Genomic DNA, 56346 nt, shown 5'->3' with positions numbered 1-56346 from the left:
GTCTGTGTTGTATTGGTATACCGTTAATGCGATGGTGCCCGGACTAACACCGACAGTGAGCATCGCGAGGAATGAATGAGAAAAGAGACGAGAGTCTCGCCTTGCTTATGATTCGTTTTGGGGGTAGCCCTGATTCTTCCCTGAACACCGGCGTGATCGCTACACTTTGTCGACGTGAAGGGTGAAACTGGTTCCAGTTCATCCCAAAAACGACTGACTGGAGCATGACGTGACCACTGGTATGACGAATACGACGGAGAATTCCGATCACAATGATTCTTCATTACCTGCCCCAACTCCCACAACAGGCGAATGTGGACCCGCTGGTATTAAACGAGTTATCGCAGCTTGGGCAGTTCATGGTCTGACCATGTCGGGCCTTGTCTTTGCCTGCCTCGCGGCCGTCGCGCTTGTTGAAGGTCAGATCAAACTGATGTGGCTATGGCTGGGCATCTCCATGATCGTCGACGGCGTGGATGGCACGTGTGCACGTAAAGCCTGCGTACGCCAAGTGATCCCGTGGTTCGACGGGTCGGTTCTGGATAACATCATCGACTACATCACGTGGACGTTCCTGCCGGCAGTATTCATGTACCTTTACCTGCCGTTTGGTCCGAAGTGGGTTGCGATGCTGATGGCGATCGTCGCAACCGTGTCCTCGGTGTTCTGCTACGCCAACGATGGGGAAAAGTCGAGCGACAACTACTTCGTCGGCTTCCCCGCAGCCTGGAACATCGTTGCCGTGACGATGTACATTACCCAGTCGCCGGCGTGGATGAACGTCGTGACAACGCTGATGCTGGCGGTATTGACCTTGGTTCCCCTCTATTTCACGCATCCGATGCGAGTAGAGAAGAACCGCACCTCGAACATCATCGTCACAGTCATCTGGATTGCCGTCACCTGTTTCATGGTCGCAGTCTTCCCCACTATCCCGATGTGGGCGAACATCATCTTCTGGATTTCATCCGCGTGGTTCCTCTTCACCGGGTTCGTGCGCACCTATCAGGGGCCCGCCGTTTCTGCGAAGTGACTTCAGGGCAGTGAGATCAGCCGAGTGACGCTTTAACTCACCGAATTCACAAGCGTGCGTTTCACGACGCGGTCGCGCCACCAGCGGAATCCTTCTAACGCGATGGCGCCAATAATCATCGCGGCGACGAACACGATCACCATTGGTGGATAGTGACGCCCGTGCATCCAGAAATACACGTAGGGGGACACGAAGGTCACGATAGTGACAATCAACCCCATGACGCGTTTAAAGAACGTGCGACCAGCAACCATCGCCAGAACGCCCCATGTGTAGGGAATAGCGGTGATCATGTCGATCGACCAGAGAACCCAGACTTTCCCGTGGAACCCCGGAACAAAAGCAACCGGTAGTGCCCGCAGTGACGAGTAGACGAACACAACCAGGTACGCCAAGAACGTCGGATTGACCATCATTCGAATAGCGAATGAGCGGTCACGGAAAGCCACGCCAGCCTCCCGCAAGGCATGGATGGCGGTTCTCGTCGCGCGGAGAGAATCCGCGCCCGTAAGAACACGCTGCAGATACCGGCGAGTGACCTCAGACGTCTTCCACTGATTGATCAGAGCAATCGGGTTGATAGCAACCGGCAAAGATCCGTCGTCCAACGGAACGCCCGCAACTCGAACAAGCGCGGGGTCGCCAGCAAAAGTACGGAGCTTCTCTAACAGGTGCGCGGGCAAGATTCCCAGCCACAACGTCTGACGCCGTTCGACAGCTTCACGCAGTCGGTGACCGAACGCATGTCCCCAGGAGTCAAGGGAAAAGAACGAGTCTGTTACCTCATCGGCTAAATCGCCAAGGTCATCGAAGAACTGCGTACGACGTGCGCTGATTTCACCAATACGATCAGCGCCTGACAGTTCCAGCAGAACGTCGGCATCCCAGCAGTAGCGCGAGGCCTCGGGAATATCGGCGACACTTGCGGGGATGAAGAGTCTATCGACAGCTGAAGGAGTGTACGAGGCGCATGGAGGCATAGTGCCTGCTGGCTTTTCAGCGTCGCTTGGGCGCTCAACAGAGCCTGCCTGGTTCATGCATCTCCTTAATAAATGAGGAGCGAAGCTTTAGCCCCGCATCATCGATGGGCACTCTATGAGCGACTTTACGTGTCTAGCCTGTCTGAGAGTAGCGAATAAAGATATAGGGGTCTACCCGCATTCAGCCCCGAAAATGCCGGGCGACTACGATTGCACTATGGCTAACCGGAAGATTCCAACCGATCAGGGCATGAATGCTCTGCGCACGTGGATGCGTGAGCGGGATGAAACGAAACGTGCCATTCTTTTAACAGCGGTGCGTTTCACTCTTGAGGAACTCGCAGTTTTACACCCCGGCCGTTCGGTCGAGGTGCGTGTCCCACCTGCGGGCGCGGTTCAGATTATTACGGGTACAACGCATCGTCGTGGGACGCCACCCGCAGTCGTCGAAACGACTATGCAGGTGTGGTTACAACTGGCCACAGGCATCATTACCTGGGACGAAGCAACAGGGGATGGGCGCGTTCAGGCGACCGGTGAGCGCACTGACCTGACCACGTTCTTCCCCGTTATTCCGGGGTTGAAAGCTGATCGCGACTCCGCGCTGTAGCAATCACGGCTGAGTCAAAGGGGACATCAAGTCCAGAGCCACGCCCGAGTGATCACGCCGAAGCGCTCAGATTCAGCGTCTGAAAAAGAGCTGTCAGTCCTCAATCTGCAGAGCGCGCGGACCGTACCACTTCTTGGCGCCTCGCAGAGCATAACGCTGAGCAACCGCTACGATCGCCGCCGACGTAGCGGCGAAGAGAACCAGCGACACCATCGCGGCCTCGTCATCGTCTTCACGCGGAATATCGTGTCCCGTCACCAGCTTCCAGCCGAGCTCAGTGACCTTTCCTGCGGCAAGAGCAGAAAGAGCCATCGCTCCAGCGCTTGCAATCTTCCAGCCGAAATCCTCCATGGGACACTCCAATTCTGTCGACAACACACCACGTGCGGTAAATTCCTGCTTCAATCATGCCCCACGACACGTGAAGAGTGCACCCGAGTGCCACGATTCCACACGCGAGCCGTAGACTTGGGGTGTTGGGATCCAGATCCGAGGAGCTTAAAGTGAACCTGCGTCGCGTAATGCCCACATCCGTCGCAATTGTCGTGATGTGCATGGCGCTGAGCGCATGCTCTTCGTCCATCGGCTCAGGAACCGACCCGTTCTCGCGACCGATCGGCTCATCTCCACACTCGTCCGACTCCACATCCGGCCAGCAGTCCGAGAACGCCTCCACCCTTGGCGCCCCCGAACCGTCCAAAGGAACAGGCACTATCACCATCGGTGTCACTCAGGCAGAAAAACTTCCCGACTCAGTTATTGAGGCGTTCCACCAAGCAACCGGCTACGACGTCGCGCAACAGGTGATTGATTCCGCCTTCGCTCTCGATGGCCAGCACATCGATGCAGTGCTCGGAATCGACAGGCCGAGCCTCGTGAATTCTTCAGCACAACTGGCGACGGACGCACTCTTCTCTCTGACGCCAACCCCGGGCACCGAAGTAGCCGCAACCGCCTCGGCGTTGGCGTACGGGCGCAACGACGTGTGCGTCCTCATCGACAAAGCCTGGATGAGCGTCAACGGATATGCCCTCCCAAGTGGACTCGAAACGCTACGCAATCCCGGTGATGCGGCCTCGCTGATTGTCCCCGACCCCGTGTCATCCGACATCGGGCGAGCGTTCATCGACGGCGTCGCCACCTCCTACGGCGAAGGATTCGGCCAGTGGGTGGGCGCGCTCAAAGCCGCTTCGGTGATGATCGAAAACGACGAGGCCGCCTTAGCCACATGGACAGGAACCTCGCTCACGGGCGGAGTTGAAGCACAAAAAGACGCCACAGAACTCAGTGGAGCCCAAACGGTCGTCGCACCCGCGAAACGACTGCCCTACATGGTCGGCTCCATGCGCGAACTTGCTCGCACAACGTCGAACACCGGCATCGAATCCCAGGGCGTCGCAATGGGAAGCAGCTGTGTCACCCGATACCTGTACATTGCGCCCACCGCGCAGACCACCCAGCTTGACGGTGTCCGCTCCCTAGCCGCGTGGCTCTTGAGCTGGGACGGGCAACACGCGCTAGCGCAGGACGGAGTCGTCTACCCGCTGGAAGAAAGCGCCGGCGAAAACACTCCGGCCAGCTGGTTTATGACCCCTCAAGACGATGCCATCACCGTCAACGAGCCGTCCTCCAATGCCGCGACGTGGGCGCTCGACCAGTGGAGTAGCGCGCTCGCGGGCTGAACGTCAGTCAGCCAGCATCTGCGGGTCCACGCGACATTCCGCGCCGATCTTCATCGGAGCGATCGTGCCTGCTGCACGCATTTCCTCCAGGCGTGGGACCAAGCGGTCGACCACGTGCCACGGGTCAAGTGTGTTGAGGTAAATGCGTGTGCCGCCCTCGAAACCTGCCAGCGTCGAAATGCGCCACTTGAGCAGGATCCTCCACCGCATCAGCGTGCGAACCGTGGGCGGACGATGGTACCACTCTTCGTTGCAGGGAACATCGGCGCCGGTCGCAGCGTGGACCGCGTGCAACAGGTCGGAAACGGCGCGAAGTTGCTCTTCGGAAGCTTCCCACGGATTGCGCGGGGAATGCAGGGGCCAAATAGCGACGCCTGGGAAACGATGTCCGAAGCCCGCCATCGCGATCGCATGGTCGTTCTGCGCAATCAGCAGTTTGCGCGTGGCGGCGACGGTCAGAATATCGTCGTAAATATCTGGCTGGGAGCGCAGGCGGTTCAGTTCGGCTTCCGTCTGCACCGAGAAGTCGTCGATCGCCACCAACTGCTTGTGCAGGTGGTCGAACGAGGCTCCCGCGGGCTTCAACCAATTCTGGAACGCAGCGACGTAGCGAACATTCGGGTCAAGGGTGTACAGGTCCGCCATCGTGCGCGTTGTGAACGCCGTGTACTGGAAGTGCTCTTCGGGAGTCATTGTGCCTGAACCAGCAAGCTGCGTTGTGTCCTTCGCGCCATCGATGTAGTGGCGTCGGGCAACGATCAGGTCGTGGCCACCGGAGAAGAAGCCATTCGCCTGTTGTAGCTTGTCAGAATCCGACATTGCGTCGATTTCGCCATCGCTGACACCTGAGGCCGACAGGCGAGCGTGCACCACGCGCATCACATGGTCGTAGCCTTCGGAGGATGCCAAGTATTCCGCCATGCGACGGTGTTCAGCTTCGCTGGGAACGTGGCCGTGGTTCAGATGCCAGTAGTTGTAGGACACGATTTCGAACAGGTTCGGGATGCGACGGAACTCCGCTGTCGTCGTGGAAAGCTGGTCAGCGGGAAGTCCGGTCAGTTCACTCCAGTTTCCGGCCTGGTCACGTACCAAACGGGACTTTTCCGGCGGAGTTTCAAGATAACGCTGATCGCAGAAGGCGCAGTGGCATCCATCCTGATCGTGATCGATGGGCATTGGGTGAGCTGGGGGAACCGATAACGGGCGGTGACCGCGTCCAGGAACGGTCCACACCTCGGTTCCTGTGAGAAGGTTCTGCTGCTTTACCGTGCCATCGGCTAAACGCACGATGGCACGGTCGGTTCGAGAAAGCTCCTTTGCCATGGGGTTAATTCTACCTGCCAAATGCACGTTCTCCCAGAGTCGGTGAACGATTCTTTGCATTCGATACGGGCAGGGGTGCGATCATGCCCAACACACGCAATGGGGTCTGACCAGCGCAAGTACTGGTGTCGGGCCAGTGGACGGACGGGTCAGGTGGTGAACAAGCGCGGTTGTTTGGGCTCGGCTGGCAAAACGCAATCGGCGAGAACCTCGAAAGGTTCTCGCCGACATTAAATGGCGCACATGCTACGTGAACGTCAGGCGTTCGGTAGCCATCCGCGAGCGTTCTTACCCAGATCAGCGATCAGAGCGGCAGCTTCCTGCGCACGATCTGCCTGGACGAAGAAGTGGTCGTGACGAGCGCAGGCGATCGGGTTCGCTGCAATCGAACGAGCCGACAGGATCTGTGCGATTGTCGCGGTAATACCGATCGAATCAAGGTCAGCCTGCAGGCCGAGGAAGATGTGAGCGTAGCGCTTTTCGGTCGGAAGACCGGCCGCTTCGGCTTCGTCAACGGGAAGAACAGCGGTCAGCTTGTCCTCATCACGAATGACGGCGAAGGGGTGGGTGCCTGCTGGGACCTCGTCAACGATGGCGAAAACGTATTCGCCGGCGTTTGTCGGATCCAGCGTGGCAAGAATTTGGTCGAGAGCATGGGTTTCAGTCATGACGTAGATGCTATCGCTCAGCACGTGTGAGTAAAAGGCGTCATCTTATGCTGGACATCCTTGAGCGTTTCATGGGCCGTTTCGCGCTCGCTTCCCTCTTCTATGTGCACGCGATCGCCCGTGCTGACGGTGAACAAGCGCGGTGGGGGCTGAAGAAGAAGAGCCGGTAAAAGTGCTAGTCAGAGCCTATTCATCGTATTCGGGTTCGAACCGGTGCGCCCTGCCTCGCCCTCGTCTAGGGCGTCGATGGCTCTCATGTCCTCGTCCGACAACGTGAAGGAAAAGACATCGAGGTTCTGCGCCTGACGCGATGGTGTCACCGACTTCGGGAAGATCACGTCTCCGCGTTGCAACGCCCACCGCAGAGCTACCTGAGCGGCGCTGACCCCAATCCGCGCACCAATCATGGCCAAGGTTTCGTCAAAGGGGGCGCGGCCTCGTGCCAACGGAGACCAGGCTTCCACCACCATGGAGTGATCGCGCGCGAACTGGCGCAACTCGTTGTTGGGGAGGAAGGGGTGAGCCTCCACCTGCAGAACATGCGGAGCCACCGTCGCCACGTCGAGAACCGCCTGGATATGCGCGATTTCGTAGTTCGACAGGCCGATCGCGCGCGCACGACCATCAGCGTAGAACTCTTCCAGCGCACTCCACGGCAGGGCAACATTTCCGTCGTACAGCGTGGGTAAAGGCCAGTGGATGAGGAACAAATCCACGTAGTCAGTACGCAGATCTTCCAAAGTCTGAGCGAAAGTTGCGCGCGCAACGTCAGGCTCATGGTTCGTGTTGTTCAACTTCGACGTGATGAACAGTTCCTCGCGCGGGATCTTAGAATCTGCGATCGCACGCCCAACCTCTGGCTCATTGCCGTACATCTGAGCCGTATCAATGTGCCGATACCCCAGCTCCAGCGCGTTTGACACCGCTTCATAGACGCCCTCAGTCACTTTGTACGTGCCAAAACCGAACTGCGGAATAGACGCTCCGGTTGGCAGTGTGAGCGTTGGGATGGTTGGGGTGGGCATGGTTCCTCGCTTCGTCGGGTACTTTCATCTTCCCACGTTCTGCCACGTAGATGTCGCCACGCGAGTGTGAAGAGTATGCGTCACTACTTCCAATAGAATTTCAGGTGCCCGAAAAGCCTGTATTCTACGTGTCGTAGACGCTCTATCTCAATGGGGCAGTGGGTGGCAGTTCACAGTGGCGTGCGTCCTGTTTAAAGTGAGGGGTATGGCTGAAGAAACCCCGAAAGTACACAAACGTACCGCCGCATTTACTGAAGAGCAGATTGAAGCTGGTCTTTGGCTTCTGCTGGCATTGAACTCGCGGTCCAGCCTCGGTGATGAGATCCCGGGGAAAGATTCGGCTCTTCGTGATCTTTTGGCTCCCGTCGCGCGCAAGGTCCCGCTCAGCGATGAGCAAGTGGATGAAGCGGTCTTGCTGATCGAGGCTGCCAAATGGGCGATGGAGCGCCATGAACTGCGTCCACTGTCCGTGTCGCAGTGCAATCGTGAACGCGATGCGCTGCTGAAGCGCTGGAATTTAGCGTCCACGAAAGGCGCGTTGCTCTGGCCGCCGTCGTCGCAGACAATTTCAGCTCGCCTTGGGGGAGGATCGTGGAGTCGGGCTACCGCTCGTCTTGGGTTCCGCGCGAATTCGCGAGGCCGGGCCCGCGGATCTGGCAGGTTTACTTCCGAATCAATGGCCGTTGTTCTGCGCGAATTCATTGCCGAATGTGAGCGTAATCAGATCGAACCGACACTTCAGGGGTACAGGAAATGGTCGAAGCGGCAACGTGCGACGGGCAGGGACGATGTTGCTTCTGTTGCCACTTTGCGACAGAGGTATGGGACTTGGAGTGTGATCCTCGCTTCTGTTGAACCATGAACCTATGAATAATTGCATTTCGTAAAAGCAATGAAGTGTTGATTAAACTAGACTCCTCAGTTATAAACTGAGTCCTTTGTAAGAGTGGATAGACGTAGGTAGTCGGAAAGTCTGGAGTCGTCAATGTCAGTACGCAAAGCGCTCCTCGCGCTCGTCTCTCAGCGGCCTGCTGGTGTGTACCGCCTCAAGCAGATGTTTGAGGATCAGACTTGCGAAGCTTGGCCGTTGAATATCGGTCAGGCTTATCAGACGATGCAACGCCTTGAACGCGATGGTTCTGTCTCTTCGCGCCAGGAAACAAACGCTGGGCGGGACTCTGAAGTCTTCGAGGTCACCGAAAAGGGTCGCGAGATCCTCAACGACTGGTGGAAGACCCCGGTTTCGCGTCAGAGCCCGGAACGCGATGAGCTCGTCATGAAGCTTGCCGTCGCAGCAACTGACCCCAGTGTTGATGTCACGGCACTCATTCAGACCCAGCGTCGTTCCTCGCTGAGGGCACTGCGTGATGTTACGCGTCTGAAGTCGCTTGCCTCGGATGAAGAACTCGCATGGAAGCTGATTCTTGAGCGTCATATCTTCGACCTCGAAGCGGAACTGAACTGGCTGGATCACATTGAGTCCGGTGCCGTTTCCGAGGTCGCTCGTCGCGCAGCATTCGCTCGCTTCAAACGTCAGGAACGTCAGAAGTCTTCGAAGAACGTTGCTACCGGCGTGCGATGAGTTTGAACTCCCATCCGGTTGCTCTTGTCGATATCTTTCACGAATACGGTACCGGCAATACGAAGGTTCAGGTGCTCGCTGGGATCAACCTACAGGTTGAGCCTGGCGAGCTTCTTGCCATCATGGGACCTTCGGGCTCTGGTAAATCCACACTGCTTGCCATCGCTGGAGGACTAGAGCGCCCAACGTCGGGCAAGGTTTACATTCACGGCGAGTCCTTTGCAGATATGTCGTCTGTGGAATGTGCGATGGTTCGCCGTAAGTCGATCGGATACGTGTTCCGCGATTCAAATCTACTTCCCACCCTGACTGCGGTGGAAAACGTTGAAATGCCACTTGAACTGGATGGTTTTTCTTCCTCGAAAGCACGCGATGCTGCACTTTTTGCCCTCGAGGAAGTGGGAGCTCTTGACCTTGCTGAAAAGTTCCCGGATGGCCTGAATGGTCGTGAGCAACAACAGGTTGCAATTGCCCGCGCTCTGGTTGGTCGTCGCTCGATTATCATGGCTGACGAGCCCACCGGTTCCCTCGATTCTCACTCGGGTGAACAGATTATGCTTGCTTTGCGTCAACAGATTGATGCGGGCGCTGCAGGAATCCTGGCGACTCACGAGGCCCGTTTTGCCGCGTGGGCTGACCGTACAGTTTTCCTTCGTGATGGGAAGATGACTGATACCTCTTCGTCAGATCGGATTGAGGATCTTCTATGAGCGAAGGCGGATCCGGATTGAGCCACGGAATTCGCGCACGTGCTAATACTTGGAAGATTGTATTGCGGATATCGAGGCGCGCAACGATCCGTGATCGATGGCGTACCCTGACGTCGTTACTGATCGTTTCGCTACCGATCGTGCTGGTTATTTCGTCGATCACTCTCTGGTCGATGATGTCATCATCACGCTATTTGGCGATACAGAACTTAGGGCCGAATGATTCGACTCAAGCGCGAATTACACGCGTCAGCTTTAATCCGATCGAACAGGATTATTTGGGTGAACCAGCGGGTGATGTGACTTCTGCGTCCGTGGATTCATCGTCTGTCGATGAGTTTCAACTGAATCGGTGGCTCCCCAGCGATGCTGTGATGGTCACAACGCTATCTTTCCCGTCGGTCAATGTGTCAACTGAAGACGGTTTACGCTCTGCATTAGTTACGACAGCCACAGAGACTTCGTCGTTGGATATTTTTGCTGAGAAGGATGAACAGACTCCGAGGCTTGAAAATGGGCATGCTGTTCTTGCTTTAGACGTTGCTACAGAACTGAACGTGGGCGTGGGGGACACGATTCATGTTTCAGTATCAAGCACGAGCATGAAGCCATCAATTACTGCGACGGTCATGATTGACCAAGTGGCGGATCAGGAACGAAGCATTGTTGTAGGTCTTGGAACTTTTGCATCGAGATCGCCGAGTGAACTTCAAGGAACCTCTGCTCACTACTACATCTTGAGTGAATCCCCTGTGACGTGGGACGACGTGCAGCTGCTCAATCATTCAGGCTTCGCTGTTATCTCTCGTGCTGTTCTGGCACATCCCCCTCAGAACGCTCCGCCTCCGCAATCCACGGAATTTTCATCGGCTCAGGCATGGCTTCCATTCATCATTGTTATCGGTGTTCTTCTGGTTTTCATCGAGCTGATCCTGTTCGTCTCACCGCTATTCGCGGTCGCTCAAACGAACGGTATCCCCAGCGCGATTACGATGCTTGCCGTTGGCGCGACACGTTTTCACCTGATTCGTCTGATGATGTCGCTGGGACTGGTACTGGGTGTCCTGTCGGCATTCCTGTCCCTTGCAGGGGTGGGGATCGTCCTTGGTACCTTCGTCCAGACTCAAGGTTTAAGTCTGTCGATGATTCCTTGGGAAGCTCTAGTCTTCTCCTTCATTTCACCGATTGTGGTGTGTCTGATCGCCTGTTACGCGCCGTCTCGTGACCTTGCGGACACGGATGCGACCACGCTGTTCTCTGGGCATACTCGTGCGCCGTCGCGTCTTGTTCGGAAGATCCCGTTCTACCCGCTTCTTCTTGTCCTTGCTATCCCGCTTTTGATGTGGGCAGCGATGGCGGGGGCTCTGGGGATTCTTGCTTTCGGCCTAGCCCTGCTGATCAGTGGAATTATCGGAACCGCTCCTTACTTTGTTGCATATGACTGGCGCGGCCGACGCCCTCCTTCGCTGGGTTTGCGTCTTGCGGTTCGTGACGCGGTCAGGAACGGCCAGCGGACGCTTCCAGCAATGGCCTCGTTGATGACCACCGCGCTACTGGCCACAGCGCTTCTGATCACTCTGACAAGCGCGAACGAAGCCGCGTGGAATGCGCACGCGCACCTGGGGCCGAAAGGAAGCGTCTTCGTGTCGGACGCCGATGTCACGGATATGGTTTCTCAGGCGCGAGTGATTCACGATTCTGCCGCTGCAGCTGTGACGGATCGTCGCTCGGTATCGAGCGCCACCACGTTGTCAGGGCTGAAATGGGAATCCACTGATTGTGGCCCCTCCATCGTGATCGAAACGATCTCCCCTGACGAGTCATCCACAGAGTCAATGAACGACCATGTTCCCTCGCTCGCGGAATTGGATTTGGCGTACATCGTGGACGATGGCACTTTCCTCTCCGCCTCCAACCTGATTTCCGGTGACGAGATGGTGAAGGCCGTAACGACCCTGAACTCCGGTGGCGCGATTATGCCGAAGGGCTCGTACATTTCTGAATCGGGCCAAGCGACACTTCGTGCTCTAGATATGAGCGACACGGTTGAGGCAGCTACGCAAGGCTCGAACACGGTTCCTGACCCCACCACGGTGTCCGAAGCCCAGATTCAAGCAATCACCTGGTCGAAGCTGAACGTGATCGTCTTGTCTCCCAAAGCTGCTGAAGTGTTGAAGGTTCCCGTCCTTCCACTGGGACAGCTTTTGATTGTTGATAAGCCCGTGTCTGTTTGGGCGATGTCGGGATTTATTTCAGCAATTGAGTCGAGCGCCCCCGGTTCATCGGTGACGGTCATTCAACCTCCGTTGTCGACCATCATCATGCCCTACATCGCTACGCTGATCGCATTGCTTTCCGCCACCGGAACGATCGCTTTGATTGTCGTTCTTTCGGCTAACGCTATGCGTCCCGACTTCGAGACGCTGGAAGCGATTGGTGCGTCTAGGACTCTCCGTTCGCGCGTTACCGCCTACCAGGGCATGGGACTCGCATTGCTCTGCTTGCCTATTTCCATACTGTCCGGCTTGATTGCAGGGGTGCTGACGGTCATGACGATCGCTCGTTCAGGTGTATTCCCTGAGCTTGCAAACCTTCATCCTGTGATCCCGTGGTTTCAGGTGATCGTGATGTTCTTCGGTTCTCCGATTTTGGCGACTGTCGTTGCGGGCGTTGTTGCTTCGCGCCAGCAGAAGCCGGGCTCCCTGATTTCGGTGAGCTAGGCCGCCTACTGACTGCGGTGCTCGAACTGAGCCGGACAGTCAGCGTCCCGGCGTAATCCCCCCCCAGTGACGCCTCGTCAATCCCAATCGAAATCGGAAAGATGATGGTCGAGACGCGCATGTTCATGAGAGTCACGCCCGCGTAGGCGATCCAACTCTCGGCGCTCTTTCTTCGACGGGCGACCAGTTCCACGTTCACGCTGAGCAACCGGGATGAACAATCTGGGACGAGGGGGAGTGAGGTCCTCGTAGCAGACGCGCGCTTGAGGGGCACCAACGCGTTTGACCAGCAGTTTCGTTACCGTCAGTATCTGGTCGAAACCGTCGACTCGTAGGCGGACCTCGTCGCCCACTTTCACTTTTTGAGCGGCTTTTGCGCTGTCGCCGTTGACTTTCACGTGTCCGGCGCGAGCCGCAGAGGTTGCTTGCGACCGCGACTTGACCTTGCGGATAGCCCAGAGCCACGTATCGACGCGAACCGAGTCTCCGGGTGCCAAAGCGCCTCGGGGAATCTCGACGGCCTTCTGCTCGCTGGTAGAGGTCGACGGGGATTCGCCCGAGGTGCCCGGTGTACTAGTCATACGGCAATCGTAGACGGTTGCCGAGGGAGCTCTAGGCGAGGCGTGCTCGCAGTTCGCTCACGGAGGTTTGGCGACGCTTCGCAACAGCACCGATCGAAACGATGAAAGCAAGAAGTGACCATGCGATCAACAGACCTACGGTGTGCCCAAGGTTCGTCGCACCGACTCCCAAAACAAGCGCTCGTAGCGTTCCTTCAACCGCAGGAAGGATCATCGCGCCTCGCAAGCCACCAATGAATCCGCTGGTCGGCTGGCCGGCGAAAATGCCGACGAGCAACACTGCTTGGAAGGCGAATAAAACAACGGAGATTGCCAGTCCCACGCGCTGACCAAACGCTGCGATCAGTGCTTGCTGAACGATTGCGAGCGTCAGCGCACTTACCACAAGAATGACGAATGTTGCGACGGGGCGAGTTGTCATGGCTCCGGCAATACGCAGTGCGCCACCAAGGATAGCTGCGGAAACACCGGACACGATCAGGTTCGGCCAAAGGGCATTGAACGCGAGTGCAGCGGGGGTGGCCGCCGAATCAACGCGCTTGGAATTGAGCGCGCCGAACGCGAGTGCCCCCACCATTGTCGCCAGCCACAGGGCAAGAACCGCTGCGGTGGGAGACCACGATGTCGTCGTATCCTGCTTACCAGAAGTGGAGGTGACGTCGATCGGAGTGGCCAGTGCCTTCGCGGACGAGGCCGCTTCTGCCTTCGAGTGTGTGGGGATCTGATCGGTGGCTAACTGGAGTCCGTCGGCGAGCGTGGTGGAACCGTCGCTCAGCTGATTCAGGCCGTCAACCAACTGGTTGGCACCGGAGTTCAGCGTTTGGGCTCCGCTGACCAATTCGCCGGTCTTCGACGCCAGAGTGGAGGCTCCGGAGGATAGTTGGGAGGCGCCACTATTCGCCTCTAATGCACCGTCGGCGAGCGTTGAAGCTCCGGAAGATAGAGCAGATGATCCGCTATGGGCCTGGGCAAGGGAACTCGACAGTGTTGATGATCCGCTAGCTACCTGATGGGCTCCCGTGCTCAGCTGGCTGACACCGTGGTCGAGCTTCGTCGCCCCGGCTGCCACCTGCGAAGCAGCGGAGTTCAGGTCGGAAGAGTTTTTCCCAGCCAGCTGGCCCATGTTTGCCACGACGGTGTCAATACCGCCGGAGACCCTGGTGGCGCCTGCGCTCAGCGTGCTCACTCCGGCTTTCAATGCCTGGAGCTGTGTGCCCGTGGAGTCCACCGAGTTTTGCGCCACGGTTGCTCCTTGGCTGAGTTGAGTTGCCAGCTGTTCGGCACCGGCAGAAATGCCTTGCGCGTATTGGGTTGCCCCCGTGCATGCTACAGCGCTTCCTGCCTGGCAGGCGCTAATGAGTGCGGGTAGCGCGTCTGCGTTGGTCTTGATGGTGCTTGCTCCGTTGCTTGCTGCACTCAGCTGACCGGGCAGAGCGTTGAGAGCAGTAGTGTCGAGGGTGCCCAACTGCTGATCCAGCTGGGTAAGGCCGGCTGCGACCTGTTGTGCGCCCGTCTGCAATGATGGCGAGGTCCCATCAAGAGACTGAGTCATGCCGGCGTAGAGTTGGGCGGCTCCGCCTGTGTACTTCGCGACTGCTCCTGCCAAAGAGGAGGCGCCGTCGCTCAGGGAAGTTGAGCCGCTCTTAAGAGAATCGATGCCCATGGCCAAGGAGGAGGCTCCGGAAGCGAGCGTGGTTGAGCCGTCGTTGAGAGCGCTCAACCCGTTGTCCAACGTGCGCGCTCCGTCTGCCAGGGATGAGCTCCCCGAGGTGAGCTGAGCAACTCCGGAACTGAGCGTAGAAGCCCCATTTGCTAGAGAGCGTGTCCCGTCGGCAAGCTGGCCACTTCCACTTGCCAGTGTCGATGTGCCGTCAGCCAGCTGACGCGCTCCGTTAGTCGCGCTGACTTGTCCGTCAGCAACTTGGCGCGCTCCGTCGGCGGCCTGGCCGATCTTATCGGCAATTGTCCCCGTGGCTTCAAGGGATTGCGTCAGGTATTTGACAGTGAGCGTCGTACCGAATTCCGATGCGGCACTGTGAGCAAGCGCATTCGACAAGGTGCCAAAAGCATCGCTTGAACCGTCCGCAACTTCGAGGTTCAGTTGTGGAACATCGCCAGAATTGTTCACCAAAATGTCGACCAGAGACTGTGAGAAGTCCTTGGGGATCGTGACGACAGCATCGTAGGTGCCGTCATGAAGACCAGAGGCTGCGGTCTCTTCGGTAACAACCGACCAGTTCAGTGATTGCTCGCCGTTGACGTCATCCTTGGTCAGGGTCGCAATGATTTGTCGGCCACCGGGCACCTGTGTCCCATCATCCAGCGTCGCAATTTCGTCGTTGTTCACGATGGCAGCACTGATCTGGCTGGCGTTTGCCGTGCCCGCATTGACGCCGAGTAGGGTGGTCAGTCCCAGCAGAGTGGGGAGCAGAAGGATCAGAGTCAGAAGCATCCAGTGGCGTTTCATCGAACATTCTCCTTTGAGGTGGTGGTGCTCGCACCCAGTTCAACGTCGGCTGCTGGGGTGAGATTTTCAGGGACGACGAGGCCGCGCTTGCCGGTGACAACCACGGTCTTACCTGCGGCGATCAATTCGTCGATACGTTTCCACCGCCTGGTTCCCGGATCGTCAACGATCACGATCCTGGTGTGTGTAGGAACAGCGTCATCGTGGTTATGCAGTGAAAGGGTTTGACGTTGGACGAATGCGGTCCCGTCTGGGAGGACGCGATCGCCGACGACGATGATTCCCCGTGTTGGACGAAGACGTGCGCTGATGATGGTTGCGAGCGCGTGACGCGCTAGGGTGTCGTCGCTTCTGACGATGCCGAGTTCTCCGGGTTTCAAAACAAGGGTGAATCCGCTGAATACGACGTCGCTTCCTTCTTGGACGCGAACTCCTTCCATCCTGAGGGAGGATTCGCCGTGTACTTTTACCCAGTCGGCGTGTTCGAGCGAGCGGGCAAGCCCCTCGCCTTCGACGTCGACAACGGGGAGCATGCGGTCAAGCCATGCGGGCATCCACCATGCGCGCTTGCCGAGGAGCGCCATGAGTGCGGGGATCAGGGTCATGCGTACGACGAAAGCGTCTGTTGCGATGCCGGCGGTCAGGGCGACAGCGATGGGCTTGATGTAGACGTTCCCGTGTGGGATGAACGCCGCGAAGACGCCGGTCATGATGACGGCCGCTGCTGTGACGACCGTGGATGATCCGATGAAGCCGCGTCGAACAGCTCGCTTGGCGTCGCGGGAGTGGATCCATTCTTCACGCATACGCGAGACAAGGAAAACCTCGTAGTCCATTGCTAAGCCGAAGAGGACACCCATGACGATCACGGGGAGGAACGAGATGACGACGCCCACTTTGGTCACGTGGATGAAGTCAGCGAAGTAGCCCCATCCGAAGACAAGGCCGACTGCGCCGAATGCTGTGCCGAGGCTCAGCAGATAGCCGAGAGTTGCTGTCAGTGGGACAGCGATTGAGCGGAAGACAATCATCAGCAGAATGATCGAGAGCCCGACAACAACAATGCCGAAGGGAACAAGCGCGGCATTGAGTTGGCTGGCAATGTCGATGGCGACTGCGGTTTGGCCCGTCACCATGATGTCACGGATCCCAAGGTCGGTTTCAATCTGGGATGCGTCATCGCGAATGGTTCGAACAAGCGCGTGAGTTTTCGGATCGGTCTGGCCCTTTTCCGGAAGGATCTGGACGAATGCGATCGTTGCATCCTGGTTCGGTGTTGCCAGTGCGATTCGGTCGACGCCGTCTAGGGACGAGAGGCGATCGGCGAGAGCGTCCGTCACTTCGAGTGGCTGAGCCGTTTGGGAAATATCCGCGATGACAACAATGGGGGAGTTGTATCCGTCACCGTAGGCTTGTGTGATCGCATCGTAGGTCTGACGCAACTGCGTATCTTTGGCTTCGTATCCGTTGTCAGTGAGCCCTAAGCGCATACCGGTTGCTGGAATCGTTGCGATACCAAGAATCGTAATGACGACAAGGACCGTCAAAGCGGGAATCTTCGTGATTGTGTCGATCCAACGTGCAGCAAAGGAACGGTGCTTCTTTGCGGGCTTACTATTGTTCGCTACGGCCTTACGGGTGCGCTTCTTTGGAGTTGCGCGCTGGCCAAGAAGAGCAAGCAGAGCCGGAACAGCGGTCAAAGCAACCAGAACCGCAATGCCAACAACAATCGCTGAGGAGACGCCCATCACCGTCAAGAACGGGATACCAGCAACACCCAAGCCAGTAAGTGCAACGATCACCGTGCCACCAGCGAACACCACTGCCGACCCCGCGGTCGCGTTTGCGCGAGCCGCGGCCTCGTGAGCCTCGATCCCTTTGGCGAGATACTCGCGAGCGCGCGAAATGATGAATAGCGCGTAGTCAATGCCCACAGCCAAACCGATCATGACCGCGAGGACCGGGGTCACCGAATTGATCTGAATAAACGTTGCGCCAACAAGAAGCGAGGCCATGCCGACACCCACACCGATGAACGCTGAAAGGATCGGTGCGCCCGCGGTCAGTAGTGACCCGAAGGTGACGAGCAGGACGATCGCTGCGATCAAAACGCCGACCAGTTCGGTCGCGGATAAGGCAATATCGACCGTCTTGCCGATATTGCCTCCCAGCTGGACCGTAAGCGCGGAATCGGAATCGTGGACGGATGATGCTAATTCATCAAGGGCGGCTGAAACGTCGTGAGCCTTCGCATTTTCACCGCCCGCGAGCGACCCCACCGACGTGTCTGCTTGAATCTGAACAAGCGCGTTCTTCCCGTTGTCGGTGATCGTGGAACGCTCAGAATCAAACGGGTCGGAGACCAGCGCGACACCGTCGATATCGCCGGCCTTGTCGACGAACTCATCGATTGCTTTCTTGTGAGCGGTGATATTCGAGTCCGACGCGGTGAAAAGTACCTGTTCGGATGTGCCCGCAGCCTGGGGGAGTCGCTCGGCCAGGATCTCCAAGCCGGTCATCGACTCAGCTTCGGCGATCTTGAAAGCGCCCGACAGATTAATGCCGAGTAATCCAACGGCAATAGCGAGCACAGTAAGAAGAGCTGCCCAGATGGCAAGCGTCCGCTTCGCATGGTCTGCGCACCAGCGGCCTACGCGGTGAAGAAGGGAGGACACGTTTGGTCCTTTCGATGAATCGCATCAATGTTTCGATACAAAAGCGTATCCGATTCACAAATGTATTGAAACTTCGATTAGGGTGATCCTATAGATATTTTCAGTCCTTGAAGGAGGGGCAGTGAGCAGCAAAACCCGCGACGTACGCAATCGCGTCAACACCCGCGCCCGCCTTCTCGACGCTGCCGCAGACGTCTTCGTAGAAAAAGGATTCTCCGGCGTAAAAATTGATGACGTCGTCAAAGCAGCGGGTTTTACCCGAGGCGCCTTCTATTCCAACTACTCGTCAATGGATGAAGTATTGAAGGATGTCCTCGTCCAACGCGCCCACACAATCGTCGATGAAATCGAAGCGGCGCTCGCGGGTATCGAAGGCGAACCCGACGTTGGCACCATCATGGCAGTCCTTGACAGTTTTTCGGCGCAGGGGCGAACAATGTACGTTCTGACCTGCGAATACAACCTCTACATGATGCGTCATCCCGAACTTATCGCTAGCGATGATGCATTCCCCGTCACTGAACGTGAACAGCTCGAAGCAGCAGTCGGAAGAATCGTCCGCGGCGTGCTCGCCCGAATGGGACGCCAATCGATTTTCGAGCCAGGAGTGATCTCGCGAATCCTGACCACCTTCTATCTGGAGTCGTTTGCGCCCTCAATGGGCGGTGGTACGAATAAGCGGATGCTCGCCCAAATGATCGAGGGGCTTATTTTCGCCTCGTCGCGACTGATTTCCTCCCAGGGTGATAATTGGGACGCAACTAACGCCGGGCTCACCCCAACGTGGGCAGTTCCACGCACAGAAGATGGAACTGAAAATGGAGCCTGACTAGGGTTGAAGCATGGCCTCCCTGCTGATTGCGAACCACCTTCTTACCCTCTTCCTGGTTGTTGGAGTGGGTGCTGCGCTCGGCGCAATCCGCTTTGGTCCACTTCGTTTCGGCGCAGCCGGGGCACTCTTCGTCGGCCTCGCAGCCTCCGCGTGGAACCCCGAAGTCGGCGAAGGCATGGAAATCGTCCAACAGATCGGCCTAGCATTCTTCGTCTATACGGTCGGCATCTCGTCGGGCGCAGTGTTCTTTAAAGACATTCGAAAACAGACGGCGCTTCTTGGAAGCTGTGCCGTAGTCTGCGTCATCGGCGCAATTACCGCGTTCATCGGCGGCGGTCTGCTTCAGCTTCCCAAGGGGCTGACACTCGGCCTATTCACCGGTGCTCTGACCGCTGCTCCTGCCCTAGACGCGGCCACTCGCGTCACCGGCGACCCGCAAGCCGCAGTCGGTTACGCCTTCGGATACCCGATCGGCGTCATCATCGGGATCATCGTTGTTACCATGACCGTCACCCGCAAATGGGTGGGCGAAAAAGACACCCCCTCACTGGCCGGTCAGTCCTTGGAAACGATGACTGTTCGCGTTGCCAAACGCATCAACACCCGTCACGTAACCTTGTGGCGTGACCAGCAGGTTCGCATGTCCTACCTGCGTCGCAAAGGCGAAACCCGCGTTGTCGTTCCCGGTGAGGACCTGTACGAGGGGGATCTCGTGCTGGTTGTGGGCGACCCGGCAAAGATTGAAGAAGCCGCGTATCAAATCGGCGAACCCGTCGAGCACCACCTTGAAGATGACCGCTCGGATGTCGCATTTGAGCGCATCCTTGTCTCGAACCCCGAAGTTGCCGGCCAGCCGATTTCTGCGCTCAATGTAGCCACACGTTTCGGCGCTGTTGTCACGCGCGTCCGCCGAGGCGACCTTGACTTGCTTGCCCGAGACGACCTAGATCTGCAACTCGGCGATCACGTCGCCGTCGTTGTCCCGACAGATGAGCTTGATGAAATCCAGTCCTTCTTCGGAGACTCCGAAAAGCGCGTTGCGGAAGTCGACGCAATGGCGTTCGGTATCGGTCTGGTGCTGGGCATGTTGCTCGGCGCGATTCCGTTCCCGATGCCATCGGGGGCCTCGTTCACTCTTGGCTCTGCTGCCGGCCCGCTGATCGTTGGCATGTTGCTGGGTGCCCTGCGTCGCACCGGGCCGCTGGTATGGACACTTCCCACCTCGGCGAATATTACGATCCGTCAGATCGGCTTGCTTCTTTTCCTTGCTGGTCTCGGCTTGAATGCAGGGCCAGAACTCGCTTCGCTTCTGACCAGCCCCGATGGTCCGAAGGCGGCGCTGCTCGCTGTGATATTGGTAGTGGTCTGCTGCGTGGCTCAGGCTCTTGCCGGTCGATTTGCCGGTCTGTCCGCGCCTCGTAGCGCCGGTGGAGTCGCAGGTTTCCTGGGGCAACCGGCAGTCTTGCAGGCCGCGGACGCCCGCGTTCCCGATGAACGCATCGAGGCCGCCTACGCGAGCCTGTTTGCTTTCTCCATCGTCGTGAAGATCCTGTTGGTTCCGTTCATCTGGTCGATCTAACACCGACGTGCTCCACCGCCACCGCCATTGGTGGCCATTGCATGAGCTGAACGGATGTTGGGTGTGCGGTATGAGTACCCCACACGGTGCGAGATTCAGCGTGCGAGACTCCAATTCCCGTCGTCAGATGGACTCATGAACACACCACACGCAATTGCATACACCGTTTCTTCTTCCAACACCGGTGTCCTTGGTGGTCAGGCCGTTCCGCCGTTGTTTCCTTCGAGGACTGAGCTCACCAGCTTCTGATCGTGAGAACCTTTGCCTAGGGGGATTATGCAGAACTACGCATTGGTGCCCCGCGGATCGTCCGCGGGGCACCAATGAGTCTGAGTACGTCAGGCGCCCAGCCAGTAGGCCTCGAGCGCCTTCGACATACCAATCAGGTCGTTGACGTGGCTCATTTCGCGAGCCGAGTGCATCGACAGGAGGCCGACGCCCACATCCACCGTCAGAATGCCCAGGCGAGTCGCCGTGATCGGGCCAATCGTGGATCCGCACGGCATCGCGTTATTCGACACGAAGTCCTGAGATGGCACGCCCGCAGCAGCGCACGCGCGGTGCCACAGGGCAATACCTTCTCCGTCGGTCGCATAGCGCTGGTTGGCGTTGATCTTCAAGACCGGGCCTCGTCCCATCACCGGATGAGTTGCCGGGTCGTGATACTCCGCGTAGTTGGGGTGTACTGAGTGGGCGGCGTCCGCGCTGATGCACGACGAAGCGGCAAACATGCGCGCAACCCCGTCGGCGTCGCGATTCAGAGCGTAGGCGGTACGCTCCAGAACGGTCTGCAAAATCGGGCCGGCAGCACCTTCGCGGGTTGCGGAACCAATTTCCTCGTGGTTGAAGCACATAAAAATTCGAACGTCACCATCGGTGGGAGTCCCAGCCTTCGTCAGGCGCTCAAATGCAGTCAGAGCGGCGTGAACGGAGGAAAGATTGTCCTGCTGACCCGCAGCGAAGAACTGGCCGGACTCGCCAAAAGTGGCAGGGCCTTGCTGAGGAATCAGGATCAAATCATGTGACACGATGTCCTTGACATTCACGCCGGCGTACTTCGCGACCTCAGCCATGAAGTTCGCTTCCGGGTTATCGACGGTCCACACTGGGTGCAGGTGCTTCTGCGGATCGAGCTTCAGCCCTTCCGGGTTCACGCCACGATCCAAGTGAATTGCCAGCTGTGGGATACGTGCCAGTGCGCCGGTGCGCACCAGAACTTGGCGACCGTCCTTCATCATCAATCGGCCGGCAACAGCAAGCTCGCGGTCAAGCCACGAATTCCACATCATGCCACCGTAGACCTCGACGTCAATCTGACCCCAACCATCTGCGGTCGACGATGTCAGCGACGGCTTCACGTGGAAAACAGGGGAATCGGTGTGCGCACCAACAATACGGAAGCCGGTCTGCTCAGTGACAGAAGTCGGAACGACCCACGCTGCGACGGCGCCACCGCGAACCATGACGTGTCCGCCGGGACTCGCGTTCCACGGCTCAGTTTCGTCCTGGCGAGTGAAACCTGCATCCACCAGGCGTTGCGCCACCAAGTCGGCGGCGTGATATGGGGAAGGGGAGTCAAGCAGGAAGTGCTGATAGTCGATCGTGTGTACGTCAGTCTCAGAGTAATCGAAGTAGCCCATGGGTTAATCGTAAGCCCGACTATGCTGAGGGTATGTCTGCAATGAAGCATTTAGACACCTACGCCCTGAACGACGGCACCACAATTCCCCTGATCGGCTTGGGCACGTACAATTTGCGTGGTCACGCCGGCGTCGAATCAATGGTGAACGCGATTCATGCCGGATACCGTCTGCTGGACTCTGCGTTCAACTACGAAAACGAGGGGGCTCTGGGCCAAGCGGTCCGCACTTGTGGCGTTCCACGCGAGGACCTGCGCCTAGTCTCAAAGCTTCCTGGTCGCCATCACCGCTACGAACAAGCCGTTGACACGGTTGAAGAATCCCTGTTCAGTGCCGGTTTGGACTACTGGGATCTCTACCTGATTCACTGGCCGAACCCGCGTCAGGGGCTCTACGTTGAAGCCTTCCAAGCGCTTGTTGACCTGCAGAAGAAGGGCTTGATTCGATCGGTTGGCGTTTCGAACTTTCTGCCCGAACACATTGAGCGCCTGCGCGACGAAGTCGGGGTTGTTCCCGCTGTCAATCAGATCGAGCTTCATCCGTACTTCCCGCAGGCCGAAAGCCTTGAAGCCCACCGCAATCTTGGTGTTCAGACAATGTCGTGGAGTCCGCTGGCTCGAAAACTGCACGTTGTCGATGAGCCTGTTCTCACTCAGATCGGTCACGAGACCGGTAAGTCTCCCGCGCAGGTTGTCATTCGCTGGCACCTCCAGCGTGGTACTCTTCCGATTCCGAAGTCAGCAAGTAAAGAACGTCAGGCGGAAAATCTCGACGTATTCGACTTCGAGCTTAGCGAAGACCAGATGGCGCGTATTGCCACTCTTGCACGCCCCGATGGTCGCAGTGCGAACCAAGACCCCGCTTTCTACGAAGAGTTCTAAGCCGACGCTTACAAACGCATATGAAAAGGATGAACTATGGCACGCAACCCCGATGATCTTCGTCGGAGCTCGAACGTTAACTTTTTTGTCGCAGCTTTTTCCGCGTACTTGGTCTATGCCGTGGATTTCTGGCCTCGCTGGATTTTCCTTGCCGCTGCCATTGGTTTCGTTCTCTATGGCTTGAAACTGCGTAAGGATGCCGATCGAATGGGAGACGGGCGGTGCGCCAAAGGTCGTTGACTCCACGGTTTCGGACTTGGTCGATAACAGCTAGTTTTCACTCGCTCGCCGTGTGATTGATTCACGAGGTCGCCCACCGCTTCTCGCCCCTCTCTTGCATCAAGGGCGGAGTGAATACGCGGTGTGTCTAGCGGATCCTCGCTCGCAATTCGGGCAACAAAAAGGACGAGGCTAGGTCAGCAGACCCAGCCTCGTACCCAAGAAAAAGGCGCCAACTGGCGACGTAGCGCTTACTTGTCCAGTGGAACGCGGTACACGTTCGTCTCACGCAACTCGAAACCGGCGCGCTGGTAGAGGCGGTTCGCTGCCTCGCGTGACGGACGGCTGGTCAGATCGACCGTGCGTGCGCCAACTTCCTGAGCATGGCGAATCGCGGCCTCAACGAGCGCCTGACCGGCACCCTGGCCACGAGCAGCTGAATCAACAACGACATCCTCGACCCAGGCGCGCACGCCGGTCGGGATCTCGAAGGTTGCCAGCGAGAGCATGCCGAGGATCGGGAAAGCGCCGGACTCGTCAGCCTTGTCGGAGCGGAAAACGAACAGGTGAACGCCGGGCTGAGAAATGAAACGCTCGCACCCAGCCGCGTCCAGTGGGGCAGCTGAACGGGACAGCTGAGGAATCAGGCGCTCCATCGCCTCGACGATTTCGGGGGACGATTCGGTGATGATCTCGATGGTCATAAGGGTCCTTTCACTTCGCGTCTTCACGCAATCCTGTCGCAATCTTGTCGCAATTCTACGGGCGAAGGCCACCCAAGGAAACGACCGTGATCGCCCTTCGAATGTCACGTCGCCTTATGCGTCCCAAACCGCGAGGTCAGACGAATAAACAGTTCGTGCTCTTTCGGCTGATCCGCATGGACCTAGCCGGCTTGCCCCGCGGTCGCGAGCAGTGAAATTGGAGCGGAAGGCCAGGGAGCGAAACCTGTCCGGCCTCGTACATGGGCGTTTCATATTTGGCGAAAACCCAACGTTTCTGCACGCGCTAGGACACACAGTAGAGCGAAATGTCGACGATCAACTTCGCAATCCAGAGCGGGATTCCGACGTGAGTCAGAAGTCAAAGGCCCACGTACGACGTGCCAACGAGCGTGACAGCGAGGGAAGCGTACCGGAGACCAGTTGAGACAAGAGTGCCAGGGCGAGCATGGAAAACCTTCCTATTAAGAGCAAAATTGCCGTTCGCGGAAACAATGCGAGCAATGATGACGGGTAGGGCCAGGCTGCCGATCACTGTGCGCAAGCCGAGGACTGTGACACGGTCGATGACCGCGCCGTTTTCCCCTGCTGAAACGTTTTCCATCTGCACCTCCCAAGAAAACTGTCGAACTTCCAATAGTTATCTTGGTCGGCACCTTAGTTGGTATCTTGGTCGGTTGTGTGAGGTCTGTTGTGCTAGTCAGGTCAGATTTGCTGGACGTGTTGTCGTAACGTAGCCATCGACACATACGACGGTTCGTGCGTCATACCGGACAGAACACATTCTGATGACACCTGTCAGAAAAGCGCTGTGAACCACCCGTTAAACTCGGACTATGCGCCACAGTGATGCTCCGGCCCTCGTACTTGCCAACCTTGGAACTCCGAAAACTCCGACGACTGCGGATGTCCGCACGTATTTGCGTGAGTTCCTCAGTGATCCGCGAGTCATTGAAATGCCGAAAGCTGTCTGGCGCCCGATCCTTGAGGGAGTGATCCTGCGCGTTCGACCGGCCCAATCCGCCGCGAAATATCGGACCGTGTGGCTGGATGAAGGATCCCCGCTACTGCACTACACGACACGTCAGGCGGAACTTCTGAGCGAACAGCTTGGAATGAAAGTCGTGCCCGCAATGCGCTACGGCCAGCCAAGCCTCGGAAGCGTCCTTGATGATCTGATGACGCAGGGCTATCGAAAGATCGCGATCCTGTCGGCCTACCCGCAGTATTCGGCGACCACGATTGCGTCCGTGAATGACGCGGCCGCCAAGTGGCTACTGTCGAGGCGCGAGCACCCTGAAATCCGGCTATCCCGTTCGTTTCCGACTGCGTCCACCTATATTGACGCGCTTGAAAGTCCAATCCGTGAGTCGTGGGAGCTCAACGGCACTCCGGACTTTGCCGGTGGTGACCGTCTGATCCTCTCGTTCCATTCAATTCCGGTTGCCATGTCGAAGAAGGGTGATCCCTACATTGACGAATGCAAGGAAACGGCTGCGCTTCTGCGTGAGCGACTGGGACTGAATGAAGAGTCCTGCATCGCTACTTTCCAGTCTGTTTTCGGTCCTGCCGAGTGGAATGGTCCGGCGACGATCGACACGGTTGGTGAACTCGGCAAGCAGGGGACGAGGCGCGTCGATATCATCTGCCCCGGCTTCGTTGCCGACTGTCTGGAGACCCTTGAAGAGATTGACCAGCTGAACCGTACAGCATTCACTGATGCGGGCGGATCAGAGTTCCACTACATTCCATGGGCCAATGAAGCGCAGCCTGCAATTGACGCATTGGCTGAGCAGGCGCGAAACCTGCTTGCCGGCTGGGGTGATTGAGGCCAAGCTGCGGCGTGCCGCAATTCCTGTTAGCCGTGGGGTGTACCAAGTGGAAATGGGGCATATTCATGGCCGAGAACTGGACGTTAGTCATTCTTGGCGGGAGTCGGAGGGATCGACCTCGGATTCGAAGAAACCGGCAAAGTAAAGACGATTTACGCCAATGAGTTCGATCCATATGCCGTTGAAACGTACGAACAGAACTTTGACCTCAAAGTAGGTGGGCGCGATATTCACGAGGTTCTGCCCGAAGAAGTACCCGATGCCGATATCTTTGTCGGTGGTTTCCCCTGTCAGGCTTTTTCAGTGGCGGGATATCGTCAAATATGGGCGAAGGAGGACACAACGTTCAAACTGGGGGCATGCGCCCAATTTCTGAGCTTGTCTCAGTGCTCAGCCAAGCCTGAGGCGATTGTAGTCAGCAACGCTCCAAGGCAATTGCAACCTCGGCGTGGCTTGATTGCTCCAGATGGATGTCAAATGGTCATTTTTGCCGATTTTTTCGGTACCGTTCGTTCTCGGAAATAAATCCACAACTTTTACACCCTCAAAATCGCCATTTTATCGACTTCGGACGTTCTCGGAAACAGGTCGATGTGGTTGTTCCTACTATATATAAGCGGACGCGCAGATTTTCCAATCGTCTCTACTCATCGCTCTGAGGGAATATGTCCGAAATCCCATCGTCTCGATTCTAATCATCATCGTGTTTACCGCCGCGTTAATACGGTTCTTTTTCTTTCCAGATCAGACCATCCTTTGTGCGATAATGCTGTCCGTGTGCGGGCACTGTATGCTCAGCCGGCGATGATCGCTCGTCTGGATAATCTCTACTGGAAGATGGGCTATCCAACTCATCCGAACTCGAATAATCGCTGTAGTCGTCATCAGAAGAACCACTGATATCTTCTTCTGACGAAGAGGAACTTGATCCACCGCCCGACTCGCTGGCGAGATATATTGCACCTACTCCAGCAATTATATACCCCGCAGCCTTTAATGCACCCGTAAGAACAGGATGCTTTTTACCAAATTCGTTTGCAACGTCAAAAATATGGGAAATCTTATTCTTATCACCAATGCCCTCATGTGTCTCAGGTGGAGCTACTGTAGGATTCTTTTGTGATATGTTTTCAGAGTGGTGCGACACATCCTCTTGTCGTGAAGGTTTTGTGTGCTCTGTAGAAGTTGTATCATGCTTGACCGTTTGTAGTTTTTCGCTATTATTCTGGCTCTCAATAACAGGACTGCATACCGGCTCACTAAGATTAATCGGAGCACAAGGAGTAGGTTTATTATCTCCGAAATCTACGAACTCTTTCGTTTCCGGATTATAGTACCAGTTAGTCGGATTCTGCCAACTTCCTTTATGTGCCTCCAGATGTTCATCTCTTGAAAGAAACTGAATATTATCCGGATCGCCCTGATACTCAGAATATTCAGCAGCGCTCTTCATGTGCTGGCCTTCAAAAGCACGTCCATTTTCGTCGTAGGCTTTTCCTTTTTCAGGATCAAGAATGTCCTTTTGCTGATCCTGCGACCAGTCCCGTGTTCCTTTGCCTTCAGCGACTAATTTTTGCTCTCTTTCCCAAGCAAGTCTTATCGCCTTATTTCTTTCCTTTATACTTGTTTTTGGCATAGGCTCACTCTCCTATACCAAGCAAGTCATAAAGGTCGTTCAAAAAAGTGTAAAAATCATCATAGGTCAGCTCGTCATCAACACTTCCTGCCTCGTGATTGTATATCGAAATTTTCTCTCCCGACTTCTCACATAATACCGGATCGCCTGAAGCTAATGCGCCGATGACAATGTAGTTTTCATCAGGCCTGTCATTTTCATTTACATCAATAACTGGCTTATGGGCCACACCGTAAAACTGGACTCCGGCTGGCAGAAATAATTCACCACCATCAGAGTGCAAAAGCCACTCTTTATACTTTTCAGGAAGTGTAATTTCATGTTCTTTCTCGAACCGAGTAATCTGTTCTTCTGTTGCTCCTTCGAGAAAAATCATCTTCCCTTGTTTGTTAAGCCTGTCAACGATGACTTTTAATTCTTCTATAATCATAAATTACGCTCCTTTGCATTACAGATCACTCGCAGTCCCTTTTTGCCACAGAGCGTTTTATCTGCTCAATGATAAATCAGCCCGATTGCCAGAAAAGTGGAGTATCACCGTATTTTATAGCTTATTACGCTCCGACCCTTGACATCAATACTGCCGTCTCCACATGATCCGTGTGCGGGAACATGTCGAATACGCGCGCTTCGAGGCCCCGATAGCTCGGCATTTCCGTCAAGTCGTGTGCGAGCGATTTCGGGTTGCACGACGAGTAGATGACTCGCGGGATTCCAGATTCGTTAATCCACGAGGCCAATTCTGAGCCGATCCCTCGACGTGGCGGGTTAATAACCAGCACGTCCGGTCGGCTTTCTTCGGGCTGGCGAGCAGCCCAAGCCGTCGCGTCCTTAGCGATGAACTGCGCGTCCGCGCGCCCCAGCTTCAACTGGCGAGCACCTTGAATTGCCGAAGCTATCGCCTGATCCGATACTTCCACGCCTGTTACGGGAGTAATGCCGGCTGCTGCCAAGTGAAGAGCGAAACCTCCGACCCCGCAGTAAAGATCCCAGGCTGAGCGAGGGCGGTCGGCCTCGTTATCCGAAACTGCCCATTCGGTGACCTGGCGGTACAACTCTCCGGCCACGTCCGTATTTGTCTGCGTGAATGAACGAGGCCCGAGCGCCAGCTGAACATCACCGACTGCCATCTTCAGTGTGCGACGCGTGGTCAGAATGATCTCGTCGGGACCTTCGACGATCGCTTCGTGTGTGGGGTGAATGTTTGCGGTGACGACCTCAATATGTGGTACCAAGTCAAACAAGTAGGGGAGCGCCTTGCAAATATCGGAGACGCGGTCGCGTGTGCGAAGCACGAAGCGACACATCAGAGCATTATCCACGCCGACGGTGAGTAGCACATACTTCAACTCGCCGCTCTTTGTGGGCACGTCATACGGCGTCAGGTTCAGCTGGCGAATAAAGCGCTTCAACCCCGGCGTCGCACGGTTAATTGCAGGATGCTGAATCGGACAATCCGGCAGGTCAACACCCCTGCGATCGCGTCCCAAAATGCCAAGAGTCGGCCGGCGCCTCGTGCCTCCGACGACCAACTTTGCGTTCGTGCGAAAGCCGGTCGGCGACGAGGCAACAGGGGGAAGCCATGCGATATCGGTGGCTCCAGCAACGTCGGCTAACTCGTCGCGAACACGCGTTGTCTTCGTGGCAAGCTGGTCGCCGTAAGGAACCTCAATATTCGTGCACGAGTGGCAGCGACCTGCATTCCAGTGCTGACAGAGAATGTCGCTTGTGGAACGCGGGGAAAGCCTGAGCTGGATCGAAGACACAAGGTCCGCCTATTCGCTGTAAGAGGGAGGGTCGGATACGTCTCAGTATTCTCTCACTCCTTGGCAGGTAAGACGGAAGTGAGTGTTCGCTGCCTTAAAGACAACGTCGCAGACTGTCATCTGATCGGTGATCGCGTTGGGGAAGTCGCCCGGAGTGGCTTGCTTTCGTGGTGATGTAACGTCGGTTGAGACCAAGAGCCTCGTAGTCAGCCTCTTCCATGATTCCAGTTGGGTTATCGTCGACGGGATCGCTGAAACCACCGGTAAGCGTTCGGTAATGTGTGAAGTCAAATACTGTCTTGACCTGCATAAACGTGTAAACATTGAGTTTTGGTGACTCAACTTTTCGTTTTCCTCTTGCGTGATGAAGTTCGGGTGTATAAAGTTGAGCCTGTCGGACTCAAGTAGGCGCCTCGCGCATACGGCAGTCCAAGAAATCTTCACATGCAGTCACCGGCGAAGCTGGGTGGCTGAACGAAAGGAACACATACATGGCACGTGCAGTAGGCATTGACCTCGGTACCACCAACTCCGCAATCGCTGTCCTCGAAGGCGGCGAACCCACAATCATCGCGAACGCAGAAGGCATGCGCACCACGCCTTCCGTTGTCGCATTCTCCAAGTCTGGCGAGGTCCTCGTCGGTGAAATCGCAAAGCGTCAGGCTGTGACCAACGTTGACCGTACGATCTCCTCGGTCAAGCGTCACATGGGCACCGACTGGAGCATCGAAATTGACGATAAGAAGTACACCGCTCAGGAAATCTCCGCGCGCATCCTCTCCAAGCTGAAGGCTGACGCGGAAGCATTCCTCGGCGAGCCCGTCACCGATGCTGTCATCACTGTCCCCGCCTACTTCAACGACGCTGAGCGTCAGGCAACGAAGGACGCAGGCCAGATCGCAGGCCTCAACGTCCAGCGCATCGTTAACGAGCCCACCGCAGCAGCGCTTGCATACGGCCTCGAAAAGGGCAAGGAAGATGAACTCATCCTGGTTTTCGACCTCGGTGGTGGAACCTTTGACGTCTCCCTGCTCGAAATCGGCAAGGATGACGACGGTTTCTCGACCATTCAGGTTCGCGCAACCTCCGGCGACAACCGCCTCGGTGGCGACGACTGGGATCAGCGCATCGTCAACTGGCTGATTGATCAGGTCAAGGCGAAGACTGGCGCGGACCTGTCTAAGGACACCGTCGCTCTGCAGCGTCTGAAGGAAACCGCTGAGCAGGCCAAGAAGGAACTCTCCAGCGCAACCTCGACTAACATCTCCCTGCAGTACCTGTCGATGACCGCAGACGGCCCGATCCACCTGGACGAGTCCCTGACCCGCGCAAAGTTCGAGGAGATGACCTCGGACCTGCTGGATCGCACCAAGAAGCCGTTCCACGACGTCATTGCCGAAGCCGGAATCTCCGTCAACGACATTGACCACGTGGTTCTGGTCGGTGGCTCCACCCGTATGCCTGCCGTTTCCGACGTGGTCAAGCAGCTGACCGGCGGCCGTGAACCGAACAAGGGTGTGAACCCCGATGAGGTTGTCGCCGTTGGCGCGGCCCTCCAGGCCGGCGTCATCCAGGGTGACCGCAAGGACGTCCTGTTGATCGACGTGACCCCGCTGAGCCTCGGTATCGAGACCAAGGGTGGCATCATGACCAAGTTGATCGATCGCAACACCGCGATCCCGACCAAGGCGTCCGAGGTCTTCTCGACCGCCGAAGATGGTCAGCCGTCCGTGCTCATTCAGGTCTACCAGGGTGAGCGTGAGTTCGCCCGGGACAACAAGCTGCTCGGCACCTTCGAGCTGTCCGGTATTGCGCCGGCTCCACGTGGCATCCCGCAGATTGAGGTCACCTTCGACATCGACGCCAACGGTATCGTCCACGTTTCCGCGAAGGACCGTGGCACCGGCAAGGAACAGTCCGTCACCATCACCGGTGGCTCCGCTCTTCCAAAGGAAGACATCGACCGCATGGTGAAGGAAGCTGAAGAGCACGCAGCCGAGGACAAGAAGCGCCGTGAAGACGCCGACACTCGTAACCAGGCTGAGCAGGTCGTTTACTCGATTGAGAAGCTCCTCAAGGACAACGACGAAACTGTCACCGAGGCGACCCGCACCGCGGTTCAGGCTGACGTTGACGCCGTCAAGGAAGCGCTCAAGGGTGAGGACACCGGGGCCGTGAAGTCAGCTCTCGAGAAGCTCAACGCTTCCGCGATGAAGATCGGCGAAGAGGTCTATGCCTCCCAGCAGGCGGCTGAAGCAGCAGGCACCGAGACTCCGGCTGGCGATGCCCCCGCAGCTGATGAAGACGTCATCGATGCTGAAATCGTGGATGAGGACGACACCAAGTGAGCGAAACTGAGAACCAGGGCTTCCAGTCCGGTCCCCAGGATCACAGCGATGCCAAGGTCAACGACCAGGCATCGCAGGCGCAGGTCGCACCGAGCTCGGACGAACAGTTCGCAGCCGGCGCGGCCGCGTCCGCATCAACCGGGGAAACTGCAGGCGAAGCCACCGCGCAGTTAGCTGACGAGGCACTGACTGACATGAGCGCCTTCGAGGAACAAGTTGAAGACTCGGACCTTGCAAACGCACTCGAGAAAATCGCTAACTTCGAAGACCAGCTGGCACGTGCGCACGCTGACCTGTACAACCTGAATCAGGAGTACTCGAACTACGTGCGCAGGGCGAAGGAAGCTGCTTCAGGCCACCGTGAATCCGGCCAGAGCGAAGTCATTGAAGCGCTCATCAGCGTTCTCGATGACATCGATGCGGCCCGCGCTCACGGGGAGCTCGAAGATGGCCCCTTTGCTGCGATTGCAACGAAGCTGGAAAGCGTTCTGGCCTCGCGCTTCAACCTGGAACGCTACGGCGCTGTAGGTGAAGAATTCGATCCCACTCAGCATGAGGCCCTGCTTGCCAACGTGAACCCAGAGGTTCAGGTAGCAACCATCGCCCAGATCCTCCAGCCCGGCTATCGTCGCGATGAAAAGATTCTACGTGCTGCGAAGGTCATGGTGGACAACCCTGAATAAACCACATACCCGTATCCGCCCAAACTCAAAGAATGATGGAGGTGAGTGAAAGTGAGCGGACAAGATTGGCTTGAAAAAGACTTCTATAAGACGCTGGGCGTAGCAAAAGATGCCGACCAAACAGCGATTAAGAAGGCCTACCGCAAGCTTGCTCGCCAGTATCACCCCGACCAGAATCCGGGTGATGAAAAGGCGGAAACCAAGTTCAAGGAAATCGGCGAAGCCTACGCGGTGCTGTCTGACGAGGAACAGCGTAAGCAATACGACGCGATCCGTGCCATGGGTGGAGGAGCTCGCTTCTCCGCCGGTGGCCCGGGTAGTGCCGGCTTCACAGATGCGTTCTCGTCGATGTTCGGTGGTCAAGGCACTAGCTTCAACTTCTCAACTTCCGGTTCGGGAGTCAATATCGAGGATCTCTTCGGAATGTTCGGTGGAGCGGCCGGTGGCTTCAACGCCGGCGGCCCTCAGCCGAACTACGGGGCTGGTACCCGCTTTGGTCACACCCCGCCACGTCCCAGGAAAGGCGCCGACCGAATCGCGTCGACGTCGATCACTTTCCGTGAGTCGCTCAAGGGAGCAACGCTCACCATGAAAGTCGACGGGAAGAAGAACACCGTTCGTATCCCCGCAGGCATTAAAGAAGGTCAGAAGGTTCGTCTTCGTGGCAAAGGAATGCCCGGGGAAAACGGTGGCCAGTCCGGCGACCTTCAGGTGACGATCCACGTTGAGCCCCATCCGGTATTCACCCGGGATGGCGACAATCTGCGCGTGAGAGTTCCCGTGACGTTCGCCGAAGCGGCCTTGGGTACGAAGATCGACGTTCCACTGATCGATGGGAATACCGTGACTGTGAAGGTGCCTGCTGGAACTCAATCAGGCGCGGTTCTACGCGTGCGCAAACGCGGTGTTGAAACCGCGAAGCACACGGGTGACCTGCTGATCGAGATCATGGTTGCCGTTCCAGACCACCTGACCAAGGAACAGAAAGATGCCGTGAAGGCACTTGCTGACTCTTTTGATCACCAGGACGTGCGAGCCACCCTGATGGAGAAGGCGAAGGAGTGACCGATGGTCAGGCGGCGTTCTTCCGATTCTGATGACGCACTGACGTTCGTTATTTCAGTGGCGGCTGAGCTTGCAGGCATGCACCCGCAGACTCTTCGTCAATACGATCGCCTCGGTTTGGTGACGCCCGCGCGCACAAAGGGCAGAGGACGTCGCTACTCGCAACGCGACGTTCAACGTCTGCGCGAGGTACAGAGGATGAGCCAGGATGAAGGCATCAATCTTGCTGGAATCCAGCGGATCCTTGAACTTGAACGCCGAGTGGAAAGCCTCGAAGCTGAGCGCGTCGCGCTGTGCCAGCGGATCGAAGAACTTGAAGCTCGTCAAGATCGAGTCTTCGCCGCGTCCGCAAACGGCGTGGTGTCGCCGATGCGTCGCGGTGAGCGCCCGTGGGTTAATCCTTCTGCCCGCGATGGGCAAGGGAGGGAAATCTCTATCTGGCGTCCAATCCGTACTGCAAGCCCGTACCCGGAACGCACAATCCGGGCTGTTATCGAAGCAGGACCTTCGGGTGTCAGGGTGATCGACGGGACGATTTCCGTCGTCGACTAATCGCCATAACCTCTGCATCTTCGGGGCGAGCGTTGACAATAGTCACGCTCGCCCCGAAGTGTATTTGCGCAGATAGTTCTACACTCGCGTTAGGGTTACCCCATGAGTTCTCACGATTCGTCGGCGCACCGACTGCCGATGCGCGCCCAACTTGCACTCGGTGCGGGCACACTTGCCCGCACGGCCTCGCGAATTCTGGGACGAGGATCAGGCGGAATGATCGGCGGTGAAGTCGCCAGCCGTATCTACCCGAATATTCTGTCGGAACTTGCAGTCCCGATGGACTCCGTGATCGTGTCAGGGACGAACGGCAAGTCAACGACCAACCGATTCGTTCGCGCGGCCCTTGAAACAGCAGGTCAGGTTGCCTCGAACGTGAATGGCGACAACATGGGCTCGGGTATTATCACCGCGCTGATGAGCACGCCGACCGCGCCACACGCGGCCCTCGAAGTTGATGAGATGCACGTGCCCGCCGTTGCAGCGCACGTTTCGCCCAAAGTTTTTGTCTTCCTCAATCTGTCTCGCGATCAGCTGGATCGCGTCGGTGAAATTGGTTCGGTTGAACGCCGTCTGCGTCAGGCAGTTGAAGAAAACCCTGATTCCCTTGTTGTTGCGAACTGTGATGATCCGCTGATCGTGTCGGCAGCCTGCGAAGCGCGAAACGTTGTCTGGGTTGCCGCGGGCGCCGGATGGGGAGACGACTCCGTGGCCTATCCGCGCGGTGGCAGGGTTGTTCGTGACTCCGATTCGTGGCATCTCATTGAAGCTTTCCTCGGCGAAGAACTCCCCGAACTTCGCCAGCGTCCCACGCCAGACTGGACAATCGGCAACATCGATTTGATGCCGGAAGGAGCAAGCGGGCCCTCGGCAATTCTGTACGGACCAAACGACGTTCGCGTTCCTTTGCACCTGCAGCTCCCGGGGCGCGCAAACCTTGGCAACGCTGCCCAGGCGGTAGCGGCCGCGGTCGCGTTGGGGATTGATCCGCAGGTGGCCGCCAACGCGATCGGTCAAGTGCGTCAGGTTGCCGGACGGTATTCCATTCATGACGTTGATGGGCGTCGCGCTCGCATCATGTTGGCGAAGAATCCGGCAGGCTGGCAAGAAGCGATGACGATGGTTGACCCGCGTGTCAAACAGGTCGTGATTGCAGTCAACGGCCAGGTTCCGGACGGGCAGGATCTCTCGTGGCTCTGGGATGTCGACTTCTCCGTGTTGTCCGCGTCCGACGATCGTCGCATTGTCGCGTGCGGTGAACGAGGCGCCGACTTGGCCGTCCGCCTTGAATACGCGGGAATTCACTGCGATCTTGCGCCACTACCCATGGACGCCTTGAAGCTCCTTGAGCCCGGCAAGGTTGAAATGTTGCTGAACTACACGGCTCTTCGAGACTTTAAAGTAATCCTTGATGCTCGCCAGAAATCAGCAACTGGACGATAGGAGGGTGGACGATGAGTGAATCAACCCTGCGAATCGGGGTCTTGTTTCCCGACGTGCTGGGCACCTACGGAGATACGGGCAATGCTCTGATTCTGGCAGAGCGCGCCCGCCGTCGAGGTATCGATGCGGAACTAGTGACAGTGTCTTTGAACGAAGACATCCCAGCAGAACTGGATCTTTACACTCTCGGCGGTGGCGAAGACACTGCGCAGTCACTGGCGGCTCAGAAATTCCGCGACGACTCGGGCTTGCTTCACGCCTTGGACGCCGGCAAGCCACTTCTTGCCATCTGCGCCTCATTGCAGGTTTTGGGGCACTGGTATCGCGATGCGCGCGACGAGCGAGTCGAAGGCCTCGGCGTTCTTGATGTCACCACGGATCCGCAGGGGCATCGTGCAATTGGCGAGCTTGTCTGTGAACCCCTTCTTGAAGGACTGACCCAGCCAATGAGCGGTTTTGAAAACCACGGTGGTGGGACGGTTCTTGGGCCCAACGCGCGTCCGCTTGGTCGCGTCATTGCGGGCGTTGGCAACGGAACTCCCGAAGGGATGACACCGGAGCCTATTGCCTACGATGGTGTCGTTCAAGGATCCGTTATTGCTACCTATATGCATGGACCCGTTTTAGCTCGAAATCCTGAGCTTGCCGACTTGCTTCTTACTCGCGCTACAGGGCTTGAACTGGCGCCACTTGATGTTCCAGGCGTCGAAGCTCTGCGCGCTGAACGTTTGGATTTTGCGTGCCGCTGATCAGCGTGCTTTGCGCTGTTGTCTACGGAAAATCAGGGTTTGATCGGGGTTGCTCCCCAAAGACAGGGCGCTTCTTCACCGATACGATGGATAAGAATTGACTATCGATCTGGAGGATTGATGACCCCTGAAATGAACACCGATCCGACTGGTAGCCAGCCGAATGGTGGTTTCGCGACCGGTTTCAACGGACAAGCCCCTCAGGCTTCATCCCAAACACCGTGGCCTCAGTACGGCGAGGTCTCCGGTTCATCGAATCCAACCTACGGTTCTTACGCGGGTGGGACGTTCAATGATGGTGGCGCGGGCTACCCGCAGGGTGCGCAAGCGCAGTGGAATTCTGATGCACCTCAGTACCCGGGTCAGCCGATGAATCAGCCGATGGGACAGCCCTATGGCGGCCAACAGGCTGGTGGCCCCAACGTTGCTGGAATGCCGATGCCGGGTGTGCCTCAGAAGCTTCCTAGCCGTGCCGGTTCGATCATCATGATGGTCGTTGGCTTGCTGATGATGTTTATCGTTGCCCCGATTTCCCTGTTGGTGGGCGCTCTGGCTGGTCTCGATCTTGACGGTGTTATTGCTGGAACGAATGAGATCCGCTCTGGCGACACAATCACCATCGGTGACGGCGGATCGCTGATGGTGACGGCCTCACGTTCGGATCCTTCGGCTTACGCGGGCACCCTCTACTCGTGTAAGGTCACCTCGGTTGAAACGGACACCGAATATAAGATGACGACGAGTGCGACGGACACTTTCTACATTGATGGTCTGGCGCCCGGAAATTACGTCGTTGAATGTGAGGGTGAAACCACTAGATTGATGGCAATTTCTGGTGTTACCGCCGACGATTTGGTGGGGGCTGGAATGTCGGGAGTTGCTTGGGCGACGGGAATCGGAATTCTTGGTCTGATCCTACTGATTGCCGGCATCATCTGGCTGGTGGTGACGAATCGTAAGCGTTCGCAAATCCGCGCCACTCAGATAGGTTCGCCGTATCAGTGGCAGTGATGTCCTGACAGTTTCTTTCGCGTGAGGGCGAGGCTGGTAGTGATACCGCCTCGCCCTCACGTCCACCCTGGGTGTTTTCCTCGGCGTCGACGAGGTTCTTCTTGGTTCGCTTCTTCCAGAGTGACAGGGAAGATCCTCTTCACTGAAAAACTGCGAGGGCGTTCGTGTTTCTTTTCCGGGACTGTCAGTCGCCGAGCGTTTGGAAGAGGGATGCCCACGAGGGTGCATGGCGCTGTTTTGGGCTTTAAATGAAGAAGATGCCAGCATTCATATCAAGATTCTGACATGGACCATGTACACACTAGATTGACGCTAAATGCACGATGATTTCTACATGGTCTCTTCTAGACTGGGAACAATGGTGGGGCGGCAACGATGCCATGGCACGTGATTGCCTGGGATGACTGCTCATCCCTGAATGGAGAACGGTTCAGCGCAGGTATCGACATCGTGAAACAATGCGTTTCTTAGCGTTATTGGTAGAGATAAACGGTAATTTCGTTAAAAAGGGGAAGGAAAGCATGGGTCACATCGAGTCAAACAGCGCAGATCGATTGAAGATTCCTACCCCGGTAACTCAAGACCGCCTGAAGGATCTTTTCAATCAACGTAGCTGGACGTGGTTCGTTGATAATGAAGGCGATTTGGGTGGTCGCTGGAATGGCTACACCTTTTATTTTTTGTTGACTGGAAAGAACCAAGAGATTCTCCATATCCTGGGTGGCTGGGGTAACCCCATCAATCCGGACCGTCTACCAGAGGCACGTGCTTTTATTGCTGACTGGCATAGGAAACACCTCTGGCCGAAAGTCTGCTCGACCCTTAACGATCAGGGAGTCGTCAATATTCGAGTAGAGAACACTGTTGACTGGGAGTCTGGCGCAACAGACGAACAGCTCTACCAGCAGATCGATTGTGCGCTTGGCACGGGGATGCAATTCTTTGAAGCACTGAACGAGGAGCTGTCGTTATGAGCGGAATCTTTGATCGAATTAAGAAGATCTTGAAAGCCCAAGTAGCAGATGAAGTGCCAAAGGATGCTTCTGCCAAAGACGGCCTCGTCCTAGATGTAGACGCAGACCTGCAAGAACTCCAGTCCCTTCAGGTTCCCAGTGAAGATGACAACGGGGAAGACCAAGGTAGGGGAGCTTCTTCGGCAGATGATGTGCAGGATCGTTCGGACCAGCCCGATCAGCTGGATCTGACTCGTCCAGTCACCCTTGAACGTGTCGGGTTCTTTTTCGACTCACAGGGTTGGAATTGGGAGATCGACGACGAGGGCGACTTTGTGACAGGTTTCGATTCGAATCAGTACGTGTTCCGGATCACCGGCAAGAAGAATGAAATCTTCACAATTATTGCCTTTCGAAGCACCCCCGTTGATGCTCAGCTGAGGTCAGAAGTCGAGCTACTGATTGAAGATTGGCATGCGACTCACCTGTGGCCGATGGCTTCGTTTACTGAAAAGAACGGAGAGATTCGAATTCTGGCAGAAGTGAACTTGGACTGTGAGTGGGGGCTTTCTGATGCGCAGCTTGTTACTCAGTGCAAATGCGGAATCGGCACAATTTCCGCCTTCTTTGAGGAAGTAGATCAGAAATTTGGCCCAGCTCCATCGGAATCTGACATGAACGGCGACTACAGCGAATAGTGCGCTGTTCGCGACACTAGCGTAGGAACTCTGCCGATCATGTGGCAGACACAGTCATTTATTAAAGGGGGGATGTGATGGACACTCCGCTCACATCGCGGGCTACAGCTTATCCCCTGCTGAATGAGCGCGGTGAAACGACGCGTTCTCACATCCTCGACGCTGTCCGAGCTGAGATTGTTGAGCGTGGGGCTACAGCGATGACGGTTTCTTCAATCTCGAAGCGAGCGAACCTCACGCGCTCCCTGTTCTACCACTACTTTGCGACCAAAGATGAAGCCGCCTCGGCGGTCCTCGACAGTGTGATTGATGACTTTCTCGCTCAGGTTCGTCAGTGGAACGAGGGGCGAGAACTCGGAAACGTTGATAAAGCTCTTGATGACGCAGTGCATCTTATGTGTTCGATCATCGATCAAGACAGTCCATTCAGCATGAGCTTGGCGGGGACTGGGAACGGGCAACTGTATCTGCAGTTCATTGACCGCGCGGCCGACCGTATTGCGCACTTCATTGTGGATAACACCGTAGAAGATTTCCGCCGACACCATGAGATCAAAATTGGTGACCTTTACGAGACCTTCTACATGCTTATCGTCGGTCTGATCTCCCTGATGAGAACGCGCCCGGATATCAGCGAAGCGGCGGTTAAACGAATCGTCGCCCACACCCTCCAGATTGACGATCTCGTTCAACTCGATTGATGAAGGATTTCTTCATTGAGGGAATGCGCGGAGCTCAAACAGTGATTGACAGGGTGTAAATGTTGGCCCTAGACTGTGTGAGTCAGTTCATATCTGTAGTGGCGCGCGCTTTGAATCTGGATCTTGACCCCGAAGGGTGGACCTTCATTTCTTGAGTCCGTGTCACGACTCAGCGTCCTGTGAGTGCAAGGAAGGCAAGAACAATGTTGTTCGAGGTCTACGGCGAACATGCCGCATATCAGTGGATTGGATGGGTGCTAGTTTTCGCTGCGCTCATCGGAGCGAATGAGATCGCGCGTCGTACAAAGGCGGGAGGCATCTTCTGTTTCCTTGTACTGCCGGCTATTTTGACGGTCTATTTCATTGCGATCTACGTAGGTGCTGGACAGGGTGCCGAGTGGGCGCTCAATAACCCGACCTACGTGCACATGAATAGCTGGTTCCACTATGCGAAGCTCTATGCGGCAACTGCTGGCTGTATTGGCTTCATGATGCTGAAGTATGGCTGGGGAAAAATCGGTCGTTCACATGCATTCAAGTGCTTCCCGTTCGTTATTGTTGCGATCAACATTCTGATTGCCGTTGTCTCTGATTTTGAGTCGGCGTTCCGCGCATTCGGCACGACCTGGGTTTCCTCCGAAGGTGTCACGCTGATGGGCGGTTGGCACAATGTCTTCAATGGCATCGCGGGTCTGATCAATATCTTCCTGATGACCGGCTGGTTTGGTATCTACGCTTCTCGAAAGAAGCAGGACATGCTCTGGCCAGACATGACGTGGGTGTTCATTGTCGCCTACGACCTCTGGAACTTCTGCTACACCTACAACTGTTTGCCGACTCACGCCTGGTACTGCGGTGTTGCCCTGCTTCTTGCACCGACGGTTGCCAACGCCTTCTGGAATAAGGGTGGTTGGATCCAGAATCGTGCAAATACGTTGGCTCTCTGGTGTATGTTCGCGCAGGTTGTTCCCGCGTTCCAGGACTACTCGAACTTCTCGGTTCGGTCCGTGAATAATCCGAATGTGAACCTGTTTGTTTCGATTCTCGCTCTGGTTGCCAACATTCTGGCTCTCGGCTACGTGATCTACCGTTCGCGCAAGCTTGGCCGTAACCCGTACACGAATGAAATCTTCGTGGGGACGAAGGATTTCGAGGCTGCAATGGCGCGCCGCGAGGATGTGGGTATCGCCTGATCCAGTTCGTATGGACGAGGCCCCGCCCGGCAATGTGCCGGGCGGGGTTTTCGCTTGTCAGATCACCTTTGTCGGCTAAGGGTGAGTAGCTGGCCTCGTGAATAGGGAAGCGGAAGGGGCGGAAGTTGAGTTTTCGGCGAGAAAAATAAAGTTGAGTGGAATAGACTCAACTTTGGAGCGTTGATATATGCAGACGCACGTGGGATCGCCACGTGCCCATATCTCGACGCAATGCGTCACTGGAGGAAATATGACCAACGAATTCACGACGAAAGCGCAGGAAGCTATTGGCTCTGCGCTCGAGTCAGCCAGGGCAGCTGGCAACCCGGGAGTTACGCCCCTGCATCTTTTGAATGCTCTGCTGACTCAGAACGAAGGAATTGCGACGGCGCTTCTCGATGCTGTCGGTGCCGACCGTAAGACGATCGGCGCGAGAGCGCGTAACGCTCTGCTCGCATTGCCAAGTATTCAAGGCTCGACCGCCCAAAACGCTCAGGCAGACCAGGCTCTGATGGGAGTCATCAACGACGCTCAGAAGCGTGCAGAAAAGGCTGGCGACGCTTATGTGTCGACTGAACACCTGATGATTGCGCTTGCCGCGTCAAAGAGCGAGGCCGGCACCATTCTTTCTCACAACGCGGCATCGCCCACCGCTTTGGAGGAAGCTCTGAAGACGCTCCGTCCGAATCCGATTACATCACCTGACCCGGAGGGGAGCTTCGAAGCTCTCAAGAAGTACGGGCGAGACCTGACCGAGGTTGCTCGCGAAGGCAAGCTCGACCCGGTGATCGGTCGTGACGCGGAGATTCGTCGCGTTGTGCAGGTACTGTCGCGTCGTACGAAGAACAACCCTGTCCTCATCGGTGAGCCCGGTGTGGGTAAGACTGCGGTTGTCGAAGGGTTGGCTCAGCGTATTGTCGCGGGCGATGTTCCGGCATCCCTGAAGGATAAGACGCTTATTGCTCTCGACCTGGCATTGATGGTGGCAGGCGCGAAATACCGCGGTGAATTTGAGGAGCGTCTGAAGGCTGTCCTCGAAGAAATCCAGCGCTCTGACGGGCAGGTCATCACCTTTATCGACGAGCTTCACACGGTCGTCGGTGCCGGTGGTGGGTCTGAAGGTGCGATGGATGCTGGCAATATGCTCAAGCCGATGCTTGCGCGTGGCGAACTGCGCATGGTTGGCGCGACCACGCTGGACGAGTATCGCGAGAACATTGAAAAGGACCCGGCTCTGGAACGTCGTTTCCAGCAGGTTTTCGTCGGCGAACCGTCCGTTGAGGATACGGTTGCGATCTTGCGCGGTATTGCGCCGAAGTACGAGGCCCACCATAAGGTGACAATCTCCGATGGTGCGCTCGTTGCGGCGGCAACCTTGTCGGATCGCTACATCACGGGGCGTCAACTGCCGGATAAGGCGATCGACTTGATTGATGAGGCTGCGTCTCGTCTGCGGATGGAACTTGATTCTTCCCCGATCGAGATCGATGAGTTGCGTCGCCAGGTGGATCGTCTGCGAATGGAAGAATCCTATCTGACCGAATCTGATTCGGATAAGACGGATGAAGCGACCCAGATTCGCCTAGAGAAGCTTCGTGCGGACCTCGCTGATAAGCAGGAAGAGCTGACTGCATTAACTGGACGCTGGGAGGCAGAGAAGGCCGGGCATAACAAGGTCGGTGATCTGCGCGTTCAGCTGGATGAACTGCGTACTCAGTTGGAACTTGCTATCCGTGAGAATCGTTGGGAAGAAGCCGGAAGGCTTCAGAACGGTGAAATCCCCGCGGTCGAACGCCAGATTGGCGAAGCCGAGGCGAACGCTGAAGCGGAAGATGAAGCAGCCGGCGAGCCGATGATCGCAGAGAAGGTTGGGCCGGCTGAGATTGCGGAAGTCGTGGAGTCCTGGACGGGTATCCCGACCGGTAAGCTCCTACAGACGGAAACCGAGAAGCTTCTGACCATGGAAGATGCGATCGGGCATCGACTGATTGGTCAGAAGATGGCCGTCGCGGCGGTGTCCGATGCGGTTCGGCGTTCCCGTGCGGGGATTGCGGATCCGAATCGTCCGACCGGTTCGTTCCTGTTCCTCGGTCCGACGGGTGTCGGTAAGACGGAGCTGGCGAAGTCGCTGGCGGAGTTCCTCTTCGATGATGAGCGAGCGATGATTCGCATCGACATGTCGGAGTACTCCGAGAAGCATTCGGTCGCGCGCCTCGTCGGCGCCCCTCCGGGATACGTTGGATACGAGCAGGGTGGTCAGCTGACCGAAGCTGTTCGCCGTCGTCCGTATTCGGTGATCCTTTTGGATGAGGTCGAAAAGGCTGATCCGGAAATCTTCGACATTCTGCTTCAGGTTCTCGACGATGGTCGCTTGACTGACGGTCAGGGCCGCACGGTTGATTTCAGGAATACGATCTTGATTTTGACATCGAACCTTGGCTCGCAGTTCCTATCCGATCAGTCTTTGACGCAAGAGATGAAGACTGATGCGGTGATGGAGACGGTGCGTCATGCATTCAAGCCGGAGTTCTTAAACCGTCTGGATGAGACGGTCATGTTCGACCCGCTGTCGGCGGATGACTTGGCTGGCATTGTTGACCTGATGGTCGGCCAGCTCGCGAAGCGTCTTGAGAGCCGTCGCATCACGCTCGATGTGTCCGAGCCTGCCCGCGGTCTGCTGACCCGGATTGGCTACGACCCGGCTTACGGTGCTCGTCCGCTACGTCGCCTGATCCAGAAGGAAATCGGTGACAAGCTGGCGAAGATGCTTCTAGCCGGCGAGGTTGGCGATGGTTCGACCGTTCGCGTCGATGTTTCCGAAGACTTGGAGACTCTGTCGATGCAGGTAGTCGCAGAAGGTGAAGAGCCGGACATCTTCTCCTGCTGATTGATTCACGAGGCCGTGTGGGGCGCGGGTTTTCAACGCGCGCCCCACACGTGCACTTGTCACCAGAACTCGTGGCCGATAAGGGCGCGTTTAGAATAGGGGGGCACACCGATAACAGCACGGCCCGAACAATCGAGCGAGCGTCACAACGCAGAAGGGGACACGCATGGCAGTGATCACGAGCGAACTGATGGATATTCCTTTTGCTCATGCGTATGCGTTGAATGCTGGGGGACAGACCCTGGTCAAGGTTGGTGACACGTCGACCGTCTATCCGCTGGCGTCTGTCACGAAGCTTCTGATGGCATGGTCAACGTTGGTTGCAGTCCAGCGAGGCTTTATCAGTTTGGGCGATCCGGCTGGTCCCGAAGGGTCCACGATTCGCCACCTTCTGGCTCACGCCTCGGGCTTGCCCGCAGAATCTCGCGATGCACAGTTCGGCGTCGAAAAACGACGTGTTTACTCCAACGCCGGTTTCGAGATCCTTGGTGATGCGGTTGCCGAAGCAACGGGAACAGACATCGGTCGATGGATTGAAGAATCCGTGATCGAGCCTCTGGGCATGACAACGGCGGACGTTCCCGGTTCAGTCGCACGCTCTGGGCGAGCAAGTATTGATGACCTGCTGATCCTCGGCCAGGAGCTCCTGCATCCAACTTTGATCAGCGATGCGCTATCGACTGAAGCGGTAACCCCGCAGTTCCCCAACCTCGCGGGCGTTGTCCCCGGATACGGTCGGCATAACCCGTGCCCGTGGGGACTCGGCCTTGAAATCCGGGGAACGAAGAACCCGCACTGGACCGCCCCAGATGCCCCGGCCACAACATTCGGCCACTTCGGAGTCTCAGGCTCGTTCCTCTGGGTTGACCGTGAACACGACGCGACCGCAGCGTTCCTTGGTTCACAAGAATTCGGCCCCTGGCATAAGGAACAATGGTCACAGCTCAACGCCCAATTGCAGGGCCTCGTGAATGCCTAACTGTCAGGCGCGAAGGTGGCTCTGATTCCAAGTGGTCAGTCGGCAATGTCGATGATGACTGGCACATGATCCGACGCGCCCTTGCCCTTACGCTCATCCCGATCGATCTGAGCCTCAACCACACGCGACGCCAACGCGGGGGAGGCGTACACAAAGTCAATGCGCATGCCCTCATTCTTCGGGAAGCGTAGCTTCTGGTAATCCCAGTAGGTGTAGTTGGTGACGCGGTCGCGGGTGATTTCGTCCCACCCATCATCGGCGAAAGCAAAGAATGCGTCGCGCTCGGGTTGTGAGACGTGGGTGGCGTCGGCAAATGCGGTCATGTCCCACACGTCCTCATCAAAGGGGGCGACATTCCAGTCACCGACCATGGCGATCTGCGCCTTCGGGTCCTCAGACAGCCACTGCACCCCGTTTTCCTTCAAGACGCGTAGCCACTCGAGCTTGTAGACGTAATGAGGGTCGGTCAGCTCACGACCGTTCGGGATATACAGGCTCCAGATCGTGAACGGTGAGCTATCGGGCGATTCGACAGTAACGCCGAGTGCGCGAGCCTCCACAACCGGAGGATTCCCAAATGCGGGTTGGCCCGCGAAATGATCCTCGACCTTAAGAATCGGTAGGCGCGAGGCTACCGCAACACCGTTCCACTGATTCAGGCCGTGAATCCGAACCTCGTACCCCGCTTCGGTGAACTGGTCGACGGGGAACTGGTCGGGTTTGCACTTAATTTCCTGCATCGCTAGTACGTCTGTGCTCGAGCGTTCAAGGAAAGCGATGACGCGATCGACGCGGGTGCGGATGGAGTTGACGTTCCAGGTAGCAAATCTCATGGGTAAACCCTAGCCGGCAGGCTCCGACCTCGCTTGTTCGGGGTTTGACTTCGCTTGTTCACGGATTGAGTCCGCGCTTGTTCGCCAAAGACCTGTTTGTCAGTCTCTTTCGCTCCTGCGGTAGTTGAGGGTGAAGGTCCCTGACGCTGGCGTGTTTTGCCTCGTAGGCTTATCTCATGGGAACTGCACTTGTTACCGGCGCGACGTCGGGCATTGGCGAAGAGTTTTGTTGGCAACTGGCTGCAGGTGGCCATGACCTGGTCCTGGTGGCACGGAGTGAAGCGACATTGCATCAGCTTGCGGAGCGACTTCACGCCTACGCGGGGATTAACGCAGAGGTGATCGTCGCTGACTTGGCGAATCCTGACCAGCTGGCTCGCGTCGCTGAGCGTCTGGATGTGGGTGGTGCTGAAGTGGGCGCTTCGGCTCTGAAGCCCATCGATCTGCTGGTGAATAATGCCGGATTCGGGCTAGGTACGTCCTTCCCTGACAACGACCTTGATGCTGAGCTCTATGGCTTGGATGTCATGGTTCGTGCGGTGATGGTGTTGTCGCATCATGCAGCTCGGTCGATGCGCGTGCGCCACCGAGGTGCCATCATCAACACGGCATCGGTAGCGTCGCGAACAGGGGCGGGCACCTACTCCGCGCATAAAGCATGGGTCGTTGCGTTCACCGAGGGCCTGTCGGAGGAATTACGAGGCTCGGGAGTGACTGCTACCGCTGTTATGCCGGGGCCGGTTCGTACTGAATTCTTTACAAAGGCTGGTGTCGATATGGAAGAGGTGCCGGATACGTTCTTGGCGACCCCTGAGGAAGTTGTGACTGCTGGCCTTGACGCGGTGCGTCGCGGGAAAGTGTTGGTCACACCGACTGTTCCTGCGAAGGTCGGGATGGCGTTGATGAAGTTTGCTCCGCGTTCTTTGACGCGTCGTGTGATGCGGGCTGTTCCGCATATGTGAGTGCGTATCAGCACTTAATGGGGCTACTGTTACTAATGTGATTGGTGATAATAATGTGGTTTAGCTCTTGCTCCCTCATTTTGTTCACCGATACTCTGTAATGACATGTCTGCTCGACGTGTGTCCGTTGACTCCCATTCAACGATCAGTCGATTGAAGGAAGAACTCGCCAATGAAACTGCGTATGACGAAGCGAACGGCTCTGCTTGGCCTCGTAGCTGCCGCGCTTATCATTTCCGGAGTAAAAGCGACAAGCGCCGACTCCGCGCAGAGTGCAACAGGGGTAACTATTCCGCAAGCAGCTCAGATGGACCTGCAGTCGGGCGTAAATCCTTTGTCCCCTTCAACGGTGACAACCTCCACCACTCCCTACGCCCCGTCCGGAGGAAACTGGCAGAACATTGGTGGCGATTGGCGTTGGGCTGCTAACGGCACGGGTCTCCAGATTGCGTCAACCTGGGCAAAAATCAATGGGCACATCTATCACTTTGATACAACAGGCTGGATGAATACCAGTTGGTACAAAGAGGATGGCACTTGGTACTATTTCCAGCCTTCAGGAGGCTATGCGGGAGCCCTACACACCGCCGGCTGGCTCAAGCTCGGCGAAACCTGGTACTACCTTGATCCGACGACCGGCAAGATGGTCGCAGACACGGAGAAGACCATCAACGGAAAGCTATACCTCTTCGACATTGACGGCAAGATGAAGACCGGCTGGGTCTCCATGTCGCAAGGTTGGCGCTACATCGACGCATTAGGTGACCGCGTCTTCGGCTGGCTCAAGCTGAACGGCACCTGGTACTACCTTGATCCGTCCACGGGAATCATGCAGACCGGCCGACGCGCGATCAATGGAACCACCTACGTGTTCAACTCTTCGGGTGCAATGTCTACCGGCTGGACCAAGTTGAAGGAAGGCTGGCGCTATTCCGATTCCAACGGCGTCGAGTACCTCGGCTGGCTGGGTCTGAATGGGGCGTGGTATTACCTCGATCCATCAAATGGCGTCATGGTCGAAAATGCTTCCAAGACAATTGGTGGCAGGACCTACACTTTCGACGCCAATGGCAAGATGAAGACCGGCTGGGTATCAAACTCTGACGGTTGGCGTTACCTCAACGCATCCGGGTACGAAACCTACGGCTGGTTGAATGATCGAGGAACGTGGTACTACCTTGATCCGTCCACGGGAATCATGAAGACCGGACGCCACACGATCAATGAAACCACCTACGTGTTCAACGCTTCGGGTGCAATGTCTACCGGCTGGGCACGTCTGAGCGATGGTTGGCACTACTCCTCAACCAGTGGTGCCGAGGCTGTTGGCTGGGCAATCGTGAACGGCTACTGGTACTACATGGATCCCTCAACGGGCATCATGGTCGCAAACACCTCGAAGAATATTGGTGGAAAAACCTACTCCTTCGACGCTTCTGGAGTATGGCGTTCCTGAACGTCTGGTCGTCCTCGTAAAATCCGCGCAACCCCGAACGTGAAATTGTTCGATGTGCTGGATAGTCCGGAAGTCGACGTGCTCATTTCGTCGTGATTCGCTGCTGTACAGTAACGTGCGCCATTCGATAAGGTGATTCCTGAGTAGTATTTACTAGTAATCCAATGTGGCTGATCTTGGTGCCATCTACGGAATTGCAATACAAGGGGAACAATGAGAGTTTCACACCAAGTCCCGTGGCGTACATTGGCAAGCGCGTGTGTTATCTCTGGGCTTGTCCTGTCGACGAACGTCGCCACGTTTGCTGACGAAAACGGTGAAAGCGCACCTTTGACCGTCGCAACCCAGAGCGATCCCCAAGAAAACCCGCAGAATCAAGTGGGGGGTACTTCACCTCTAGGAGCTGAAACCGTAGCTCCTGTCGCTACCCCGAAAAAGACGACTGCCCACGAGCCTTTGCAATCCCCTGAAGGTTCATGGATCTACTCCGGCGTCTGGCAGTGGAAGCAACCCGATGGGACGCTCCTGAAAGACTCGTGGGCGCGCATTAACGGCTCCACCTACTACTTCGATGCGAACGGGACCATGGCAAGTAACTGGTTCCGCAACTCTGATTCGTGGTTCTACGCATCCGCGTCTGGTGCTCTTACCACAGGTTGGTTGAATGATCGAGGTACGTGGTACTACCTCGATTCTGAAACGGGACAGATGGTCACCGGCCAGAAGCAAGTGGAAAACGAAACCTACTTCTTCAATGCCTCCGGCGCGATGTTGACCGGTTGGGTTGAGATCTCCGATGGGTGGCATTACGCGACTACGTTCGGCGTTGAAGTTCATGGTTGGTTGAATGATCGAGGTACGTGGTACTACCTTGATCCGTCCACGGGAATCATGCAGACCGGCCGACGCACGATCAATGGAACCACCTACGTGTTCAACGCTTCAGGTGCAATGTCTACCGGCTGGACCAAGCTGAAGGAAGGCTGGCGCTATTCCGATTCCAACGGCGTCGAGTACCTCGGCTGGCTGGGTCTGAATGGGGTGTGGTATTACCTCGATCCATCAAATGGCGTCATGGTTGAAAATGCTTCCAAGACAATTGGTGGCAGGACCTACACTTTCGACGCCAATGGCGCAATGAAGACCGGCTGGGTTGAGATGTCCGATGGGTGGCATTACGCGACTACGCTCGGCGATGAAGTTCATGGTTGGTTGAATGATCGAGGTACGTGGTACTACCTTGATCCCGTTACAGGCATCATGGCGACAGGCGAGCGAACTATCGGCGGGAACTCCTATGAGTTCGCATCTAACGGTGCGATGTTGACCGGATGGTACAAGCGCGCAGATGGTTGGCATTACCGCAAGCCTTCAGGTGAAGTCGGTCTTGGATGGCAACGGGTTGGTTTAGATTGGTACTACCTTGATCCCGTTACAGGCATCATGGCGAATGCTGGTCGCACGATCGACGGGAAATGGTACAACTTCCTCTCATCGGGTCAATGGGTCAACTACCAAGCTCCTGCCGGCTATCTACAACCGACAATGTCAATTCAGTCCCTTGGATGGGCTACCAATACTCTGACCTACGGCATGAACGGCGTGAAAGTCAGAATCGTTCAACAGCGCCTAGGTATCTGGCACACGATGAAGCTGGCGTCCGTTGACAGTAGTTTTATGTCGGCAGTGCGTAACTTCCAGCGTCGAGCGGGCCTGCCACAAACGGGCGTCGTCGACGAGCGCACATGGAACGCGATGGGAACCGGGTATTCCTGGTATGTCGACCAGTATCAAGTTGCGCCGACCGTTTCGGTTAGCGCAACCCGCTCCGAACACATTGAAGCAATGATTTCCTACGCCTTGGCGCAGGTGGGATCGCCCTACACTTGGGGTGGAGCTGGCCCGTACAACTTGGGCTTTGACTGTTCGGGTTTGGTGCTTCAAGCACTACACGCAGGTGGCCTTGATCCACAACCGATTAACGTGCTCAAGCATGCGTGGCCTGCCTATCGCACCTCGCAGGAGCTCTACAACTACTCCGGATTCCAATATCTTCCGCTGTCGCAAAGGCAACGTGGTGACTTGATCTTCTACACGTCGGGTGGCGTAGTGACGCATGTGTCGCTCTACTTGGGTAATGAGCGGGTTGTCCACACCGACTGGATGGGGAATCCGGCTCGTGTTGATTCCGTGTGGACCAGCTACGGATACTCCAACACCGCACCGTGGATCATTCGCCCGTTCCCGTAAAGAGAATCGTGATCTAGCAGGTCGGTAGCTTTCCAGTTTGCCGGCACGTAACGAGGCCCCTCAGGAAACTGAGGGGCCTCGTTCGTCAGTATAGGGAAGCGAGAGTCTTTACTGGTCTTGAGATCTTTACTGGTCTTGAGATTTTCCTTGGAGATCTGCCTTGGAACTCTGTCTTAGAACACGATTGGCCAGTGCGGAAGACAGTTGGTCAAGGTGATGTGCGCGGAGTTGAAGAGCTCCACAGTTGATGCATATTCGGGGTTCAACTCGGGCATCTTCCCGGTCTTAATTGCTTCTTCTGCAGCCCGATCATCAACGTATTCGTTTAAGGAGCCGTCAGACAGGCGCGCACTTGCATCCGCGTACGCTTTGAACGCCTCCGTTGCATGAGTACCAGTGGAATCCACCGATCCTGCTTGCACCAGAGCATCAGTTTGTGCCGAGGCAAAAGCCTTGACGAAAGAAGCCCACGCGGTAGTTGCAGTGGTGGAATTGCCCGAGACTGTTGCTTCAGTAAAGGCTTGTCCTTCAGGTAAGGACTCGAGTGCCTGGACGAGAATGTCATCCATCGCTTGGCAGCCCGCTGAAGGAGCGCTCATCTCGGGAAGCGCTTGGGTTGATTGAGGATCGGCATAGATCCCCGCTCCAGCCTCAGATCCGATTGACTGCGCTGTGGGGGCAGATTGTGGGCTTGCCTTGGGCGATGGTGAGCATGCGCCAAGAGTAAGCGTGAGACCTGCAACCGCGCTCAAACACACTGAGCAACGTCCCGGAAAGAGTTGATTTCGCATCAGATTCCTACCGCGAAATCAGGCCAGATCGAGGTCTTCAAGACCGAGCGCATAGAAGTAGGGGAATCCCTCAGCCTCGATGCGTTCTTTAGCGCCAGTTGCGCGGTCAACGATGACTCCAACAGCAACGACCTCGGCTCCTGCTTCACGCAGAGCAGTGGCAGCTTCCAGAGGTGAACCGCCAGTGGTCGAGGTGTCTTCGAGGACAACCACGCGCTTGCCGACCACGTCCGGCCCCTCAATGCGACGCTTCATGCCGTGATCCTTGGCAGCCTTGCGCACAACGAAAGCATCAAGGTCGAGGCCACGCGAAGAAGCGGCATGCATCATTGCGGCTGCAACGGGGTCTGCTCCCATGGTCAGGCCGCCAACTGCAACATAGTCTTCGCCCGGAGCGAAACCGGATTCTTCCAAAAGATCGAGCATGACGTGGCCGATCAGGGGCGCAGCTTCGTGATGAAGCGTTGCGCGACGCATATCAACGTAGAAATCAGATTCGCGACCGGAAGCCAGAGTCACCTTTTCGTGGATGACGGCGAGTTCCTTGACGAGTTCGGACAGGCGGGCTTTTTGAGAGTCATTCGTCATGCTTCACAGTCTAGACGGTAGGTGGGCATAGAGGATGGGACGCTTTCGCCACATCTCTCGCTCCGTAGCCGGCCGTATACGAAAGTGCCCCCAACCTTTGAACTGTCTCCCGGAAGTTGGACTGATTTATTCAGTTTTCTTCCGGAGGACAGTTCACTTCAGGCTGGGGGCAGTATCGTCAAGAGCTCGAGCATTCAGCCCGAGAAGGGAAAACAGGCGGTCAGCCGGCGATTGCCTCGACCAGCTCAATCAGCTCACCAATACCCTCGTGAATTCCGAATGGGCGGTATGGATACTGTTCGACCTGTTCGATTGACGTTGAGCCGGACAGCACAAGGTGCGTGCGCAGACCGGCTTCAACACCCGCCTGAATATCCGTGTCCATGCGGTCGCCGACCATTGCAGCGTGCTCAGAGTGAGCGCCGATCTTGTTCAGACCTGCGCGAATCATCACGGGGTTCGGTTTGCCGACGAAGTAGGGGCGCTTACCGGTGGCTGCGGTGATCATTGCTGCGATCGAACCGGTGGCGGGCAGTGTGCCTTCATCCGAGGGACCCGTGACGTCCGGGTTGGTGGCGATGAACTTTGCGCCACTTTCGATCAGTCGGATTGCTCGGGTAATCGCGTTGAAGTCGTAGTTACGTGTCTCGCCGAGCACCACGTACTCAGGATCCTGATCGGTCATGATGTAGCCGGCGCCGTGGAGCGCGGTCGTCAGTCCGGCCTCGCCAATCACGAATGCGGACGAGTTGGGTGACTGCTGCGACAGGAATGCTGCGGTTGCGTTTGCCGAAGTCCAAATATGCTCCTCGGCAACATCCAAACCGGACCGTTCAAGTCGAGCAGACAGGTCGCGGTTGGTGAAGATTGAGTTGTTCGTCAGAACCAAGAATGGCATGTTCTTGGCGCGCAGTGCCTCAAGGAACTGCTGAGCTCCGGGAAGCGCGCGGTTTTCCTTGACCAGAACACCGTCCATGTCGGAAAGCCATGCGGAAACAGGTGGCATGTCAGTGAGCGCCTTGGGCGCGATTTCGTTATCAGTCATGTCTTTATCCTATGTGGAATATCGGGGAAAGACATGGATAAGGGTCTATTCGGGATCTGCGTCGATTGCGCCGTGAATGTCGTTGAACAGCAGGTTCGAGATTTCAACTTGAACGTATTCGACGCGCGGAACATCGTGCAGGACAAGCGGGTCGTCTGCGCTGGTCTGCAGAGTCAGAGTGCCACACCCGAACAGGCGGTCGATAAAGTCGCGGTCCATTGCTACGTCGGAAATGCGCGTGATAGGCAGGTCGTGACCCTTCTTATTGATGATGCCGTGGCGCGTGATGATGCGCTTCGTGGTCAGCGTGAAGGTCGTGGTGAACCAGCGGATGAACGGCATGATGAAGATCGGGAATGTCGCGACGATGACGATTGCCCAGACGATCTCGTGGCTGTAGGGCGCCCACTCAGTCGGTAGGTAGACCGACGCGAAGACGCCGACAATGATCAGAACCAGCTCAGCCAGCGTATTGCCAAGGATGGCTTTGAAGTGCGTGCGCATACGGCGGACAATGTGTTCGTCTTGGGACAAGAGTGCATGACGTGGAGACATGTCTTAATCGTGCCATTATTTCCCCCGCTTGTGCTTGCTATGTAATGCAAGACGCTATCGTTATGCCCGTGAGTAATGATTATCAGGATGTCGTCAGCGCCGGTGAGCGCGGTGCGCAGGTGCCAGGCCGTGTGCTCTCCGGTGGTGCAATGGGGGACGAGGCCACGCCTGCTTCTGAAAGCAGGCCCGGTGTTGGTCCGTGGGTTGGCGAGCTTCCGACCGATGAAAAGTACGATCCTGAACTACTGAAGAACGGCGATCATCGTAACGTTGAAGACCAGTATCGCTACTGGACGATGGACGCGATCCGCGAAGACATCGCAGCCCACGCGCTCCCGTTCGAGGTTGCAATCGAGAACCTCGGTCATGACTTCAATATCGGGTCTATCGTGCGCACTGCGAATGCGCTGGGAGCTAGCCGAGTCCACATCGTCGGGCGTCGTCGTTGGAATCGTCGCGGGGCAATGGTGACTGACCGCTACCTGCAGATCGATCACTGCCAGACTCCCGAAGACCTTGCCCGATCGTGCGCAGAGCGCGGAATGAGCCTCGTCGGCGTCGATAACGTGGAGGGCTCCAAGCCACTGGAATCCACTGAACTGCCGAAGCGTGCGTGCCTGATTTTCGGCGAGGAATCCTCCGGTTTGAGCCAGGAAATGAGCGACCTTGCCGAGGTGATCGTCCACATTACCCAGCGAGGATCGACGCGCTCAATGAATGTTGGCCACGCGGCGGCAATCGCGATGTGGGCGCACGCGTCCAGTTTGGCCTGACGCTTCAGTGATGTGCGCGGCCTCGTTCCTCATCGGCGAGGCCGGGATGGCGAAGCTAAAACTACGCTGTTTTTTTGTTGCCTGCACGGGCAAAAGTCCACCTTAGAGGCACTTATGTGCAGGAAATAGGGACTTCCTACCTCACATGAAACTTGCGATGTGTGGAACAATAGCCAGTGACAAATCTGTCGTTCGAATAGGAGGCTCCTGTGCCTGTCGCAACCCCTGAGGTCTACGCCGAGATGCTGAACCGCGCGAAGGAAGGCAAGTTTGCCTACCCCGCGATCAACGTGACCTCTTCCCAGACCGTTACCGCTGCTATCCAGGGCTTCGCCGAGGCAGAATCTGACGGTATCGTTCAGATTTCCGTCGGTGGCGCTGAATACGCTTCCGGTTCGACGATCAAGAACCGCGTCACCGGTTCGCTCGCCCTCGCTGCATACGCAACCGAGGTCGCCAAGAACTACGGCGTGACCATCGCTCTGCACACCGACCACTGCGCAAAGCAGAATATTGATTCCTGGATCCGCCCGCTCATGGAGATTGAAGCAACCCAGGATCTGCCGACCTTCCAGTCGCACATGTGGGACGGCTCCGCTGTTCCGCTCGCCGAGAACCTGGAGATCGCCAAGGAACTCCTCGCCCTCTCCCAGAAGGCAAACACCATCCTCGAAATCGAAATCGGCGTTGTCGGTGGCGAAGAAGACGGTGTTGTCGGCGAAATCAACGAGAAGCTCTACACAACCACCGAAGATGCACTCAAGACCGTTGAGGCCCTCGGTCTTGGCGAGAACGGCCGTTACCTGACCGCTCTGACCTTCGGTAATGTCCACGGCGTTTACAAGCCGGGTCACGTCAAGCTTCGTCCCGAAATTCTGGGCACCATCCAGGAAGAGGTTGCAGCAAAGGTTGGTTGGAAGAACAACCGTCCGTTCGACCTGGTCATGCACGGTGGCTCCGGTTCGACCGCAGAGGAAATTGCCCTCGCAGTCGAAAACGGCGTCATCAAGATGAACGTCGACACCGACACCCAGTACGCCTTCACCCGTCCGGTCGTGGAGCACATGTTCCGCAACTACGACGGTGTCCTGAAGATCGACGGCGAGGTCGGCAACAAGAAGCAGTACGACCCGCGTTCGTGGGGCAAGTCCGCTGAAGCAGGCATGGCTGCTCGCGTCGTCGAGGCTTGCCAGCGTCTTGGTTCCGTCGGAACCAAGATGGCCTGATCTTTTACCTGATCAACGGACGGGGTCCGCAGCTACGGCTGCGGGCCCTTTCCGCGTTTAGCCCTGTTTCGCATGCGTGAGGGCGCACTTTTGTCCGGCCACACTGGAAGTTTTGCGCGCTTTCGCTGAAAGAGTGCCTCAGATAGCGACAACGCGGGTGAAACGTGATGAGATTAGAACAGTTCGACGTAAGAAGGGTGGTCGCTATGGGCCAGGTGTGGACTTCAGTTGAAGGCATGATCATCGGCGCGGGTCTTGATCCCAAGGCCGTTATCAATGAGTTGCATGAGCGCGCCATCCTAGCGAAAGTCGAGTGGTATCCGTCTGCCCCGCACTTTGTGGGCGTTGACTTCGCTGTTTCTGGCGGTCGTCTTGGCGTTGTTCGTGACAATACGATTTCTGAAGGTCCCACAATCGAGGATCTTGCCGAAGAGCTTGCATCCCGTTTTGAGGGCGAAGTCCGTATTTCGACCGTGGTCGTGGACCATACTCCCGAAGGGGGCAGTCCGCTTGCTGACGTGTGGGATGACGACTTGGATGACGATGAGCCGGCAGAATCCTCGCGAATCGTTGAGATTGGTAATACACCTGCGTCGTCGGTGCCGTTGCTTGCAGCGCTTGAGGGTATCGATCTTGCCGATCTTGAGGGCAATGGTGGCCAGCGCCTGCTTCTTGCTGAGCTTCCGGTTGAAAAAGCCGGTTGGAACTTCGGTGAACTGCCACTGATAACCCTGTCGAAGCAGGATGATGAGTTCCAAATTTTCCTGGTCACGGATGACCACTTGGAACACGTTGTTATTCACAACTGGGCGATGGACTCAAAGATCATTCCGGGCGCGCACAATGTGCCGACAGAGGTTGACGACGAGATCCTGGATCTCGTCGGCGAACGTCCGAATTTGAAGAAGATTGCGGACGCGGTGAACGGGTCGAACGTTGACGATCTGTACAAGTCGACGTCCCTGTTCGGTGATGACGCTGTTGTCGCTGCGGTGAAGGCGCTTGGTCTGCCCGAGTCCGTTGCGGGCTTCCTGCTAGGGCACATTGATGCCGATGAGGTTGAAGGCGCGAAGCTCCACATGGCTCGCGGTATTTCAAACGCGATCGGTCGTAGCGTGGACATCATGCTGAAGGAACCGGATTCACCGGCTCAGCCTCTATGGGAGTCCTACCATTCAATCGCCGTCGATCGTCCGCATCTGGTGAAGTATTTTGCCGGTGCCGAGGCTATCGTCGGCACGATGTTGCTGACCCTCGCGGCGCGCGCGCAGGCTCCGCGTCGTGGTTGGATGAAGTTCGGTGGTGTGCTCGGCGCTATTCTGCTGTTTGATTCGGTGGCAGAGTTGTCGCTGTCGCGTTACCTGCGTGCGAAAGAGGACCGCTAGTATCGCTTGCGATTGATGCGTCCTCGTGTGATGATCGCGCCAACTGCTTATTGACGA

54 protein-coding genes are annotated in these 56346 nt (G+C 56.6%); 34 read left to right on the top strand and 20 right to left on the bottom strand.

What is annotated here, in order from left to right; genetic code table 11:
* Nucleotides 1-229 precede the first annotated feature (229 nt).
* Nucleotides 230-1033, top strand: a complete 804-nt coding sequence (locus AC5RE1_RS07040; protein WP_493938496.1) for a CDP-alcohol phosphatidyltransferase family protein — start codon at nucleotides 230-232, stop codon at nucleotides 1031-1033.
* Between the two features lie 32 nt (nucleotides 1034-1065).
* Here the strand turns inward: AC5RE1_RS07040 and AC5RE1_RS07035 are convergent, their stop codons facing one another.
* Nucleotides 1066-2070, bottom strand: coding sequence for a hypothetical protein (locus tag AC5RE1_RS07035; protein ID WP_006680294.1), 1005 nt, complete (start codon nucleotides 2068-2070; stop codon nucleotides 1066-1068).
* Nucleotides 2071-2230: 160 nt separating this feature from the next.
* Here AC5RE1_RS07035 and AC5RE1_RS07030 point away from each other — a divergent pair, with 160 nt between their 5' ends.
* Nucleotides 2231-2623 carry a sterol carrier family protein gene (locus AC5RE1_RS07030; protein ID WP_040318326.1) on the top strand — a complete coding sequence of 131 codons (393 nt, stop codon included), beginning with the start codon at nucleotides 2231-2233 and terminating at the stop codon, nucleotides 2621-2623.
* 93 nt (nucleotides 2624-2716) lie between these two features.
* On the opposite strand, the gene AC5RE1_RS07025 is transcribed toward AC5RE1_RS07030, so the two are convergent.
* Nucleotides 2717-2974: a DUF4235 domain-containing protein gene (locus tag AC5RE1_RS07025; protein WP_493938495.1), complete on the bottom strand. Its 258-nt coding sequence runs from the start codon at nucleotides 2972-2974 to the stop codon at nucleotides 2717-2719.
* Between the two features lie 152 nt (nucleotides 2975-3126).
* Between AC5RE1_RS07025 and AC5RE1_RS07020 the strand changes: the two genes are divergently transcribed.
* Complete coding sequence (locus tag AC5RE1_RS07020) at nucleotides 3127-4305, top strand: type 2 periplasmic-binding domain-containing protein (RefSeq protein WP_006680291.1); 1179 nt, start codon at nucleotides 3127-3129, stop codon at nucleotides 4303-4305.
* A 3-nt stretch (nucleotides 4306-4308) separates the two neighbouring features.
* Here the strand turns inward: AC5RE1_RS07020 and AC5RE1_RS07015 are convergent, their stop codons facing one another.
* Together AC5RE1_RS07015 and AC5RE1_RS07010 are read right to left on the bottom strand one after the other, a co-directional pair.
* Nucleotides 4309-5628, bottom strand: coding sequence for a DUF4921 family protein (locus tag AC5RE1_RS07015; protein WP_006680290.1), 1320 nt, complete (start codon nucleotides 5626-5628; stop codon nucleotides 4309-4311).
* A 257-nt stretch (nucleotides 5629-5885) separates the two neighbouring features.
* Complete coding sequence (locus tag AC5RE1_RS07010) at nucleotides 5886-6296, bottom strand: ACT domain-containing protein (RefSeq protein ID WP_040318393.1); 411 nt, start codon at nucleotides 6294-6296, stop codon at nucleotides 5886-5888.
* A gap of 47 nt (nucleotides 6297-6343) precedes the next feature.
* Between AC5RE1_RS07010 and AC5RE1_RS07005 the strand changes: the two genes are divergently transcribed.
* The gene (locus AC5RE1_RS07005; RefSeq protein ID WP_493938494.1) at nucleotides 6344-6466 is read left to right on the top strand and encodes a hypothetical protein; all 123 of its coding nucleotides are present in this window, start codon (nucleotides 6344-6346) and stop codon (nucleotides 6464-6466) included.
* Nucleotides 6467-6475: 9 nt separating this feature from the next.
* On the opposite strand, the gene AC5RE1_RS07000 is transcribed toward AC5RE1_RS07005, so the two are convergent.
* Complete coding sequence (locus AC5RE1_RS07000; protein ID WP_493938493.1) at nucleotides 6476-7321, bottom strand: aldo/keto reductase; 846 nt, start codon at nucleotides 7319-7321, stop codon at nucleotides 6476-6478.
* A 205-nt stretch (nucleotides 7322-7526) separates the two neighbouring features.
* Here AC5RE1_RS07000 and AC5RE1_RS06995 point away from each other — a divergent pair, with 205 nt between their 5' ends.
* The 4 genes from AC5RE1_RS06995 to AC5RE1_RS06980 all read left to right on the top strand — a co-directional run bounded on the left by AC5RE1_RS06995 (nucleotide 7527) and on the right by AC5RE1_RS06980 (nucleotide 12333).
* Nucleotides 7527-8183: a hypothetical protein gene (locus tag AC5RE1_RS06995; protein ID WP_103632476.1), complete on the top strand. Its 657-nt coding sequence runs from the start codon at nucleotides 7527-7529 to the stop codon at nucleotides 8181-8183.
* 123 nt (nucleotides 8184-8306) lie between these two features.
* A complete protein-coding gene (locus AC5RE1_RS06990; protein WP_006680285.1) occupies nucleotides 8307-8903 on the top strand; it encodes a PadR family transcriptional regulator in 597 nt (198 codons plus the stop codon).
* Nucleotides 8900-9613 carry an ABC transporter ATP-binding protein gene (locus tag AC5RE1_RS06985; RefSeq protein WP_006680284.1) on the top strand — a complete coding sequence of 238 codons (714 nt, stop codon included), beginning with the start codon at nucleotides 8900-8902 and terminating at the stop codon, nucleotides 9611-9613. The genes AC5RE1_RS06990 and AC5RE1_RS06985 overlap by 4 nt, the downstream gene beginning before the upstream one ends.
* Nucleotides 9610-12333, top strand: a complete 2724-nt coding sequence (locus AC5RE1_RS06980; protein WP_285068193.1) for an ABC transporter permease — start codon at nucleotides 9610-9612, stop codon at nucleotides 12331-12333. Before AC5RE1_RS06985 ends, AC5RE1_RS06980 begins: the two co-directional genes overlap by 4 nt.
* Nucleotides 12334-12410: 77 nt before the next feature.
* Here AC5RE1_RS06980 and AC5RE1_RS06975 read toward each other — a convergent pair whose 3' ends face one another.
* From AC5RE1_RS06975 to AC5RE1_RS06965, 3 genes are read right to left on the bottom strand one after another with little or no spacing between them, the layout of a single operon-like run.
* Nucleotides 12411-12914 (bottom strand): RNA-binding S4 domain-containing protein, encoded by a 504-nt coding sequence (locus tag AC5RE1_RS06975; RefSeq protein WP_219810916.1) that lies wholly within the window; start codon nucleotides 12912-12914, stop codon nucleotides 12411-12413.
* Nucleotides 12915-12945: 31 nt separating this feature from the next.
* The gene (locus AC5RE1_RS06970) at nucleotides 12946-15381 is read right to left on the bottom strand and encodes an ABC transporter permease (RefSeq protein WP_493938492.1); all 2436 of its coding nucleotides are present in this window, start codon (nucleotides 15379-15381) and stop codon (nucleotides 12946-12948) included.
* On the bottom strand, nucleotides 15378-18056 hold the full coding sequence (locus tag AC5RE1_RS06965) for an MMPL family transporter (protein ID WP_493938491.1): 2679 nt from the start codon (nucleotides 18054-18056) through the stop codon (nucleotides 15378-15380). Before AC5RE1_RS06965 ends, AC5RE1_RS06970 begins: the two co-directional genes overlap by 4 nt.
* Before the next feature lie 121 nt (nucleotides 18057-18177).
* On the opposite strand from AC5RE1_RS06965, the gene AC5RE1_RS06960 reads away from it, so the two are divergent.
* Together AC5RE1_RS06960 and AC5RE1_RS06955 are read left to right on the top strand one after the other, a co-directional pair.
* Nucleotides 18178-18885 carry a TetR/AcrR family transcriptional regulator gene (locus tag AC5RE1_RS06960; RefSeq protein ID WP_006680279.1) on the top strand — a complete coding sequence of 236 codons (708 nt, stop codon included), beginning with the start codon at nucleotides 18178-18180 and terminating at the stop codon, nucleotides 18883-18885.
* A 13-nt stretch (nucleotides 18886-18898) separates the two neighbouring features.
* A complete protein-coding gene (locus tag AC5RE1_RS06955; protein ID WP_006680278.1) occupies nucleotides 18899-20467 on the top strand; it encodes an aspartate:alanine exchanger family transporter in 1569 nt (522 codons plus the stop codon).
* Between the two features lie 338 nt (nucleotides 20468-20805).
* Here the strand turns inward: AC5RE1_RS06955 and AC5RE1_RS06950 are convergent, their stop codons facing one another.
* A complete protein-coding gene (locus AC5RE1_RS06950) occupies nucleotides 20806-22107 on the bottom strand; it encodes a M18 family aminopeptidase (RefSeq protein ID WP_103632473.1) in 1302 nt (433 codons plus the stop codon).
* A 41-nt stretch (nucleotides 22108-22148) separates the two neighbouring features.
* Here AC5RE1_RS06950 and AC5RE1_RS06945 point away from each other — a divergent pair, with 41 nt between their 5' ends.
* The gene (locus AC5RE1_RS06945) at nucleotides 22149-22988 is read left to right on the top strand and encodes an aldo/keto reductase (RefSeq protein WP_006680276.1); all 840 of its coding nucleotides are present in this window, start codon (nucleotides 22149-22151) and stop codon (nucleotides 22986-22988) included.
* 36 nt (nucleotides 22989-23024) lie between these two features.
* Nucleotides 23025-23228 (top strand): hypothetical protein, encoded by a 204-nt coding sequence (locus tag AC5RE1_RS06940; protein WP_006680275.1) that lies wholly within the window; start codon nucleotides 23025-23027, stop codon nucleotides 23226-23228.
* A gap of 230 nt (nucleotides 23229-23458) precedes the next feature.
* On the opposite strand, the gene AC5RE1_RS06935 is transcribed toward AC5RE1_RS06940, so the two are convergent.
* A complete protein-coding gene (locus AC5RE1_RS06935; protein ID WP_006680274.1) occupies nucleotides 23459-23911 on the bottom strand; it encodes a GNAT family N-acetyltransferase in 453 nt (150 codons plus the stop codon).
* 86 nt (nucleotides 23912-23997) lie between these two features.
* On the opposite strand from AC5RE1_RS06935, the gene AC5RE1_RS06930 reads away from it, so the two are divergent.
* Nucleotides 23998-24126: a hypothetical protein gene (locus AC5RE1_RS06930; protein ID WP_285068187.1), complete on the top strand. Its 129-nt coding sequence runs from the start codon at nucleotides 23998-24000 to the stop codon at nucleotides 24124-24126.
* Between the two features lie 164 nt (nucleotides 24127-24290).
* Here the strand turns inward: AC5RE1_RS06930 and AC5RE1_RS06925 are convergent, their stop codons facing one another.
* Nucleotides 24291-24533 carry a hypothetical protein gene (locus tag AC5RE1_RS06925; RefSeq protein WP_006680273.1) on the bottom strand — a complete coding sequence of 81 codons (243 nt, stop codon included), beginning with the start codon at nucleotides 24531-24533 and terminating at the stop codon, nucleotides 24291-24293.
* A gap of 232 nt (nucleotides 24534-24765) precedes the next feature.
* Here AC5RE1_RS06925 and hemH point away from each other — a divergent pair, with 232 nt between their 5' ends.
* On the top strand, nucleotides 24766-25758 hold the full coding sequence (hemH, locus tag AC5RE1_RS06920) for a ferrochelatase (protein WP_103632470.1): 993 nt from the start codon (nucleotides 24766-24768) through the stop codon (nucleotides 25756-25758).
* Nucleotides 25759-25854: 96 nt separating this feature from the next.
* Nucleotides 25855-26286, top strand: coding sequence for a DNA cytosine methyltransferase (locus AC5RE1_RS06915; protein WP_493938490.1), 432 nt, complete (start codon nucleotides 25855-25857; stop codon nucleotides 26284-26286).
* 193 nt (nucleotides 26287-26479) lie between these two features.
* Here AC5RE1_RS06915 and AC5RE1_RS06910 read toward each other — a convergent pair whose 3' ends face one another.
* The 4 genes from AC5RE1_RS06910 to AC5RE1_RS06895 form a co-directional block, all read right to left on the bottom strand.
* Nucleotides 26480-27397, bottom strand: coding sequence for a hypothetical protein (locus AC5RE1_RS06910; protein WP_493938489.1), 918 nt, complete (start codon nucleotides 27395-27397; stop codon nucleotides 26480-26482).
* A gap of 4 nt (nucleotides 27398-27401) precedes the next feature.
* Nucleotides 27402-27827, bottom strand: coding sequence for an SMI1/KNR4 family protein (locus AC5RE1_RS06905; RefSeq protein WP_006680269.1), 426 nt, complete (start codon nucleotides 27825-27827; stop codon nucleotides 27402-27404).
* A 124-nt stretch (nucleotides 27828-27951) separates the two neighbouring features.
* On the bottom strand, nucleotides 27952-29118 hold the full coding sequence (locus AC5RE1_RS06900; RefSeq protein WP_493938497.1) for a methyltransferase domain-containing protein: 1167 nt from the start codon (nucleotides 29116-29118) through the stop codon (nucleotides 27952-27954).
* 139 nt (nucleotides 29119-29257) lie between these two features.
* Nucleotides 29258-29473, bottom strand: a complete 216-nt coding sequence (locus AC5RE1_RS06895) for a hypothetical protein (protein ID WP_493938488.1) — start codon at nucleotides 29471-29473, stop codon at nucleotides 29258-29260.
* A gap of 181 nt (nucleotides 29474-29654) precedes the next feature.
* Here AC5RE1_RS06895 and dnaK point away from each other — a divergent pair, with 181 nt between their 5' ends.
* From dnaK to AC5RE1_RS06830, 13 genes are all read left to right on the top strand, one after another.
* Entirely contained in the window at nucleotides 29655-31511 is a 1857-nt protein-coding gene (gene dnaK, locus AC5RE1_RS06890) for a molecular chaperone DnaK (protein ID WP_493938487.1), read from the top strand.
* A complete protein-coding gene (locus tag AC5RE1_RS06885) occupies nucleotides 31508-32194 on the top strand; it encodes a nucleotide exchange factor GrpE (RefSeq protein ID WP_285068184.1) in 687 nt (228 codons plus the stop codon). Before dnaK ends, AC5RE1_RS06885 begins: the two co-directional genes overlap by 4 nt.
* Nucleotides 32195-32245: 51 nt before the next feature.
* Nucleotides 32246-33259 (top strand): DnaJ C-terminal domain-containing protein, encoded by a 1014-nt coding sequence (locus AC5RE1_RS06880; RefSeq protein WP_006680265.1) that lies wholly within the window; start codon nucleotides 32246-32248, stop codon nucleotides 33257-33259.
* Nucleotides 33260-33262: 3 nt separating this feature from the next.
* On the top strand, nucleotides 33263-33811 hold the full coding sequence (locus AC5RE1_RS06875) for a heat shock protein transcriptional repressor HspR (protein ID WP_006680264.1): 549 nt from the start codon (nucleotides 33263-33265) through the stop codon (nucleotides 33809-33811).
* Between the two features lie 102 nt (nucleotides 33812-33913).
* The gene (locus AC5RE1_RS06870) at nucleotides 33914-35254 is read left to right on the top strand and encodes a Mur ligase family protein (RefSeq protein WP_006680263.1); all 1341 of its coding nucleotides are present in this window, start codon (nucleotides 33914-33916) and stop codon (nucleotides 35252-35254) included.
* Nucleotides 35255-35265: 11 nt separating this feature from the next.
* Nucleotides 35266-36003: a type 1 glutamine amidotransferase gene (locus AC5RE1_RS06865; RefSeq protein WP_006680262.1), complete on the top strand. Its 738-nt coding sequence runs from the start codon at nucleotides 35266-35268 to the stop codon at nucleotides 36001-36003.
* Between the two features lie 120 nt (nucleotides 36004-36123).
* A complete protein-coding gene (locus AC5RE1_RS06860; RefSeq protein WP_006680261.1) occupies nucleotides 36124-37014 on the top strand; it encodes a hypothetical protein in 891 nt (296 codons plus the stop codon).
* Nucleotides 37015-37535: 521 nt separating this feature from the next.
* Nucleotides 37536-37988, top strand: coding sequence for a type III secretion system chaperone family protein (locus AC5RE1_RS06855; RefSeq protein ID WP_493938486.1), 453 nt, complete (start codon nucleotides 37536-37538; stop codon nucleotides 37986-37988).
* Nucleotides 37985-38665: a YbjN domain-containing protein gene (locus AC5RE1_RS06850; RefSeq protein ID WP_493938485.1), complete on the top strand. Its 681-nt coding sequence runs from the start codon at nucleotides 37985-37987 to the stop codon at nucleotides 38663-38665. Before AC5RE1_RS06855 ends, AC5RE1_RS06850 begins: the two co-directional genes overlap by 4 nt.
* 77 nt (nucleotides 38666-38742) lie before the next feature.
* Nucleotides 38743-39366, top strand: a complete 624-nt coding sequence (locus tag AC5RE1_RS06845) for a TetR/AcrR family transcriptional regulator (RefSeq protein ID WP_006680258.1) — start codon at nucleotides 38743-38745, stop codon at nucleotides 39364-39366.
* Nucleotides 39367-39569: 203 nt separating this feature from the next.
* Nucleotides 39570-40559 carry a DUF5692 family protein gene (locus AC5RE1_RS06840; RefSeq protein WP_493938484.1) on the top strand — a complete coding sequence of 330 codons (990 nt, stop codon included), beginning with the start codon at nucleotides 39570-39572 and terminating at the stop codon, nucleotides 40557-40559.
* A gap of 250 nt (nucleotides 40560-40809) precedes the next feature.
* Nucleotides 40810-43446, top strand: coding sequence for an ATP-dependent chaperone ClpB (gene clpB / locus AC5RE1_RS06835; RefSeq protein WP_179369944.1), 2637 nt, complete (start codon nucleotides 40810-40812; stop codon nucleotides 43444-43446).
* Between the two features lie 166 nt (nucleotides 43447-43612).
* The gene (locus tag AC5RE1_RS06830; RefSeq protein WP_006680255.1) at nucleotides 43613-44425 is read left to right on the top strand and encodes a serine hydrolase domain-containing protein; all 813 of its coding nucleotides are present in this window, start codon (nucleotides 43613-43615) and stop codon (nucleotides 44423-44425) included.
* Between the two features lie 35 nt (nucleotides 44426-44460).
* Here the strand turns inward: AC5RE1_RS06830 and AC5RE1_RS06825 are convergent, their stop codons facing one another.
* Nucleotides 44461-45258, bottom strand: coding sequence for an exodeoxyribonuclease III (locus AC5RE1_RS06825; RefSeq protein ID WP_493938483.1), 798 nt, complete (start codon nucleotides 45256-45258; stop codon nucleotides 44461-44463).
* A 176-nt stretch (nucleotides 45259-45434) separates the two neighbouring features.
* Here AC5RE1_RS06825 and AC5RE1_RS06820 point away from each other — a divergent pair, with 176 nt between their 5' ends.
* The 3 genes from AC5RE1_RS06820 to AC5RE1_RS06810 all read left to right on the top strand — a co-directional run bounded on the left by AC5RE1_RS06820 (nucleotide 45435) and on the right by AC5RE1_RS06810 (nucleotide 49926).
* Nucleotides 45435-46220 (top strand): SDR family NAD(P)-dependent oxidoreductase, encoded by a 786-nt coding sequence (locus tag AC5RE1_RS06820; RefSeq protein ID WP_493938482.1) that lies wholly within the window; start codon nucleotides 45435-45437, stop codon nucleotides 46218-46220.
* 172 nt (nucleotides 46221-46392) lie between these two features.
* On the top strand, nucleotides 46393-47676 hold the full coding sequence (locus AC5RE1_RS06815) for a hypothetical protein (protein ID WP_493938481.1): 1284 nt from the start codon (nucleotides 46393-46395) through the stop codon (nucleotides 47674-47676).
* A 213-nt stretch (nucleotides 47677-47889) separates the two neighbouring features.
* Nucleotides 47890-49926, top strand: a complete 2037-nt coding sequence (locus tag AC5RE1_RS06810) for a C40 family peptidase (RefSeq protein WP_493938480.1) — start codon at nucleotides 47890-47892, stop codon at nucleotides 49924-49926.
* A 173-nt stretch (nucleotides 49927-50099) separates the two neighbouring features.
* On the opposite strand, the gene AC5RE1_RS06805 is transcribed toward AC5RE1_RS06810, so the two are convergent.
* The 4 genes from AC5RE1_RS06805 to AC5RE1_RS06790 form a co-directional block, all read right to left on the bottom strand.
* Nucleotides 50100-50717, bottom strand: a complete 618-nt coding sequence (locus tag AC5RE1_RS06805) for a hypothetical protein (RefSeq protein WP_493938479.1) — start codon at nucleotides 50715-50717, stop codon at nucleotides 50100-50102.
* A gap of 18 nt (nucleotides 50718-50735) precedes the next feature.
* The gene (gene pyrE, locus AC5RE1_RS06800) at nucleotides 50736-51305 is read right to left on the bottom strand and encodes an orotate phosphoribosyltransferase (RefSeq protein WP_006680248.1); all 570 of its coding nucleotides are present in this window, start codon (nucleotides 51303-51305) and stop codon (nucleotides 50736-50738) included.
* A 220-nt stretch (nucleotides 51306-51525) separates the two neighbouring features.
* Nucleotides 51526-52350, bottom strand: a complete 825-nt coding sequence (locus AC5RE1_RS06795; protein WP_006680247.1) for an HAD-IIA family hydrolase — start codon at nucleotides 52348-52350, stop codon at nucleotides 51526-51528.
* 45 nt (nucleotides 52351-52395) lie between these two features.
* Nucleotides 52396-52905 carry a PH domain-containing protein gene (locus tag AC5RE1_RS06790; protein ID WP_006680246.1) on the bottom strand — a complete coding sequence of 170 codons (510 nt, stop codon included), beginning with the start codon at nucleotides 52903-52905 and terminating at the stop codon, nucleotides 52396-52398.
* A 149-nt stretch (nucleotides 52906-53054) separates the two neighbouring features.
* On the opposite strand from AC5RE1_RS06790, the gene AC5RE1_RS06785 reads away from it, so the two are divergent.
* The 3 genes from AC5RE1_RS06785 (at nucleotide 53055) to AC5RE1_RS06775 (ending at nucleotide 56289) form a co-directional block, all read left to right on the top strand.
* The gene (locus tag AC5RE1_RS06785) at nucleotides 53055-53678 is read left to right on the top strand and encodes a TrmH family RNA methyltransferase (protein ID WP_050998773.1); all 624 of its coding nucleotides are present in this window, start codon (nucleotides 53055-53057) and stop codon (nucleotides 53676-53678) included.
* Between the two features lie 209 nt (nucleotides 53679-53887).
* A complete protein-coding gene (gene fbaA / locus AC5RE1_RS06780) occupies nucleotides 53888-54904 on the top strand; it encodes a class II fructose-bisphosphate aldolase (RefSeq protein WP_006680244.1) in 1017 nt (338 codons plus the stop codon).
* A 206-nt stretch (nucleotides 54905-55110) separates the two neighbouring features.
* Complete coding sequence (locus AC5RE1_RS06775) at nucleotides 55111-56289, top strand: hypothetical protein (RefSeq protein ID WP_493938478.1); 1179 nt, start codon at nucleotides 55111-55113, stop codon at nucleotides 56287-56289.
* The last annotated feature ends 57 nt before the right edge of the window (nucleotides 56290-56346 follow it).

This window comes from Actinotignum sp. usb-actsch-rep-73 (assembly GCF_059082735.1).
The sequence above is the reverse complement of the archived record's forward strand: the minus strand, read 5'-3'. Positions and strand labels throughout refer to the sequence as shown.

Coding starts and splice junctions, on each gene's coding strand:
- AC5RE1_RS07035 (WP_006680294.1), bottom strand. CDS start 2,070: ATGAACCAGGCAGGCTCTGTTGAGCGCCCAAGCGACGCTGAAAAGCCA.
- AC5RE1_RS07030 (WP_040318326.1), top strand. CDS start 2,231: ATGGCTAACCGGAAGATTCCAACCGATCAGGGCATGAATGCTCTGCGC.
- AC5RE1_RS07025 (WP_493938495.1), bottom strand. CDS start 2,974: ATGGAGGATTTCGGCTGGAAGATTGCAAGCGCTGGAGCGATGGCTCTT.
- AC5RE1_RS07015 (WP_006680290.1), bottom strand. CDS start 5,628: ATGGCAAAGGAGCTTTCTCGAACCGACCGTGCCATCGTGCGTTTAGCC.
- AC5RE1_RS07010 (WP_040318393.1), bottom strand. CDS start 6,296: ATGACTGAAACCCATGCTCTCGACCAAATTCTTGCCACGCTGGATCCG.
- AC5RE1_RS07005 (WP_493938494.1), top strand. CDS start 6,344: ATGCTGGACATCCTTGAGCGTTTCATGGGCCGTTTCGCGCTCGCTTCC.
- AC5RE1_RS07000 (WP_493938493.1), bottom strand. CDS start 7,321: ATGCCCACCCCAACCATCCCAACGCTCACACTGCCAACCGGAGCGTCT.
- AC5RE1_RS06995 (WP_103632476.1), top strand. CDS start 7,527: ATGGCTGAAGAAACCCCGAAAGTACACAAACGTACCGCCGCATTTACT.
- AC5RE1_RS06990 (WP_006680285.1), top strand. CDS start 8,307: ATGTCAGTACGCAAAGCGCTCCTCGCGCTCGTCTCTCAGCGGCCTGCT.
- AC5RE1_RS06985 (WP_006680284.1), top strand. CDS start 8,900: ATGAGTTTGAACTCCCATCCGGTTGCTCTTGTCGATATCTTTCACGAA.
- AC5RE1_RS06980 (WP_285068193.1), top strand. CDS start 9,610: ATGAGCGAAGGCGGATCCGGATTGAGCCACGGAATTCGCGCACGTGCT.
- AC5RE1_RS06975 (WP_219810916.1), bottom strand. CDS start 12,914: ATGACTAGTACACCGGGCACCTCGGGCGAATCCCCGTCGACCTCTACC.
- AC5RE1_RS06970 (WP_493938492.1), bottom strand. CDS start 15,381: ATGAAACGCCACTGGATGCTTCTGACTCTGATCCTTCTGCTCCCCACT.
- AC5RE1_RS06955 (WP_006680278.1), top strand. CDS start 18,899: ATGGCCTCCCTGCTGATTGCGAACCACCTTCTTACCCTCTTCCTGGTT.
- AC5RE1_RS06950 (WP_103632473.1), bottom strand. CDS start 22,107: ATGGGCTACTTCGATTACTCTGAGACTGACGTACACACGATCGACTAT.
- AC5RE1_RS06945 (WP_006680276.1), top strand. CDS start 22,149: ATGAAGCATTTAGACACCTACGCCCTGAACGACGGCACCACAATTCCC.
- AC5RE1_RS06940 (WP_006680275.1), top strand. CDS start 23,025: ATGGCACGCAACCCCGATGATCTTCGTCGGAGCTCGAACGTTAACTTT.
- AC5RE1_RS06935 (WP_006680274.1), bottom strand. CDS start 23,911: ATGACCATCGAGATCATCACCGAATCGTCCCCCGAAATCGTCGAGGCG.
- AC5RE1_RS06925 (WP_006680273.1), bottom strand. CDS start 24,533: ATGGAAAACGTTTCAGCAGGGGAAAACGGCGCGGTCATCGACCGTGTC.
- hemH (WP_103632470.1), top strand. CDS start 24,766: ATGCGCCACAGTGATGCTCCGGCCCTCGTACTTGCCAACCTTGGAACT.
- AC5RE1_RS06910 (WP_493938489.1), bottom strand. CDS start 27,397: ATGCCAAAAACAAGTATAAAGGAAAGAAATAAGGCGATAAGACTTGCT.
- AC5RE1_RS06905 (WP_006680269.1), bottom strand. CDS start 27,827: ATGATTATAGAAGAATTAAAAGTCATCGTTGACAGGCTTAACAAACAA.
- AC5RE1_RS06895 (WP_493938488.1), bottom strand. CDS start 29,473: ATGCAGGTCAAGACAGTATTTGACTTCACACATTACCGAACGCTTACC.
- dnaK (WP_493938487.1), top strand. CDS start 29,655: ATGGCACGTGCAGTAGGCATTGACCTCGGTACCACCAACTCCGCAATC.
- AC5RE1_RS06875 (WP_006680264.1), top strand. CDS start 33,263: ATGGTCAGGCGGCGTTCTTCCGATTCTGATGACGCACTGACGTTCGTT.
- AC5RE1_RS06870 (WP_006680263.1), top strand. CDS start 33,914: ATGAGTTCTCACGATTCGTCGGCGCACCGACTGCCGATGCGCGCCCAA.
- AC5RE1_RS06865 (WP_006680262.1), top strand. CDS start 35,266: ATGAGTGAATCAACCCTGCGAATCGGGGTCTTGTTTCCCGACGTGCTG.
- AC5RE1_RS06860 (WP_006680261.1), top strand. CDS start 36,124: ATGACCCCTGAAATGAACACCGATCCGACTGGTAGCCAGCCGAATGGT.
- AC5RE1_RS06855 (WP_493938486.1), top strand. CDS start 37,536: ATGGGTCACATCGAGTCAAACAGCGCAGATCGATTGAAGATTCCTACC.
- AC5RE1_RS06850 (WP_493938485.1), top strand. CDS start 37,985: ATGAGCGGAATCTTTGATCGAATTAAGAAGATCTTGAAAGCCCAAGTA.
- AC5RE1_RS06845 (WP_006680258.1), top strand. CDS start 38,743: ATGGACACTCCGCTCACATCGCGGGCTACAGCTTATCCCCTGCTGAAT.
- AC5RE1_RS06840 (WP_493938484.1), top strand. CDS start 39,570: ATGTTGTTCGAGGTCTACGGCGAACATGCCGCATATCAGTGGATTGGA.
- clpB (WP_179369944.1), top strand. CDS start 40,810: ATGACCAACGAATTCACGACGAAAGCGCAGGAAGCTATTGGCTCTGCG.
- AC5RE1_RS06830 (WP_006680255.1), top strand. CDS start 43,613: ATGGCAGTGATCACGAGCGAACTGATGGATATTCCTTTTGCTCATGCG.
- AC5RE1_RS06825 (WP_493938483.1), bottom strand. CDS start 45,258: ATGAGATTTGCTACCTGGAACGTCAACTCCATCCGCACCCGCGTCGAT.
- AC5RE1_RS06820 (WP_493938482.1), top strand. CDS start 45,435: ATGGGAACTGCACTTGTTACCGGCGCGACGTCGGGCATTGGCGAAGAG.
- AC5RE1_RS06815 (WP_493938481.1), top strand. CDS start 46,393: ATGAAACTGCGTATGACGAAGCGAACGGCTCTGCTTGGCCTCGTAGCT.
- AC5RE1_RS06810 (WP_493938480.1), top strand. CDS start 47,890: ATGAGAGTTTCACACCAAGTCCCGTGGCGTACATTGGCAAGCGCGTGT.
- AC5RE1_RS06805 (WP_493938479.1), bottom strand. CDS start 50,717: ATGCGAAATCAACTCTTTCCGGGACGTTGCTCAGTGTGTTTGAGCGCG.
- pyrE (WP_006680248.1), bottom strand. CDS start 51,305: ATGACGAATGACTCTCAAAAAGCCCGCCTGTCCGAACTCGTCAAGGAA.
- AC5RE1_RS06795 (WP_006680247.1), bottom strand. CDS start 52,350: ATGACTGATAACGAAATCGCGCCCAAGGCGCTCACTGACATGCCACCT.
- AC5RE1_RS06790 (WP_006680246.1), bottom strand. CDS start 52,905: ATGTCTCCACGTCATGCACTCTTGTCCCAAGACGAACACATTGTCCGC.
- AC5RE1_RS06785 (WP_050998773.1), top strand. CDS start 53,055: ATGGGGGACGAGGCCACGCCTGCTTCTGAAAGCAGGCCCGGTGTTGGT.
- AC5RE1_RS06775 (WP_493938478.1), top strand. CDS start 55,111: ATGGGCCAGGTGTGGACTTCAGTTGAAGGCATGATCATCGGCGCGGGT.